The 56,498-nt window shown below is 62.4% G+C and carries 52 protein-coding genes (2 of these 52 only partly in view); 38 read left to right on the plus strand and 14 right to left on the minus strand.

Features of this window, described 5'->3' with window-relative positions:
• Both ACU5AY_RS01090 and hemC read right to left on the minus strand, forming a co-directional pair.
• On the minus strand, positions 1 to 125 hold the 5' end (the start) of the coding sequence (locus ACU5AY_RS01090) for a uroporphyrinogen-III synthase (RefSeq protein ID WP_446827659.1). The gene continues 610 nt to the left of window position 1, outside the view; 125 of the gene's 735 nt are visible here — the first part of the coding sequence; it begins with the start codon at positions 123 to 125; its stop codon lies beyond the left edge, outside the window.
• Positions 126 to 129: 4 nt separating this feature from the next.
• Positions 130 to 1,059, minus strand: coding sequence for a hydroxymethylbilane synthase (gene hemC / locus ACU5AY_RS01095; RefSeq protein WP_446827660.1), 930 nt, complete (start codon positions 1,057 to 1,059; stop codon positions 130 to 132).
• Between the two features lie 73 nt (positions 1,060 to 1,132).
• On the opposite strand from hemC, the gene tsaD reads away from it, so the two are divergent.
• From tsaD to ACU5AY_RS01120, 5 genes are read left to right on the plus strand one after another with little or no spacing between them, the layout of a single operon-like run.
• Positions 1,133 to 2,230: a tRNA (adenosine(37)-N6)-threonylcarbamoyltransferase complex transferase subunit TsaD gene (gene tsaD / locus ACU5AY_RS01100; RefSeq protein WP_446827661.1), complete on the plus strand. Its 1,098-nt coding sequence runs from the start codon at positions 1,133 to 1,135 to the stop codon at positions 2,228 to 2,230.
• Positions 2,227 to 3,210 (plus strand): NAD(P)H-dependent glycerol-3-phosphate dehydrogenase, encoded by a 984-nt coding sequence (locus tag ACU5AY_RS01105; RefSeq protein ID WP_446827662.1) that lies wholly within the window; start codon positions 2,227 to 2,229, stop codon positions 3,208 to 3,210. Before tsaD ends, ACU5AY_RS01105 begins: the two co-directional genes overlap by 4 nt.
• 16 nt (positions 3,211 to 3,226) lie before the next feature.
• Positions 3,227 to 3,520 (plus strand): YciI-like protein, encoded by a 294-nt coding sequence (locus tag ACU5AY_RS01110; RefSeq protein ID WP_446823000.1) that lies wholly within the window; start codon positions 3,227 to 3,229, stop codon positions 3,518 to 3,520.
• Positions 3,521 to 3,526: 6 nt separating this feature from the next.
• Entirely contained in the window at positions 3,527 to 3,955 is a 429-nt protein-coding gene (locus ACU5AY_RS01115) for an EVE domain-containing protein (RefSeq protein WP_446823001.1), read from the plus strand.
• Entirely contained in the window at positions 3,956 to 4,603 is a 648-nt protein-coding gene (locus tag ACU5AY_RS01120; RefSeq protein WP_446827663.1) for a class I SAM-dependent methyltransferase, read from the plus strand.
• On the opposite strand, the gene ACU5AY_RS01125 is transcribed toward ACU5AY_RS01120, so the two are convergent.
• The gene (locus ACU5AY_RS01125) at positions 4,600 to 5,019 is read right to left on the minus strand and encodes a hypothetical protein (RefSeq protein WP_446827664.1); all 420 of its coding nucleotides are present in this window, start codon (positions 5,017 to 5,019) and stop codon (positions 4,600 to 4,602) included. The genes ACU5AY_RS01120 and ACU5AY_RS01125 overlap by 4 nt on opposite strands.
• Before the next feature lie 291 nt (positions 5,020 to 5,310).
• Between ACU5AY_RS01125 and sdhC the strand changes: the two genes are divergently transcribed.
• The 17 genes from sdhC to ACU5AY_RS01210 all read left to right on the plus strand — a co-directional run bounded on the left by sdhC (position 5,311) and on the right by ACU5AY_RS01210 (position 23,094).
• Positions 5,311 to 5,703 carry a succinate dehydrogenase, cytochrome b556 subunit gene (gene sdhC / locus ACU5AY_RS01130; protein ID WP_446827665.1) on the plus strand — a complete coding sequence of 131 codons (393 nt, stop codon included), beginning with the start codon at positions 5,311 to 5,313 and terminating at the stop codon, positions 5,701 to 5,703.
• A gap of 12 nt (positions 5,704 to 5,715) precedes the next feature.
• Complete coding sequence (gene sdhD, locus ACU5AY_RS01135; RefSeq protein WP_446823005.1) at positions 5,716 to 6,096, plus strand: succinate dehydrogenase, hydrophobic membrane anchor protein; 381 nt, start codon at positions 5,716 to 5,718, stop codon at positions 6,094 to 6,096.
• A 7-nt stretch (positions 6,097 to 6,103) separates the two neighbouring features.
• Complete coding sequence (gene sdhA / locus ACU5AY_RS01140) at positions 6,104 to 7,948, plus strand: succinate dehydrogenase flavoprotein subunit (RefSeq protein ID WP_446827666.1); 1,845 nt, start codon at positions 6,104 to 6,106, stop codon at positions 7,946 to 7,948.
• 17 nt (positions 7,949 to 7,965) lie between these two features.
• Entirely contained in the window at positions 7,966 to 8,745 is a 780-nt protein-coding gene (locus ACU5AY_RS01145; RefSeq protein ID WP_261928974.1) for a succinate dehydrogenase iron-sulfur subunit, read from the plus strand.
• A 289-nt stretch (positions 8,746 to 9,034) separates the two neighbouring features.
• Positions 9,035 to 9,553, plus strand: a complete 519-nt coding sequence (locus ACU5AY_RS01150; protein ID WP_446823007.1) for a protease inhibitor Inh/omp19 family protein — start codon at positions 9,035 to 9,037, stop codon at positions 9,551 to 9,553.
• A 39-nt stretch (positions 9,554 to 9,592) separates the two neighbouring features.
• A complete protein-coding gene (zapE, locus tag ACU5AY_RS01155; RefSeq protein ID WP_446827667.1) occupies positions 9,593 to 10,756 on the plus strand; it encodes a cell division protein ZapE in 1,164 nt (387 codons plus the stop codon).
• Positions 10,757 to 10,934: 178 nt separating this feature from the next.
• On the plus strand, positions 10,935 to 11,897 hold the full coding sequence (mdh, locus tag ACU5AY_RS01160) for a malate dehydrogenase (protein WP_261928977.1): 963 nt from the start codon (positions 10,935 to 10,937) through the stop codon (positions 11,895 to 11,897).
• Positions 11,898 to 11,930: 33 nt separating this feature from the next.
• A complete protein-coding gene (gene sucC, locus ACU5AY_RS01165) occupies positions 11,931 to 13,127 on the plus strand; it encodes an ADP-forming succinate--CoA ligase subunit beta (RefSeq protein ID WP_446827668.1) in 1,197 nt (398 codons plus the stop codon).
• Between the two features lie 5 nt (positions 13,128 to 13,132).
• A complete protein-coding gene (gene sucD, locus ACU5AY_RS01170; RefSeq protein ID WP_446827669.1) occupies positions 13,133 to 14,035 on the plus strand; it encodes a succinate--CoA ligase subunit alpha in 903 nt (300 codons plus the stop codon).
• Positions 14,036 to 14,190: 155 nt separating this feature from the next.
• On the plus strand, positions 14,191 to 17,175 hold the full coding sequence (locus ACU5AY_RS01175; RefSeq protein ID WP_446823011.1) for a 2-oxoglutarate dehydrogenase E1 component: 2,985 nt from the start codon (positions 14,191 to 14,193) through the stop codon (positions 17,173 to 17,175).
• 46 nt (positions 17,176 to 17,221) lie between these two features.
• Entirely contained in the window at positions 17,222 to 18,439 is a 1,218-nt protein-coding gene (gene odhB / locus ACU5AY_RS01180) for a 2-oxoglutarate dehydrogenase complex dihydrolipoyllysine-residue succinyltransferase (RefSeq protein ID WP_446827670.1), read from the plus strand.
• A 64-nt stretch (positions 18,440 to 18,503) separates the two neighbouring features.
• Positions 18,504 to 19,115, plus strand: a complete 612-nt coding sequence (locus ACU5AY_RS01185) for a LysE family translocator (RefSeq protein ID WP_446827671.1) — start codon at positions 18,504 to 18,506, stop codon at positions 19,113 to 19,115.
• A gap of 20 nt (positions 19,116 to 19,135) precedes the next feature.
• A complete protein-coding gene (locus tag ACU5AY_RS01190; RefSeq protein WP_446827672.1) occupies positions 19,136 to 19,777 on the plus strand; it encodes a LysE family transporter in 642 nt (213 codons plus the stop codon).
• 22 nt (positions 19,778 to 19,799) lie between these two features.
• Positions 19,800 to 20,291, plus strand: a complete 492-nt coding sequence (locus ACU5AY_RS01195) for a hypothetical protein (protein WP_446827673.1) — start codon at positions 19,800 to 19,802, stop codon at positions 20,289 to 20,291.
• On the plus strand, positions 20,284 to 21,036 hold the full coding sequence (locus ACU5AY_RS01200; protein WP_446827674.1) for an SDR family oxidoreductase: 753 nt from the start codon (positions 20,284 to 20,286) through the stop codon (positions 21,034 to 21,036). Before ACU5AY_RS01195 ends, ACU5AY_RS01200 begins: the two co-directional genes overlap by 8 nt.
• Before the next feature lie 25 nt (positions 21,037 to 21,061).
• A complete protein-coding gene (gene lpdA, locus ACU5AY_RS01205) occupies positions 21,062 to 22,468 on the plus strand; it encodes a dihydrolipoyl dehydrogenase (protein WP_446827675.1) in 1,407 nt (468 codons plus the stop codon).
• Between the two features lie 116 nt (positions 22,469 to 22,584).
• Positions 22,585 to 23,094 (plus strand): cytochrome b, encoded by a 510-nt coding sequence (locus ACU5AY_RS01210; RefSeq protein WP_446827676.1) that lies wholly within the window; start codon positions 22,585 to 22,587, stop codon positions 23,092 to 23,094.
• A gap of 27 nt (positions 23,095 to 23,121) precedes the next feature.
• On the opposite strand, the gene ACU5AY_RS01215 is transcribed toward ACU5AY_RS01210, so the two are convergent.
• Positions 23,122 to 24,204, minus strand: coding sequence for a TraB/GumN family protein (locus tag ACU5AY_RS01215; RefSeq protein ID WP_446827677.1), 1,083 nt, complete (start codon positions 24,202 to 24,204; stop codon positions 23,122 to 23,124).
• A 92-nt stretch (positions 24,205 to 24,296) separates the two neighbouring features.
• Positions 24,297 to 25,235 carry a tyrosine recombinase XerC gene (locus tag ACU5AY_RS01220; protein WP_446827678.1) on the minus strand — a complete coding sequence of 313 codons (939 nt, stop codon included), beginning with the start codon at positions 25,233 to 25,235 and terminating at the stop codon, positions 24,297 to 24,299.
• Between the two features lie 121 nt (positions 25,236 to 25,356).
• On the opposite strand from ACU5AY_RS01220, the gene ACU5AY_RS01225 reads away from it, so the two are divergent.
• From ACU5AY_RS01225 to ACU5AY_RS01260, 8 genes are all read left to right on the plus strand, one after another.
• Positions 25,357 to 27,591 carry a primosomal protein N' gene (locus tag ACU5AY_RS01225; protein WP_446827679.1) on the plus strand — a complete coding sequence of 745 codons (2,235 nt, stop codon included), beginning with the start codon at positions 25,357 to 25,359 and terminating at the stop codon, positions 27,589 to 27,591.
• 79 nt (positions 27,592 to 27,670) lie between these two features.
• Positions 27,671 to 28,054: an AGROH133_08824 family phage infection protein gene (locus ACU5AY_RS01230; RefSeq protein ID WP_446827680.1), complete on the plus strand. Its 384-nt coding sequence runs from the start codon at positions 27,671 to 27,673 to the stop codon at positions 28,052 to 28,054.
• 271 nt (positions 28,055 to 28,325) lie between these two features.
• A complete protein-coding gene (locus ACU5AY_RS01235) occupies positions 28,326 to 28,892 on the plus strand; it encodes a F0F1 ATP synthase subunit delta (protein WP_446823023.1) in 567 nt (188 codons plus the stop codon).
• Positions 28,892 to 30,421 (plus strand): F0F1 ATP synthase subunit alpha, encoded by a 1,530-nt coding sequence (gene atpA / locus ACU5AY_RS01240; RefSeq protein ID WP_446823024.1) that lies wholly within the window; start codon positions 28,892 to 28,894, stop codon positions 30,419 to 30,421. Before ACU5AY_RS01235 ends, atpA begins: the two co-directional genes overlap by 1 nt.
• Before the next feature lie 34 nt (positions 30,422 to 30,455).
• The gene (locus tag ACU5AY_RS01245; RefSeq protein WP_446823025.1) at positions 30,456 to 31,340 is read left to right on the plus strand and encodes a F0F1 ATP synthase subunit gamma; all 885 of its coding nucleotides are present in this window, start codon (positions 30,456 to 30,458) and stop codon (positions 31,338 to 31,340) included.
• A gap of 23 nt (positions 31,341 to 31,363) precedes the next feature.
• Positions 31,364 to 32,806, plus strand: a complete 1,443-nt coding sequence (atpD, locus tag ACU5AY_RS01250; RefSeq protein WP_446823026.1) for a F0F1 ATP synthase subunit beta — start codon at positions 31,364 to 31,366, stop codon at positions 32,804 to 32,806.
• A 68-nt stretch (positions 32,807 to 32,874) separates the two neighbouring features.
• Positions 32,875 to 33,282: a F0F1 ATP synthase subunit epsilon gene (locus ACU5AY_RS01255; protein ID WP_446823027.1), complete on the plus strand. Its 408-nt coding sequence runs from the start codon at positions 32,875 to 32,877 to the stop codon at positions 33,280 to 33,282.
• Between the two features lie 147 nt (positions 33,283 to 33,429).
• Positions 33,430 to 33,780, plus strand: coding sequence for an ArsR/SmtB family transcription factor (locus tag ACU5AY_RS01260; protein WP_446823028.1), 351 nt, complete (start codon positions 33,430 to 33,432; stop codon positions 33,778 to 33,780).
• A 12-nt stretch (positions 33,781 to 33,792) separates the two neighbouring features.
• Here ACU5AY_RS01260 and ACU5AY_RS01265 read toward each other — a convergent pair whose 3' ends face one another.
• Positions 33,793 to 34,791 (minus strand): MDR family oxidoreductase, encoded by a 999-nt coding sequence (locus ACU5AY_RS01265; protein WP_446827681.1) that lies wholly within the window; start codon positions 34,789 to 34,791, stop codon positions 33,793 to 33,795.
• A 138-nt stretch (positions 34,792 to 34,929) separates the two neighbouring features.
• On the opposite strand from ACU5AY_RS01265, the gene ACU5AY_RS01270 reads away from it, so the two are divergent.
• The 6 genes from ACU5AY_RS01270 (at position 34,930) to ACU5AY_RS01295 (ending at position 41,946) form a co-directional block, all read left to right on the plus strand.
• Complete coding sequence (locus ACU5AY_RS01270; RefSeq protein WP_446827682.1) at positions 34,930 to 35,814, plus strand: LysR family transcriptional regulator; 885 nt, start codon at positions 34,930 to 34,932, stop codon at positions 35,812 to 35,814.
• A 174-nt stretch (positions 35,815 to 35,988) separates the two neighbouring features.
• A complete protein-coding gene (locus ACU5AY_RS01275; protein WP_446827683.1) occupies positions 35,989 to 36,468 on the plus strand; it encodes a formate dehydrogenase subunit gamma in 480 nt (159 codons plus the stop codon).
• Entirely contained in the window at positions 36,465 to 38,021 is a 1,557-nt protein-coding gene (locus ACU5AY_RS01280; protein WP_446827684.1) for a formate dehydrogenase beta subunit, read from the plus strand. The genes ACU5AY_RS01275 and ACU5AY_RS01280 overlap by 4 nt, the downstream gene beginning before the upstream one ends.
• A gap of 4 nt (positions 38,022 to 38,025) precedes the next feature.
• On the plus strand, positions 38,026 to 40,908 hold the full coding sequence (gene fdhF, locus ACU5AY_RS01285) for a formate dehydrogenase subunit alpha (protein ID WP_446827685.1): 2,883 nt from the start codon (positions 38,026 to 38,028) through the stop codon (positions 40,906 to 40,908).
• A 2-nt stretch (positions 40,909 to 40,910) separates the two neighbouring features.
• A complete protein-coding gene (fdhD, locus tag ACU5AY_RS01290) occupies positions 40,911 to 41,735 on the plus strand; it encodes a formate dehydrogenase accessory sulfurtransferase FdhD (protein WP_446827686.1) in 825 nt (274 codons plus the stop codon).
• Positions 41,725 to 41,946, plus strand: coding sequence for a formate dehydrogenase subunit delta (locus ACU5AY_RS01295; protein WP_446823034.1), 222 nt, complete (start codon positions 41,725 to 41,727; stop codon positions 41,944 to 41,946). The genes fdhD and ACU5AY_RS01295 overlap by 11 nt, the downstream gene beginning before the upstream one ends.
• 74 nt (positions 41,947 to 42,020) lie before the next feature.
• On the opposite strand, the gene ACU5AY_RS01300 is transcribed toward ACU5AY_RS01295, so the two are convergent.
• From ACU5AY_RS01300 to ACU5AY_RS01330, 7 genes are all read right to left on the minus strand, one after another.
• A complete protein-coding gene (locus ACU5AY_RS01300; RefSeq protein ID WP_446823035.1) occupies positions 42,021 to 42,500 on the minus strand; it encodes a chemotaxis protein CheW in 480 nt (159 codons plus the stop codon).
• Entirely contained in the window at positions 42,500 to 44,269 is a 1,770-nt protein-coding gene (locus tag ACU5AY_RS01305; protein WP_446827687.1) for a methyl-accepting chemotaxis protein, read from the minus strand. The genes ACU5AY_RS01300 and ACU5AY_RS01305 overlap by 1 nt, the downstream gene beginning before the upstream one ends.
• A gap of 387 nt (positions 44,270 to 44,656) precedes the next feature.
• The gene (gene rocF / locus ACU5AY_RS01310) at positions 44,657 to 45,592 is read right to left on the minus strand and encodes an arginase (RefSeq protein WP_446827688.1); all 936 of its coding nucleotides are present in this window, start codon (positions 45,590 to 45,592) and stop codon (positions 44,657 to 44,659) included.
• A 135-nt stretch (positions 45,593 to 45,727) separates the two neighbouring features.
• Positions 45,728 to 49,909 (minus strand): translocation/assembly module TamB domain-containing protein, encoded by a 4,182-nt coding sequence (locus tag ACU5AY_RS01315; RefSeq protein WP_446827689.1) that lies wholly within the window; start codon positions 49,907 to 49,909, stop codon positions 45,728 to 45,730.
• A 52-nt stretch (positions 49,910 to 49,961) separates the two neighbouring features.
• Complete coding sequence (locus ACU5AY_RS01320) at positions 49,962 to 51,857, minus strand: autotransporter assembly complex protein TamA (RefSeq protein WP_446827690.1); 1,896 nt, start codon at positions 51,855 to 51,857, stop codon at positions 49,962 to 49,964.
• A gap of 245 nt (positions 51,858 to 52,102) precedes the next feature.
• Complete coding sequence (locus ACU5AY_RS01325; protein ID WP_261929009.1) at positions 52,103 to 52,366, minus strand: YMGG-like glycine zipper-containing protein; 264 nt, start codon at positions 52,364 to 52,366, stop codon at positions 52,103 to 52,105.
• A gap of 317 nt (positions 52,367 to 52,683) precedes the next feature.
• Positions 52,684 to 53,052, minus strand: a complete 369-nt coding sequence (locus ACU5AY_RS01330; protein WP_446823040.1) for a hypothetical protein — start codon at positions 53,050 to 53,052, stop codon at positions 52,684 to 52,686.
• A gap of 288 nt (positions 53,053 to 53,340) precedes the next feature.
• Here ACU5AY_RS01330 and hemA point away from each other — a divergent pair, with 288 nt between their 5' ends.
• Together hemA and ACU5AY_RS01340 are read left to right on the plus strand one after the other, a co-directional pair.
• A complete protein-coding gene (gene hemA, locus ACU5AY_RS01335; RefSeq protein WP_446823041.1) occupies positions 53,341 to 54,555 on the plus strand; it encodes a 5-aminolevulinate synthase in 1,215 nt (404 codons plus the stop codon).
• A gap of 85 nt (positions 54,556 to 54,640) precedes the next feature.
• On the plus strand, positions 54,641 to 55,759 hold the full coding sequence (locus ACU5AY_RS01340; protein ID WP_446827691.1) for a serine hydrolase domain-containing protein: 1,119 nt from the start codon (positions 54,641 to 54,643) through the stop codon (positions 55,757 to 55,759).
• A 7-nt stretch (positions 55,760 to 55,766) separates the two neighbouring features.
• Here the strand turns inward: ACU5AY_RS01340 and dxr are convergent, their stop codons facing one another.
• Positions 55,767 to 56,498, minus strand: partial view of a 1-deoxy-D-xylulose-5-phosphate reductoisomerase gene (dxr, locus tag ACU5AY_RS01345; protein ID WP_446827692.1) — the 3' portion only. 435 nt of this gene lie beyond the right edge of the window; only the last 732 of its 1,167 coding nucleotides appear in the window; the start codon falls outside the window, past its right edge; its stop codon occupies positions 55,767 to 55,769.

Raw genomic sequence — 56,498 nt, forward strand, 5'->3', positions numbered from 1 at the left:
TTCCAGTCGATGGCTTCGTGGACGGCCAGGGTCAGCGGCAGAAACACGGGCTCGTGGCCAAGGGCGCGAAGCCGTGCCGCCGAGCCTTCGGCGGAGGTGGCCGGACGGGTGACGACCACCCGCATCGGCTCAGCTCCAGCCTTCGAAGAAACCGGGTCCGGCCTTGGCGCGGATGATTTCGCCCGCCCTGGCGCCCAGCGCCAGCGCATCGCCACGTTGGCCGTCGATCGTGACCTCGTGAACCTTTGTGCCGTCCGGGGACAGGATCGTGCCGGAGAACTTCAGCCGGTCGCCGTCGAATTCGGTGTAGCCGGCGATTGGCGTGCGGCAGGAGCCATCGAGCGTCGCTAGAAAGGCGCGCTCGAGCGTCACGGCGTCGAATGTCGGGCCGTCATTGATGGCGGACAGCAGCTCGTCGGTGCGCTCGTCGCCGATACGGCTTTCGATGCAGATCGCACCCTGCGCCGGCGCCGGCGGGAAATCCTTCGGGTCGAGCAGGGCCGTCGGCACGTCCGTCTTGCCGAGCCGCTTCAGGCCGGCATAGGCGAGCAGGGTCGCGTCGACCTGGCCTTCGGCGAGCTTGCGCAGGCGGGTCTCGACCGCGCCGCGGAAGATGACGACGGAGATATCCGGACGCAGCCGGCGGATCAGCGCCTGGCGGCGCAGTGACGATGAGCCGACGGTTGCCCCATGCGGCAGTTCCATGAGCGTCGGCGCGGTGCGGCCGATGAAGGCGTCGCGGATGTCCTCGCGGGGCAGGTAGGCGGAGATGTAGAGGCCGCTCGGCAGAACCGTCGGCATGTCCTTCGACGAGTGAACGGCAAAATCGAGCCGGCCGTCGGCAAGCTGCTCTTCGAGTTCGTAGGTGAAAAGGCCCTTGCCTCCGATCTCGGCGAGTGCCCGGTCCTGCACCCGGTCGCCCTGGGTCGACAGCACGACGATCTCGAACATGTCTTCGGTCAGGCCATGGGCAGCCATCAGCCGGTCGCGGGTCTCGTGAGCCTGTGCGAGCGCCAGCGGGCTGCCGCGCGTGCCGATCCGGAAAGGTTTTGTTTGCATCCGCACTGATCCGTTGTTACCGGAAGGCTTCGTAACCATGTTTGCATGAAACCGCAATCAACGAACGGATCAAATGACGGACCCCTTGTGCATTCTCGGGATCGAATCGAGCTGTGACGAGACCGCTGCCGCGGTGGTTCTGCGCCATCCCGACGGCAGGGGCGAGATCCTGTCGGACGTCGTGCTGAGCCAGCTGGAAGAGCACTCGGCCTATGGCGGCGTCGTTCCGGAAATCGCTGCCCGCGCCCATGTCGAGGCGATGGACACGCTGGTCGAGGAGGCGCTGCGGCAGGCGGGCGTCACGCTCAAGGGCATAGACGCCGTTGCCGCGACTTCAGGGCCCGGACTGATCGGCGGGCTCATCGTCGGGCTCATGACCGGCAAGGCGATCGCCATGGCGGCACGCAAGCCACTTTACGCGGTCAATCACCTGGAAGGACACGCGCTGACGGCGCGGCTGACCGACGGCCTGTCGTTTCCCTATCTGATGCTGCTCGTTTCCGGTGGCCACACGCAGCTTGTGCTGGTGCGCGGCGTCGGCGCCTACGAGCGCTGGGGCACGACCATCGACGATGCGTTGGGCGAAGCGTTCGACAAGACGGCGAAGCTTCTGGGATTGCCCTATCCGGGCGGGCCGGCCGTCGAGAAGGCGGCCGAAACCGGCGATCCGAAGCGCGTCTCCCTGCCGCGGCCGCTGGTGGGTGAAGCGCGGCTCGATTTCTCGTTCTCCGGATTGAAGACAGCCGTGCGCCAGGCCGCCACCGAAATCGCGCCGCTCTCCGACCAGGATATCGCCGATATCTGCGCCTCGTTCCAGCAGGCGGTTTCCCGCACGCTGAAGGATCGCATCGGCCGTGGTCTCATACGCTTCAAGGAAGCCATGCACGGGCTTTCGGAGACGCCGGCGCTCGTGGTTGCCGGTGGCGTTGCGGCAAACAAAGCTCTGCGGGAGACGCTGCTTGCGCTTTGCGGCGAACACGGTTTCCGTTTCATCGCGCCGCCGCACCGGCTGTGCACCGACAACGCGGCAATGATCGCCTGGGCGGGACTGGAGCGGATGGCGGCAGGCTTCGGGCCGGATCAGCTCGATGTCCAGCCGCGGTCGCGCTGGCCGCTGGACGCGGATGCCGAGACGCTGATCGGCCATGGCAAACGGGGAGCGAAAGCATGAGCGAAACGATTGCCGTCATCGGCGCCGGCGCATTCGGCACCGCGCTTGCCGCCGTTGCTGCCCAGAAGGGCAGGGCGAAGGTCACCCTCGTCGGTCGCGACGCATCGCTGATGCGTTCGCTGGCATCTTGCCGCATCCATGAAAAGTCCCTGCCGGGCATTCGCCTGCCGGATAATCTGGAGCTTTCCTCCGATCCAGACGTCATTCACGACGCAAAGATCGTGCTGTTCGCGATGCCGTCGCAGGCGCAGCGCGAGGCCGCGCGCTTCTACAGGTTCAACATTTCCCACGCCGCAACGGTCGTCACCTGCGCCAAGGGCATCGACCGGCATACGGGCGATCTGCTGACCGATGTACTGGAAGAGGAACTGCCGGATCAGGAGATCGCCGTTCTGTCCGGTCCGGGTTTTGCCGCGGATATCGCCAAGGGGTTGCCGACGGCGATGGCGCTGGCCGCCGCTCGCATGGAGACTGCGGAGCGGATCGCGGTCGCCCTTTCGAGCCGGACCTTCCGCCTCTATCCGGCGTCCGACCGGGTCGGCGTCCAGCTTGGCGGCGCATTGAAGAACGTGCTGGCGATCGCCTGCGGCATCGTGGAAGGCGCCGGGCTTGGTGATTCTGCTCGCGCGGCGCTGATCTCGCGCGGACTTGCGGAAATGTCGCGACTGGTCGCCGCCAAGGGCGGCGAGGCCGGCACGGTGCGCGGTCTCTCCGGCCTCGGCGATCTGGTGCTGACGGCGACGTCGCACCAGTCGCGCAACCTGCGTTACGGTATTGCGCTCGGGCGTGGCGACATGGCGGATGCTGGCCATGGAACGCTCGTCGAAGGGGCGTTCGCTGCATCGGTGGCTTCCCGGCTGTCGCGCGAGCTTTCCGTAGACATGCCGATCACCGAAGCCGTCGCGGCCATCATCGACGGCCGTCTCGATATTCCCGCCGCCATCGAGCAATTGATGACGCGGCCCATCACCACCGAATAAACTTCGAGGACAAGACATGCTGTTTGCCTTTCTCTGCACCGACAAGCCCGGACACCTGAATGTCCGCATGGACACCCGGCCGGAACACCTGGCCTGGCTCAACGGGTTGAATGAAAAGGGTGTGCTGAAGATCGCCGGCCCGTTCCTCGGCGAGGACGGCAAGCCGTGCGGCAGCCTGGTGATCGTTGAGGCTGCCGACAAGGCCGCCGCCGCCGAGATCTCTGCCGCCGACCCCTATGCGAAGGCGGGCCTGTTCGAAAGCGTCGAGATCAAGCCCTATAACTGGGTCTTCAACAATCCGGAGGCGTGAGGCGTCATGGCATACTGGCTGTTCAAATCCGAACCCTTCAAGTTCTCCTGGGAGATGCTGAAGGCCAAGGGCGACAAGGGCGAGCAGTGGGACGGCGTGCGCAACTACCAGGCGCGCAACAACATGCGGGCCATGAAGATCGGGGACAAGGGCTTCTTCTACCACTCCAATGAGGGGCTCGAAGTTGTCGGCATCGCCGAGGTCTGCGCGCTGGCCCATCCCGATTCGACGACAGACGATCCACGCTGGGAATGCGTCGATATCCGTGCCGTGCAGGACGTCCCGAAGCCGGTCAGCCTGAAGGACGTGAAGGCCAATCCGAAGCTTGGCGAAATGTCGCTCGTGACCTCCATGCGCCTGTCGGTGCAGCCGGTGACGGAAGACGAATATCTGGAAGTCTGCCGCATGGGCGGGCTGGACAATCCGCCGCGCTGAATGCGTACCGATCCGCGCGCCTTCATTCTGGACAATACCGCGGTCATGGCGCCGCCGCATGTGCCGGAAATCCGGCTGCATCTGGCGGATGAAGCGCATGACCTGTGGCTGAAGACGGAGGAGGAGCTGCAGGAGATCGGCCTGCCGCCGCCGTTCTGGGCCTTCGCCTGGGCCGGCGGGCAGGGGCTCGCCCGCTATGTTCTCGACCACCCCGAGACCGTCAGAGGCAAGCGCGTGGTCGACTTTGCCACCGGCTCAGGTCTGGTGGCGATCGCGGCATGCATGGCGGGAGCCGCAAGCGTGCTGGCGGTCGATATCGATCCGTGGGTGGAGACGGCGGTGGCGCTGAATGCCGAGGCAAACGGCGTGACGCTCGAGTTCACGAAAGCCGATATCATCGGGCAGGATATCGAAGCGGACCTTCTGCTGGCGGGAGACGTCTTCTACGATCAGGCCTTCGCCGCGGCCATCATTCCCTGGTTCGAACGACTGTCCGCATCGGGCATCACCGTCATTGCCGGTGACCCGGGACGGGCTTACTGCCCCCGGGATAGGTTGACGCCGCTTGAGGTCTATGAAGTGCCGGTCACCCGTGCGCTGGAAGACAGCGAGGTCAAGCGCGCGGTCGTCTGGCGGTTCGGCGACTAGGGGCGGATGACGCAGACGCCTGCTTCCATGGAGCAATTGGCGGCAGCCACGTCCGGTGAGACATGGATGATCTTGGCCGTCGGTGGCGGCGCGATCGTCTGGACGCCCGGTCCGCTGCGCGAAAGATAGGCGTAGGTGCCATTGCCGCGATAGCTGACGACCGAAATGCTGCCGGCATAGGTGCCGTTGCCCTTGATGTGGATTGGAACATTCGGGCCGATGAAGGGCGGGTTGTCGAAGCCTATGTCGCCGCGGTCATACCTGTCACGGTCGTGGCGGCCATGATCGCGATCCCAGCCGCGGTCGCCGTAATGACGGTGACGGGAGAAATCTCCGGCGGTTGCCGTCATGGCAAGCCCGCAGGCGGCAAGGATCAATGTTGCGAGGGAGAGTGACTTGGCGATGCGCGCTATCATGGCGGCCTCTTTCTGACTCAGTACAAAAGTTAATGAAAGATTAATCGCGAAGCCGTTGAAAGGCAATGGCCGGCCCTATGGCGGCGCTTTCGCCGGTCCCTTGCCGCAGCGGCCCTGCCGCCCAGATTTAAATAATCGATTAAATGCCGAATTGGTCGTCCTCAGCACTTGCCGCGACGTAAATCGGCTATTAAACGAGGGAATTGGTGCAACGCACATTCGATGCACAATTGTTGTGCGTTTGATGGAAAGACGTGCTTAAAGCCACGTCCAACGCCTTATGAGGACACGATGGCGAATGTGACAAACAACCGGCCGCTGTCGCCGCATCTGCAGATTTACAAGCCAATCCCGACCATGATCATGTCGATCGTTCACCGCATCACCGGTGGCGCGCTCTATTTCGGCACGATACTCGTCGCATGGTGGCTGATCGCTGCGGCGTCCGGCCAAGCCTATTTCGATTGGGTCAATGCAATCTACGGCTCCTTCATCGGCCGCCTGATCCTCTTCGGCTACACCTGGGCGCTGGTGCATCACATGCTCGGCGGCCTCCGCCATTTCATGTGGGACCTCGGCTACGGCTTCGAAAAGCATTTTTCCACGAAACTCGCCAAGGCGACGATCGTTGCCTCCATCTGTCTGACCATCCTCATCTGGATCGTCGGCTACATCGCGCGGTAAGGGAGTAAGCTCATGGACATGCGTACGCCACTCGGCAAGGTGCGCGGGCTCGGATCCGCGAAAGACGGTACGGAACATTTCTGGCGCCAGCGGCTGACGGCCGTCGCCAACGTGCCCCTGCTCCTGTTCTTCATCTTCTTCCTGATCGCCTATAACGGCGCGGACTACGCCACGGTGGTGAGCGCTCTCGCCAACCCGGTCGTCGCGGTGGTCATGGCGCTGGTCATCATTTCCGGCATCATCCACATGAAGCTCGGGATGCAGGTGATCATCGAAGACTACGTGCATGGCGAAAAGATGAAGCTCGCCCTTCTGATGCTCAACACATTCTTTGCGGTTCTGATTGGCGCGCTCTGTCTCTTCGCCATTCTGAAGATCGCATTCGTAGGATAACCGCGTTATGGCTGAAAACAGTTCACCCGCCCGGAATAGCAAGGCTTACACTTATGTCGATCACGCCTATGACGTGATCGTCGTCGGCGCCGGCGGCGCCGGCCTGCGCGCCACGCTCGGCATGGCCGAGCAGGGCTTCAAGACGGCCTGCATCACCAAGGTCTTCCCGACCCGCTCGCACACTGTTGCCGCCCAGGGCGGCATTGCCGCCTCGCTGCAGAACATGACGCCGGACTGCTGGCAGTGGCACCTCTACGACACCGTCAAGGGGTCCGACTGGCTCGGCGACGTCGACGCCATGCAGTATCTCGCCATGGAAGCGCCGAAGGCCGTCTACGAGCTCGAGCATTACGGCGTGCCGTTCTCGCGCAACGAGGAAGGCAAGATCTACCAGCGTCCGTTCGGCGGACACATGCAGAACTACGGCGAAGGCCCGCCGGTGCAGCGCACCTGCGCCGCTGCCGACCGTACCGGCCACGCCATCCTGCATACGCTTTACGGCCAGTCGCTCAGGAACAATGCGGAGTTCTTCATCGAGTACTTTGCGCTCGACCTGATCATGTCCGACGACGGCCGCTGCACGGGCGTCGTTGCCTGGAACCTCGACGACGGCACGATCCACCGCTTCTCCGCCAAGATGGTCGTTCTGGCGACCGGCGGCTACGGCCGCGCCTACTTCTCGGCAACCTCGGCCCACACCTGCACGGGTGACGGGGGCGGCATGATCGCCCGCGCCGGCCTGCCGCTTCAGGACATGGAATTCGTCCAGTTCCACCCGACCGGCATCTACGGCGCCGGCTGTCTCATCACCGAAGGCGCACGCGGCGAGGGCGGTTACCTCGTCAACTCCGAAGGCGAGCGCTTCATGGAGCGCTATGCGCCGTCGGCCAAGGATCTTGCATCCCGCGACGTCGTTTCGCGCTGCATGACGATGGAAATCCGGGAAGGCCGCGGCGTCGGCAAGAACAAGGATCACATCTTCCTGCATCTCGACCACCTGGATCCCGCCGTTCTGCACGAACGCCTGCCGGGCATTTCGGAAAGCGCGAAGATCTTCGCCGGCGTCGACGTGACCCGCGAGCCGATCCCGGTCCTGCCGACCGTGCATTACAACATGGGCGGCATCCCGACCAATTACTGGGGCGAAGTGTTGAACGCCGACGGCTCCAATCCGGAACGCATCGCTCCCGGCCTGATGGCCGTTGGCGAAGCAGGTTGCGCCTCCGTTCACGGCGCAAACCGCCTCGGTTCCAACTCGCTGATCGACCTCGTGGTCTTCGGCCGTGCGGCAGCGATCCGCGCCGGTCAGATCATCGACCGGGCAGCGCCGATCCCCGCCCTCAACACGGCGGCCTGCGACAAGATCATGGACCGGTTCGACAGCCTGCGTCACGCCTCCGGCGTGGCGCCGACGGCCGTCGTTCGCGACAAGATGCAGCGCGCCATGCAGGAAGACGCCGCCGTGTTCCGTACGCAGGAAGCACTGGAATCGGGTTGCCGCCGCATTTCGGAAATCTGGAAGGGCGACCTTCAGGATATCAAGGTCACCGACCGTTCGCTGATCTGGAACTCCGATCTGGTCGAAACGCTGGAGCTGCATAACCTGATGGCGAATGCGATCACAACGGTTTACGGCGCGGAAGCCCGCAAGGAAAGCCGCGGCTCGCATGCCCGCGAGGACTATGTCGACGGACCGTTCGGCGGCCGCGACGACGTCAATTGGCGCAAGCACACGCTGGCCTGGGTCAACGAAGCCGGCGACGTCAAGCTCGACTATCGCCCGGTTCACACCGAACTTCTGGCCGACGGCATCGATCCGCACAAGATCGAGCCCAAGGCTCGCGTTTATTGATTGAGGAGATCTGAACCATGGTTGAACTCGCTCTCCCCAAGAATTCGCAGGTCGGCGAAGGCAAGACCTGGCCGAAGCCGGAAGGCGCGACGAACGTTCGCGAATATCGCGTCTACCGCTGGAATCCGGACGACGGCAAGAACCCGTCGATCGACACCTATTACATCGATCTCGACAATTGCGGACCGATGGTGCTCGACGGTCTGCTCTACATCAAGAACAACATCGACCCGACGCTGACGCTGCGCCGTTCCTGTCGCGAAGGCATCTGCGGATCGTGCGCGATGAACATCGACGGCACGAACACGCTCGCCTGCACCAAGGGCATGGACGATATCAAGGGTGCAGTGAAGATCTACCCGCTGCCGCACATGCCGGTGGTCAAGGATCTGGTGCCGGACCTCAACAACTTCTACGCCCAGCACCGCTCGATCGAACCGTGGCTGAAGACGGTTTCGCCGCCGCCGGCCAAGGAGTGGAAGCAGAGCCACGAGGATCGCCTGAAGCTCGACGGGCTTTACGAGTGCATTCTCTGCGCCTGCTGCTCGACGTCCTGTCCGAGTTACTGGTGGAACGGCGACCGCTACCTCGGTCCGGCCGTCCTCCTGCAGGCCTATCGTTGGCTGATCGACAGCCGTGACGAAGCGACCGGCGAACGCCTCGACGATCTGGAAGATCCGTTCCGCCTCTATCGCTGCCACACGATCATGAACTGCGCGCAAGCCTGCCCCAAGGGTCTGAACCCGGCCAAGGCGATCGCCGAGATCAAGAAGATGATGGTCGAGCGCCGCGTCTGACGTCGCGCTTTGCAGATCGTTTGAAGACGGGCCGCGTGCAAATCGCGGCCCTCTTTTTTGCATCGAGGTTCACGGGCGATTCGGCAATTGCCCGTGCCCGTCCAGCCTGAGACGATCATATCCGGGGACGCTTACGGCTGCTTTGCGGCCAAACGGCAAAAAAGGCGGGCCCTTTGTCCCTTTGCCGTGAATTCGCCGGTGCTTGCCTTGATTCATCCCCATCTTTCACGATAATTCGGGCAACCTCTAGGGAAGACAAGCCCGTCAAGGGCAAGCAAGGAGTTTGGCGATGCAGTTCAGATTTGCGGCGGCCGGCGTAATGATCGCTCTGGCACTCTCGGGATGCCAGCGTACGTCCTATTACGACCAGCAGCCGTCGTCGACCTTGCCGCCGCTTCAGGCCCAGCCGGTGCCGTCCGTCCAGTCCGGCCAGTTGCCGCCGCCGAACGGAACGCAGGTGCCGGGCGACCAGACGATGCAGAACGGCATGCCGCCGGCCGGCAACCCCGCCATGGCTGCCAATGCGCTGGATGTCACGAAGGAATCCATGGTCGGCAGCTGGAAGGTTTCCAATTCCGGCGTGACCTGCGACATGTTCCTGACGCTCACCAATCTCGGCTCCGGCCTGCGCGGCGGTACGCGCGGCTGCCTCGGCCCGCTCACCACGATGGCGTCCTGGGAAGTCAGCGGCAAGCAGATTTCGGTCAAGGATCGCGACGGCAACGTAATCGGCACGCTCTACAAGACGGCCGACACCCGCTTCGACGGCACCACGGCTGCCGGTCAGCCCTTCAGCCTCAGCCGCTAACAGGATCCGCCGCGTCCTGCGGCGGCATACGGGCGATCCATGCAGCCTGCGCCAGACTACAACATCAGCGTCAGCGAAAAGCTGAAGGCCTTGGCCGGATCCGGCGAATTGAAGCCGGATCCGGCACAGATGGCGGTGGCCGCTCGCCTCGACCGCATCCTGACCGACCTCAAGGAACACCGGCACGCCGCGAAGACCAGCGCGCTCGGCTGGCTGTTTGCCGCCCGCAAGGGCAAGAAGAAAGAGGCGGTCAAGGGCCTCTACGTTCATGGCAGCGTCGGGCGCGGCAAGACCATGCTGATGGACATGTTCTTCGAGATGGCGCCGGTGAAACGCAAACGGCGCGCGCATTTCCACGAATTCATGGGTGACGTTCACACCCGCATCCATGCGCATCGACAGAAGCTGAAGAACGGCGAGACGAGTCAGGCCGATCCGGTGCCGCCGGTCGCCGCTGACCTTTTCGCCGAGGCGGAGCTTCTCTGCTTCGACGAGTTCACGGTCACCGATATCGCCGATGCGATGATACTTGGCCGTTTGTTCACGGAACTCTTCTCGCGCGGCTGCGTGCTGGTGGCGACGTCCAACGTCGAGCCGGACAATCTTTACAAGGATGGCCTTAATCGCGGCCTGTTCCTGCCCTTTGTCACACTGCTGAAAGAGTATGTGGGCATCGTGTCGCTGGATTCTCCCAACGACTACCGCATGGAGAAGCTGAACAGCCTGCCCGTCTACATGACGCCGCTTGACGACCGCACGGATGCGGCGATGAACGCGACCTGGAATGCCTATGCCGAGGGACGCAAGCCTTCGGCGGAAACGATCGAGCTTAAGGGGCGTTCGATCGCGGTGCCGCAGGCCGGGGGGCGGATGGCGCGGTTCAGCTTTGCCGATCTCTGCAGCAAGCCGCTGGGGGCATCCGACTATCTGGCGATTACCGAGAAATACAGCACCGTCTTTGTCGATCACATTCCGCAAATGGGGGCAGATCGTCGCAACGAGATCAAGAGATTGATTATCCTTGTCGACGCTCTTTATGATCGCAAGGTGCGCCTGATCGCGTCGGCGGCCACGTGGCCGGAGGAACTTCTGACCGAAAGGCGCGGTACGGAAGGCTTTGAGTTCGATCGCACGATCTCGCGCCTGTTTGAGATGCGGAGCCAGGAATATCTGGAAGCCAGCCGGGAAGCCCATGCCGGCTGATGCTGAAATGGTGCAAAATTATCTTACGTTTACGTAAGAATTTTAGTATCTAAACGATTGAAATTCCTCAGCCAAAATTAATCGGTTGCCATATTTACGCTTTAGGGCTATGCGAAAGCCCGATAATGGAGGCACATCCAGGTGTCGGTCCGTTCTTAAAGCGCAAAGGGAGCACTTCATGGCCCGCAAGAAAATCGCACTTATTGGTTCCGGTATGATTGGTGGTACGCTGGCGCATCTGGCCAGCATGAAAGAACTGGGCGACGTCGTCCTGTTCGACATTGCCGACGGCATTCCGCAGGGCAAGGGTCTCGACATCGCCCAGTCCTCGCCGGTCGACGGCTTCGACGCCAAGCTGACGGGCGCCAGCGATTACTCGGCCATCGAAGGTGCGGATGTCTGCATCGTCACCGCCGGCGTGCCGCGCAAGCCGGGCATGAGCCGCGACGATCTTCTCGGCATCAACCTCAAGGTCATGGAGCAGGTTGGCGCCGGCATCAAGAAGTATGCCCCGAACGCCTTCGTCATCTGCATCACCAACCCTCTCGACGCCATGGTCTGGGCGCTGCAGAAGTTCTCCGGCCTGCCGAAGAACATGGTCGTCGGCATGGCCGGCGTTCTGGATAGCTCGCGCTTCCGCCTGTTCCTCGCACAGGAATTCGACGTTTCCGTTGAAGATGTCACCGCCTTCGTTCTCGGCGGCCATGGCGACTCGATGGTGCCGCTCGCCCGTTACTCCACGGTTGCCGGCATTCCGCTGACCGACCTCGTGAAGATGGGCTGGTGCACGAAGGAACGCCTCGAAGAAATCATCCAGCGCACCCGTGACGGCGGCGCCGAGATCGTCGGTCTCCTGAAGACCGGCTCGGCCTATTACGCCCCGGCGGCTTCCGCGATCGTGATGGCTGAATCCTACCTCAAGGACAAGAAGCGTGTCCTGCCCTGCGCCGCCTATCTCGCCGGCCAGTACGGCGTGAAGGATATGTATGTCGGCGTTCCGACCGTGATTGGCGCCGGCGGCGTCGAGCGCGTCATCGAAATCGATCTGAACTCTTCCGAAAAGGAAGCTTTCGACAAGTCCGTCGGCGCGGTTGCCGGTCTCTGCGAGGCCTGCATCAACATCGCTCCGGCACTCAAGTAATCACCTGAACCTTATCAAAGCAGGGATATACGAATGAATATTCACGAATATCAGGCCAAGGCTCTTCTGAAGAGCTACGGCGCGCCGGTCGCGGAAGGTGTGGCCATTTTCTCGGCTGACGAAGCCGAAGCCGCAGCCAAGAAGCTGCCGGGACCGCTTTACGTGGTCAAGAGCCAGATCCACGCCGGCGGCCGCGGCAAGGGCAAGTTCAAGGAACTCGCCCCCGACGCCAAGGGCGGCGTTCGTCTCGCCAAGTCGATCGAAGACGTTGTCACCAACGTCAAGGAAATGCTCGGCAACACGCTCGTGACCAAGCAGACCGGCGCAGCCGGCAAGCAGGTCAACCGTCTCTACATCGAAGACGGCGCCGACATCGACCGTGAGCTTTACCTCTCGATCCTCGTCGACCGTTCCGTCGGTCAGGTTGCCTTTGTCGTTTCGACCGAAGGCGGCATGGACATCGAAACCGTTGCGGAAGAAACCCCCGAGAAGATCGTCACCGTGGCGATCGATCCGGAAGCCGGCGTGACCGCGGACAACGCAAATGCGCTCGCCGACGCGCTGAAGCTCGAAGGCGCTGCCCGCGAAGATGCGCTGAAGCTCTTCCCGATCCTCTACAAGGCCTTCGTCGAAAAGGACATGAGCCTGCTCGAGGTCAACCCGCTGATCGTCATGACCAACGGCCGCATGCGCGTCCTCGACGCCAAGGTGTCGTTCGACGGCAATGCGCTGTTCCGTCATCCGGAAGTCGTCGAACTGCGTGACATCACGGAAGAAGACGAGAAGGAAATCGAGGCCTCGAAGTATGACCTCGCCTATGTCGCCCTCGACGGCAACATCGGCTGCATGGTCAACGGCGCCGGTCTCGCCATGGCGACCATGGACATCATCAAGCTCTACGGCGCCGAGCCGGCGAACTTCCTCGATGTCGGCGGCGGCGCTTCCAAGGAGAAGGTCACCGCAGCATTCAAGATCATCACGGCCGATCCGGCGGTGAAGGGCATCCTCGTCAACATCTTCGGCGGCATCATGAAGTGCGATGTCATTGCCGAAGGCGTTCTCGCCGCGGTCAAGGAAGTTGGCCTCAAGGTGCCGCTCGTCGTCCGCCTCGAAGGCACCAATGTCGAACTCGGCAAGAAAATCATCAACGAAAGCGGCCTCAATGTGATCTCCGCTGACGATCTGGACGATGCCGCCCAGAAGATCGTCGCCGCTGTGAAGGGGGCCTGAGTTAGATGTCCATTCTCGTAAACAAAGACACCAAGGTCCTCGTGCAGGGCCTCACCGGCAAGACCGGTACCTTCCACACCGAGCAGGCGCTTGCCTATTACGGTACTAAGATGGTCGGCGGTATCCACCCCTCCAAGGGCGGCAGCAACTGGACCGGCGCAAAGGGTGAAACCCTGCCGATCTTCGCCTCCGTCGCCGAAGGCAAGGAAGCCACTGGCGCGAACGCCTCCGTGATCTACGTTCCGCCGGCAGGCGCCGGTGCGGCGATCATCGAAGCGATCGAAGCCGAAATCCCGCTGATCGTCTGCATCACTGAGGGCATCCCGGTCGAAGACATGGTCAACGTCAAGGCGAAGCTCGACAAGTCCAAGTCGCGCCTGATCGGGCCGAACTGCCCGGGCGTCCTGACGCCGGAAGAATGCAAGATCGGCATCATGCCGGGTTCCATCTTCAAGAAGGGCTCGGTTGGCGTCCTGTCGCGCTCCGGCACGCTGACCTATGAAGCCGTGTTCCAGACCTCGAACGAAGGCCTCGGCCAGACGACGGCTGTCGGCATCGGCGGCGACCCGGTCAAGGGCACCGAATTCATCGACATGCTGGAAATGTTCCTGGCCGACGACGAGACGAAGTCGATCATCATGATCGGCGAAATCGGCGGCTCCGCGGAAGAAGATGCGGCACAGTTCCTCAAGGACGAAGCCAAGCGCGGCCGCAAGAAGCCGATGGTTGGCTTCATCGCCGGCCGCACGGCTCCTCCCGGCCGTACGATGGGCCATGCCGGCGCCGTCATTTCCGGCGGCAAGGGCGGTGCGGAAGACAAGATCGCGGCCATGGAATCGGCCGGCATCCGCGTCTCGCCGTCGCCGGCTCGCCTCGGTAAGACGCTGGTCGAAGTCCTCAAGGGCTGACATTTGAAATTCCATGAGGGGAGGGCCACATTTTCCCCTCATGGTTCCGGTTTATCCCGGCGGCGGCAAGTCGGGCCGTTTGAAATGCCGACGAGAAACCTGGGTGACGAGAAAAGCCCTGACAAGGAGGCAGGCCCGCGGGTCTGCAAATACCCATGGCAAGACAAGAAGCCAACGAACAGTTTCAAATCACATCCTTCCTGGATGGCCAGAACGCTGCCTATATCGAGCAGCTCTACGCGCGCTACGAGGATGACCCGGCATCGGTGTCTCCGGAATGGCAGGCGTTTTTCAAGGCTCTGGAAGACAATCCGGACGATGTGAAGAAGGCCGCCCAGGGCGCGTCCTGGAAGCGCAAGAACTGGCCGATCGCCGCCAACGGCGACCTGGTCAATGCGCTCGACGGCGACTGGGCCACGGTCGAGAAGGCCGTTGAAGGAAAGCTCAAGGCCAAGGCGGAAGCCGCAGGCAAGCCGGCTGGCGGCACCGACGTGCTGCAGGCAACGCGCGATTCCGTTCGCGCCATCATGATGATCCGCGCCTACCGCATGCGCGGCCACCTGCATGCCAAGCTCGATCCGCTCGGCATTGCCGCTGCTGTCGAGGATTTCAAGGAACTGGCGCCGGAATCCTACGGTTTCACCGAAGCGGACTACGACCGTCCGATCTTCATCGACAAGGTGCTCGGCCTGGAATACGCCACCATCCGCGAGATGCTGGCGATCCTGAAGCGCACCTATTGTTCGACGCTCGGCGTCGAGTTCATGCACATCTCCGATCCGGAAATGAAGTCCTGGATCCAGGAACGCATCGAGGGCCCGGACAAGGGCGTCGAATTCACGCCGAACGGCAAGAAGGCTATCCTTCAGAAGCTGATCGAGGCCGAAGGCTTCGAACAGTTCATCGACGTCAAGTACAAGGGCACCAAGCGCTTCGGCCTCGATGGTGGTGAAGCGCTGATCCCGGCGCTCGAGCAGATCATCAAGCGCGGCGGCCAGATGGGTCTCGAGGAAATCGTTCTCGGCATGGCCCACCGCGGCCGCCTCAACGTGCTGTCGCAGGTGATGGCCAAGCCGCACCGGGCGATCTTCCACGAGTTCAAGGGCGGCTCCTATGCTCCGGACGATGTCGAAGGTTCCGGCGACGTGAAGTATCACCTCGGCGCGTCATCCGACCGCGAGTTCGACGGCAACAACGTGCACCTTTCACTGACGGCAAACCCGTCGCACCTGGAAATCGTCAATCCGGTCGTCATGGGCAAGGCCCGCGCCAAGCAGGACCTGAAGGCGAAGAACTGGGACAACGATGTCATCCCGCTGAAGGAGCGCGCCAAGGTCATGCCGCTCCTGCTGCATGGTGACGCCGCATTCGCCGGCCAGGGCGTGGTTGCCGAAATCCTCGGCCTTTCCGGTCTGCGCGGCCATCGCGTCGCCGGCACGGTCCACTTCATCATCAACAACCAGATCGGCTTTACGACGAACCCGCATTTCTCGCGGTCCTCGCCCTATCCGTCCGACGTGGCCAAGATGATCGAAGCGCCGATATTCCACGTCAACGGCGACGACCCGGAAGCCGTCGTCTACGCTGCCAAGATCGCGACCGAGTTCCGGATGAAGTTCCACAAGCCGGTCGTCATCGACATGTTCTGCTACCGCCGCTTCGGCCACAATGAAGGCGACGAGCCGTCCTTCACCCAGCCGAAGATGTACAAGGTCATCCGCTCGCACAAGACGGTCGTCCAGCTCTATGGCGAGCGCCTGGTGCGCGAAGGCCTGCTGAGCGAAGGTGAACTGGAAAAGATGAAGGCCGACTGGCGCGCCCGTCTGGAACAGGAGTTCGAGGCCGGCCAATCCTACAAGCCGAACAAGGCCGACTGGCTGGACGGCGCATGGTCGGGCCTTCGGGCTGCCGACAATGCGGACGAGCAGCGCCGCGGCAAGACCGCCGTGCCGATGAAGACGCTGAAGGAAATCGGCAAGAAGCTGTCCGAAGTGCCGGAAGGCTTCAACGTCCACCGCACCATCAAGCGCTTCATGGACAATCGCGCCGAGATGATCCAGACCGGTGAAGGCATCGACTGGGCCATGGGCGAGGCACTCGCATTCGGTTCGCTCTGCCAGGAAGGCACCGCCGTCCGTCTGTCCGGTCAGGACGTCGAGCGCGGCACGTTCTCGCAGCGCCATACCGTGCTCTACGATCAGCAGACCGAGGAACGCTACATTCCGCTCGCCCATGTCGGCGGCGGGCAGGGCCGCTACGAGGTCATCAACTCGATGCTCTCGGAAGAAGCCGTTCTCGGTTTCGAATACGGCTATTCGCTGGCCCGTCCGAATGCGCTCACCCTTTGGGAAGCGCAGTTCGGCGACTTCGCCAACGGTGCGCAGGTCATCTTCGACCAGTTCATCTCGTCGGGCGAACGCAAGTGGTTGCGCATGTCCGGCCTCGTCTGCCTTCTGCCGCACGGCTATGAAGGTCAGGGTCCGGAACACTCCTCGGCCCGCCTCGAGCGCTGGCTGCAGATGTGCGCCGAAGACAACATGCAGGTCGCCAACTGCACCACGCCGGCCAACTACTTCCATATCCTGCGCCGGCAGGTGAAGCGCGATTTCCGCAAGCCGCTGATCCTGATGACGCCGAAGTCGCTGCTGCGCCACAAGCGTGCGGTCTCGTCGCTGTCGGAGCTGGCCGGCGAATCCTCGTTCCACCGCCTGCTGTGGGACGATGCGGAAGTCATCAAGAACGGCCCGATCAAGCTGCAGAAGGACAACAAGATCCGTCGCGTCGTGCTCTGCACAGGCAAGGTCTACTACGACCTGCTCGAAGAGCGCGAGAAGCGCGGTATCGACGACATCTACCTGCTGCGCGTCGAACAGCTCTATCCGTTCCCGGCCAAGGCGCTCATCAACGAGCTGTCGCGCTTCCGCAACGCGGAAATGGTCTGGTGCCAGGAAGAGCCGAAGAATATGGGCGCCTGGGCGTTCATCGACCCGTATCTGGAATGGGTGCTCGCCCACATCGACGCCAAGTATCAGCGCGTGCGCTATACGGGCCGCCCGGCCTCGGCCTCGACGGCAACGGGCCTGATGTCGAAGCACCTGGCGCAGCTGGAAGCTTTCCTGGAGGACGCGCTCGGGGGCTGATGCTCCCCTGCGCCAAACGAAATTCTGACCAACGGAAATTTAAATCATGGCCACTGAAATCCGCGTTCCCACCCTCGGCGAGTCCGTCTCGGAAGCAACCGTCGGCACCTGGCTCAAGAAGGTCGGTGACACCGTCACCGCCGACGAGCCGCTGCTCGAACTGGAAACCGACAAGGTTTCGATCGAAGTTCCGGCCCCGGCTTCGGGCGTCCTGTCCGAGATCGTCGCTGCCGAGGGCGAAACGGTCGAGCTCAACGCGCTGCTCGGCAACATCTCGGAAGGTGCCGGCGCCGCCGCTGCTGCTCCGGCTGAAAAGCCGGCTGCCGCCGCACCTGCGCCCGCCGCTGCTCCGGCTCCGGCCGCCGCTCCCGCAGGCGACATGCCGCCGGCACCGGCTGCCGCCAAGATGATGGCCGAGAAGGGCGTTTCCGCCGATCAGGTCGAAGGTTCCGGCAAGCGTGGCCAGGTGCTGAAGGGCGACGTGATCGCCGCAATCGCCAAGGGCCCGTCGGTTTCCGCCGAAGCGCCGAAGGCCGCCCGCGCGCCGTCGTCCGTCGACGATGCCCCGCGTGAAGAACGGGTCAAGATGACCCGCCTGCGCCAGACGATCGCCAAGCGCCTCAAGGATGCGCAGAACACGGCTGCGATGCTGACCACCTACAACGAGGTGGACATGAGCGCCGTGATGTCCATGCGCAACAAGTACAAGGACATCTTTGAGAAGAAGCACGGCGTGAAGCTCGGCTTCATGGGCTTCTTCACCAAGGCCGTGACGCATGCGCTGAAGGAACTGCCGGCGGTCAACGCCGAAATCGACGGCACCGACATCATCTACAAGAACTTCTGCCACATCGGCGTTGCCGTCGGCACCGACAAGGGCCTCGTCGTTCCGGTCGTGCGCGATGCCGACCAGATGTCGATTGCCGAAGTCGAGAAGGAAATCGGTCGTCTCGGCAAGGCTGCCCGTGACGGTCAGCTGTCGATGGCCGACATGCAGGGCGGCACGTTCACTATCTCCAACGGTGGCGTCTACGGTTCGCTGATGTCCTCGCCGATCCTCAATGCCCCGCAGTCCGGCATTCTCGGCATGCACAAGATCCAGGAACGTCCGATGGCCATCGGCGGTCAGGTCGTCATCCGTCCGATGATGTATCTGGCGCTCTCCTACGATCACCGCATCGTCGACGGTAAGGAAGCCGTGACCTTCCTGGTGCGCGTCAAGGAAAGCCTGGAAGATCCGGAACGCCTGGTTCTCGACCTCTAAGACATTTGCCCGGACCGGCCAGAGATGGCCGGTCCGGACTTCGTTTCCAACGCAGGGTGGCGCCATGACTCCGGAATTTCTGCTGACAGCGCTGATCGTCGTTCTGGCTCCGGGTACGGGCGTTCTCTACACTGTGTCGACCGGTCTCGGTCAGGGCCGCACCCAGTCGCTGGCAGCCGCTTTCGGATGTACGCTCGGGATCGTGCCGCACATTCTTGCCTCGTCTCTCGGCCTTGCCGCGATCCTTCACACCAGCGCGCTGGTGTTTCAGGGTTTCAAGTTTGCCGGTGCCGCCTACCTGATCTACCTGGCCTGGATGACTTTGCGCGACAAAGGGCCGGTCCGTTTCGAAGCCTCTGCCACGCCCTATGGCCTTGCGCGCATCGCCCGCACCGGATTCCTGATCAACATCCTCAATCCGAAGCTTTCGATCTTCTTCCTGGCCTTCCTGCCGCAGTTCATTCCGGCGGATAGTCCCAATACGCTTCTGACGATGCTCGAGCTCGGCGGCGTCTTCATGCTGATGACATTCATCGTGTTTGTCGGTTACGGTGTCTTTGCGGCACGGGTCCGCACCTACATTCTCGCCAGCGAGCGGGCAATGAGCTGGATCCGCCGCACGTCGGCCATGGCCTTCGGTGCACTCGGCGTCAAACTGGCGCTGGCAACGCGCTGATCGCAAGAGAGGATTTCGGAATGCATCAGTACCTGATCGAACTTGCGTCGCTGATGGCGATCTTCTCCTTCGCCATCGTTTCCCCCGGCGCGGATACGGCGATGGTTATGCGGCAGGCCGTTGTCCATGGTCGCCGCGCTGCCGTGTTGACGAGCTTCGGCGTCGGTACGTCGCTGATGTTCCATGTGACCTACACGATCCTCGGTCTCGGCCTGATCATCTCGCAGTCGATCCTGATCTTCAACGTCATCAAGTGGCTTGGTGTCGCCTATCTCGTCTATATCGGTATCCAGTCCTTGAGGGCTGGCACAACACGCCTTGACGCCGATCCGGCATCATCGAAGGCTCCAGCCGCGCCACAAACGGCTGCCAAGGCCTATTCTCTCGGCTTTCTTGCCAATGCACTGAACCCGAAGCCGGTTTTCTTCTTCCTGTCGATCTTCTCCACCGTCGTCAGTCACGAGACGCCGGCGATGGTCAAGTTCGGCTACGGCCTCGTCATGGCGAGCTGCCTGATCGCCTGGTTTGTCGGCGTGTCGTTCTTCCTGACCATGCCGAAGATGCGGGCGTCTTTTGAGCGCGCCAGCAAGTGGATCAACCGGGCAAGCGGCGCGGTCTTTATCGCCTTCGGGCTGAAGCTCGCGACGGAGAAGGCGGGCTGACGCGATGGAACCGCAGCGGCACATGGCGGTCGTCTTTGGTGCCCTGCTTGGCCTTCCGGGCCTGGCGGGCGCGGAAGAGTGCCGACAGGAATTTGCCGTCTACGCGGAGCCGGAAGCCGGCTTCGAGCTGACCTTCAAGCCCGTCAAGTCCGATGCCGCGGCAACCAGTCACCTGTTCGACATTTCCGTTCCGAAGACCGAGGTGGTGCTCGACGGCAATGTGATGATCACCGACGAGGTCTCGCGGACCGAGGGCGTGGTGTTCTACAACTGCCCGGATGGCGACGTGACAGGCGCCGACATTCGGGCCTGCACCGTCTGGGAAGGCGTCATCTACGCGGTTGACGACAGCGGCAATGTTGACCTTCTGCCGCCGGAAGGCGCGGATGCGGCCGGCCAGTTGCTGCTGCCGGGCTTCGGCCTCGCGCTGCGCTTCTCCTCCGCCTGGGGAGCGGACAAGGCATCCGTCGCCCCTTGGGATGTGTTCAAGCTGAAAGGTTGCGCGAATGGCTGACGAACCCGTTCTTCTCGTGACCGGCGGCAGCCGGGGCATCGGCGCTGCCGTTTGCATCCTCGCGGCCAAGCAGGGCTGGCGGGTTGCCGTCAATTTCGTGCGCAACGCCGAGGCTGCGCAATCGGTCGTCGACCGGATCAAGGCGATGGGCGGTGAAGCGCTCGCCGTGCAGGGCGATGCCTCCGAGGAGGAGGACATCGCTGCAATCTACGACGTCGTTGACAACGCCTTCGGCCGTCTCGACGGGCTGGTCAACAATGCCGGCATCATCGGCATGCCGGTCCGCGTCGACGAGATGAGCCGCGAGCGCATCGAGCGCATGTTCAAGGTCAATGTTCTCGGGCCGATGCGCGTGGCGGCGGAAGCGGTCAAGCGCATGTCGACCCGTCACGGCGGGGAGGGCGGCGTGATCGTCAACCTGTCTTCGGCGGCAGCCATGCTCGGCTCGCCCGGCGAATTCGTCGACTATGCCGCCTCCAAGGGGGCGATCGACGTGTTTACGCTCGGTCTCGCCAAGGAAGTCGCCGACGAGGGCATCCGCGTCAATGCGGTGCGTCCCGGCCTTATCCATACCGACATCCAGGCGGATGCCGGCAATCCCAATCGTGCGCACGATCTGGCGCATGCCGTTCCCATGAAGCGGGCCGGCGAGCCGGAGGAAGTGGCGAGCACGATCGTGTTTCTTTTGTCCAACGAGGCATCCTACGTCACGGGTGCCGTGCTTAATGTGACCGGCGGCAGATAGTCCGCCAGCCAAGGAAGGAAGTTCAATGTCTTATGATGTCGTCGTGATCGGAACCGGCCCCGGCGGTTATGTCTGCGCAATCAAGGCCGCACAGCTTGGCCTGAAGGTCGCGGTGATCGAGAAGCGCGCCACGTTCGGCGGTACCTGCCTCAACATCGGCTGCATCCCGTCGAAGGCGCTGCTGCATGCCTCCGAGGTCTATGCCCACACCGCTCACGGCATCGAAGAACTCGGCGTGGAAGTCTCCAAGCCGAAGCTCAACCTCGCCAAGATGCTGACCCACAAGGACAACACCGTTAAGGCCAACGTCGACGGCGTGCAGTTCCTGTTCAAGAAGAACAAGATCGACACCTTCCTCGGCACTGGCAAGGTTCTCGGCGAGGGCAAGGTTTCGGTGACCAGCGACAGCGGCGACGTGAAGGAACTGGAAGCCAAGAACATCGTCATCGCCACCGGTTCGGATGTTGCAGGCATTCCGGGTCTCTCCGTCGACATCGACGAGAAGGTGATCGTGTCCTCGACCGGCGCGATCGCGCTCGAGAAGGTGCCGCAGAAGATGATTGTCGTCGGCGGCGGTGTCATCGGTCTGGAACTCGGCTCCGTCTGGTCGCGCCTTGGCGCACAGGTCACGGTCGTCGAATACCTGGACAAGATCCTCGGCCCGATGGATGGCGAGGTCTCCAAGCAGTTCCAGCGCATGCTGGCGAAGCAGGGCTTCGAATTCCAGCTGTCGGCCAAGGTGACGGGTGTCGAAAAGTCCGGCAAGGGCGCGAAGGTCACCTATGAGCCCGTCAAGGGCGGCGATGCCGTGACGCTTGAAGCCGATGTCGTGCTGATCGCCACCGGCCGCAAGCCGTTCACCGAAGGTCTCGGTCTCGACAAGGCCGGCGTGGTGCTCGACAAGGCCGGCCGCGTCGAAATCAACAACCATTATCAGACCTCGGTCACGGGCATTTACGCGATCGGCGACGTGGTCAAGGGGCCGATGTTGGCGCACAAGGCCGAAGACGAAGGTGTGGCGCTGGCCGAGATCCTGGCCGGCCAGGCGGGCCATGTGAATTACGACGTCATCCCGAGCGTCGTCTACACCCAGCCGGAAGTGGCTTCCGTCGGCAAGACCGAGGAAGAGCTGAAGGCCGCGGGAGTGGCCTACAAGGTCGGCAAGTTCCCGTTCACCGCCAACGGCCGCGCGCGCGCCATGCTGGCGACGGACGGCTTCGTCAAGATCCTGGCCGACAAGGAAACCGACCGCGTGCTCGGCGCCCATATCGTCGGCTACGGTGCCGGCGAGATGATCCATGAGGCGGCCGTGCTGATGGAGTTCGGCGGTTCGTCGGAAGATCTCGGCCGGACCTGCCATGCGCATCCGACCATGTCGGAAGCCGTCAAGGAAGCCGCGCTGGCGACGTTCTTCAAGCCGATCCACATGTGATCGGCTGACAAAAGCCAAGAATTAAATCTTCGTCATATTCCAAGCCGCAGCTTGTATTTCAGGCTGCGGCTTTTATTGTGCTGACTTCAACTAAGTTATTGTCGGAGCAAGAAAAAATGGCGTCCAATACTCAAGTTTCGTATAGTGTCGCGCAGCGGTCCATCCATTGGCTGATGGCACTGTTGATTTTCTTCAACCTGATTTTCTCCGACGGGATGGAAAAGTGGAGCCGCGCTGTGCGCGACGGTGGCACCGCCGACGCTGACGTGGTGGGATCGGCCAACATCCATGCCTATGTGGGCATTGCGGTGCTTGCCCTGGCGTTGATCCGGCTTGCCTTCCGCCTGGTGCAGGGCGCTCCGGCGGCGCCCGCCGACGAGCCGCCCGTGGCGAAGCTGCTTTCCACACTGGCGCACGGCACCTTCGACATCCTGTTCTTCATCATGCCGCTTGCCGGCATCGGCGCCTACTATTTCGGCAACGAGACGGCCGGCTTCCTGCATGGCGGGCCGCTGAAGCTGATCCTCTGGGTGCTGATCGTGGCGCATGTGGGTGCCGCGCTGATCCATCACTTCTACTGGAAGACGGATGTGCTGAAGCGCATGACCAGCGGCGTCAAAGCCTGACAGCCGCTGAGGTTGGGGGCCGACGGTTCAGTCGAGCGCGGTCAGCGTGTAGCCCTGCCGGCGGAAGAGTTCGACTAGGCCGTCCTTGCCCGGCAGGTGCAGAGCGCCGACGGCCATGAATGCGCCGCCCTTTTCCAGATAAGGCGCCGCACGCTCGGCCATTACAGCGTTGCGGTCGGTCACGATCCGCTTTTCGAAGGAGGCGTAGCTGTCCGCCTCCGATGCGTCAGGTTCGGGCGAGACGGCTTCGAGCATCGGCATGATCATGCCGATATCGCCTGCGAGGTAGAGGTCGGTCATCGTCTCCATTACGTCCTGCAGCTTGTCGCCCATGTTCAGCGTGGCGATCAGCGACTTGATGTGGAATTCCGCCGGCAGGTCGGCCATGGCCTGCAACTGTTCGACCATGGTTTCCAGCCCGGCGACCGTCTGGCCGCGGGAGACGGCGTCCTCGGCGATCTTCTTGTCGAGGAAGGAGGCGCCGCCAGCCTTGCGCGCCATTTCGCAGGCGGGGAGGGCGACGAAGCTTGCGATCAGCCAGGGCTTCATCAGCTTGACGCTGGCAAGCGGGATGCCCCGCTCCTTCAAGCCGGCATCCAGTTCCGCTATTTCCTTGTCGTTCAGCAGAGACGTGATGGTCGAGCCATCGGTAAACATCGTCAGGTCAGGCCGGCTGAGAAGCGTCGCAGTGGATTTCTTCTCGTCGAGGACTTCGTCGGTCTCGATGATAATCGTGTTTGCCTGCTTGACGGGCGTCTGCGCCGCCTTTGGCATGGCAAGCACGCGCGGATCGGTCACATGCATGGTGCCAAGCAGATAGGATGGCGCGACGCCGTCCTTTTCGATCCGGTAGAAGATACCCTTGCGGTTCGGTGTGGCGTTGGCAGCCGCTTCCATCTTGGCGTAGGCCGCCGGATCGTTCTGGCGCAGAAGCGGGACGAGGTCGCGCCCGGTGCAGTTGTCGCCAGCGGCATGGGCCGGCGAAATGCTGGCGAGCACGAAGACCAGGCTGATTGCCATCAGAACGTGGAAAGCGGCAATCAGGAAGAGTGTCGATCCGGCCATGAGGTCGACAGGTCCGCGGCGGGCGGAGATGGTCTTGTCCTGCATTTCGCTTTTCCGTGCTTCGTCGATATCGTCGGCGAAGCTTATCCGCCGGCGGCTCACAAAGGCTTAACGCGGTTGGTTAACGGCGGGGCGGCTCAGGCGCGGGGATGGGCGCGGTCGTAAACGTCAAGCAGCCGTGCCGTGTCGATGCCGGTATAGACCTGCGTGGTCGACAGGCTGGCGTGGCCGAGCAGTTCCTGGATGGTGCGCAGGTCGCCGCCGCCGGCCAGAAGATGTGTGGCGAAGGAGTGGCGCAGCGCATGCGGCGTCGCGGTGTCCGGCAGGCCGAGCGCGCTGCGGAGTTTCTGCATCTCGCGCTGGATAATCGCCGGCTGCAGCGGCCCGCCGCGCGCACCGCGAAACAGCGGCTTTTGCGGATCGAGATGATAGGGGCAGAGCTTCATATAGCTTTCGACGGCCTCGTGGACGGCGGCAAGCAGCGGCACCAGCCGGGTCTTGCCGCCCTTGCCGGTGATGCGCAGGCTGCGCGCGCCGGATGGAATGGCCGACGGCGTCAGGCCGAGCGCCTCGGATATACGCAGGCCGCAGCCGTACAGCAGTGCTAGGACGGCGGCGTCGCGGGTGGCGATCCACGGTTCGGCGTTCATCTGCGCGTCCTGGCTGACGACGTTGAGCGCCTGGCTGCCGGAAAGCGGCTTCGGCAGCGATTTCGGCTGCTTCGGCGAGCGGATCGCACCGGCCCCGGCCGCATTCACCAGCCCCTTCTTTTCCAGATAGCGCAGGAAGGAGCGCAGGCCGGCGAGGTTTCGCCCGAGCGAGCGGGCGCCGACATCGTGTTCGCGCCGGCGATGGGCGAGGAAGGCGCGCAGGTCCGCCGGGCGCAATGCCGTGATGTCCTTGATGCGGACGGGGCCGCCGAGATGCTTCGTCAGGAATTGCAGGAACTGGCGGGTGTCGCGCTCATAGGCCTCGATCGTCTTCGGGGAGAGACGTCGCTCCTGCTCGAGGCTTTCCAGCCACGCCTTGCGGATCGCCGCCATGAAGGGATCTGCAATGATCAGAAGACCGTCCAACTCAACCCCCGAAAAACAAGGAAAACATATCAACCCATCCTGCCTCTTTACGGTTAGAGATTTGCTAATAGGCGGGCAGGGCGGTTTTCTTTCGGTCGCGGTCGGGGCAATGTCTGCGGCGATGTCAAAGGATTCGCCTTCACAGTCCGAAAACCTGTTTGGCGCGCTGTTTAACGACGGCGCGGCGGAGCGCATCGTGCCCGTGCTGGTGCCGATGCCCGCACCCGTGCCCTATTCCTACAAGGTGCCGGCCGGCATGCATGTCGAGCCGGGTTCCATCGTGCAGGTGCCGCTGGGGCCGCGGCAGGTGATCGGCGTGGTCTGGGACGATAGCGGATCGGAGAAGGGCGTCGACCCGAAGAAGATCCGGCCGATCACGCATGCCTTCGACTGCCCACCGCTGACGGATGGCATGCGCCGGTTCCTCGACTGGCTCGCCGCCTACACCCTGTCGCCGCCGGGACTGGTGGCGCGGATGGCGCTTCGTGCGCCAGCGGCCTTCGAACCCGAGCCGATGGTGGAGGGGCTGCGCTATCTGGGCGGAGAGCCGGAGCGCAAGACGGCGGCGCGGGAGCGGGTGCTGGAGCTTGCTGGCGACGGGCTTTCCTGGACCCGGACCGGTCTTGCGCGGGCGGCGGGGGTATCGGCCAGCGTCGTTGATGGTCTGATCTCTCAAGGGCTGTTCGAAACCGTCTTCCTGCCGCCGCCGCCGGTGGTAGCTGCACCCGATCCGGACTATACCGCGCCGCGGCTCGAAGGGCCGCAGAAGGACGCGGCCGAAGAGATTTGCAGCCAAGTCCGCAAGGGCGGCTTTTCCGTGTCGCTGATCGACGGGGTGACGGGGTCGGGCAAGACAGAAGTCTATTTCGAGGCGATCGCCGAAACGCTGAGGCAGGGCCGGCAGGTGTTGATCCTGCTGCCGGAAATTGCGCTCACCTCCAGCTTCCTCGAGCGTTTCCAGGACCGGTTTGGCTCCAAGCCCGCCGAATGGCATTCCGACCTCGCGCCGCGCACCCGTGAGAAGGTCTGGCGGCAGGTGACGACCGGCGAGGTGAAGGTGGCGGCCGGCGCCCGTTCGGCGCTGTTCCTGCCGTTCGAGAACCTCGGCCTGATCATCGTCGACGAAGAGCATGACCCTGCCTACAAGCAGGAGGACCGGGTCTTCTACAATGCCCGCGACATGGCCGTGGTGCGCGGGCGCATTGACGATTTTCCGATCGTGCTCGTTTCGGCCACGCCCTCGGTCGAAAGCCAGGTGAACGCTCTCTCCGGGCGCTACGAGCCGGTGCATCTGCCGACCCGCTTCGGGGATGCGGCGATGCCGGACCTGCACCTGATCGACATGCGCCGGCATGCGCCGGAGCGGGGCGGCTTTCTGTCGCCGGTGATGCTGCGGGGCATCAAGAAGACGCTGGAGAAAGAGGAACAGGCGCTGTTGTTCCTCAATCGTCGCGGCTATGCGCCGCTGACACTCTGCCGGGTCTGCGGCCATCGGTTCCAGTGCCCGAACTGCTCCAGCTGGCTGGTCGAGCACCGGTTCAAGGGACAGATCCAGTGCCACCAGTGCGGCTATTTCGAGAAGACGCCAGACGCCTGTCCGGAATGCGGCACGCTTGACCATCTGGTCGCCTGCGGACCGGGCGTCGAGCGGATCGCCGAGGAGGTGGAGAAGCACTTCCCGGAGGCGCGCATCATCGTCCTATCGTCCGACATGACCGGCGGGGTGAAGCGGCTGCGGCTGGAGCTTGAGGCGATCGAGAAGGGCGAGGTCGACATCGTCATCGGAACGCAGCTGGTCGCCAAGGGTCACAATTTCCCTCTGATGACGCTGGTCGGTATCGTTGACGCCGATCTCGGCCTATCGAACGGCGATCCTCGGGCGGCGGAAAGAACCTTCCAGCTGCTCTCGCAGGTGACGGGCCGCGCCGGGCGATCGGGCCTGAAAAGCCACGGGCTCATCCAGACCTATCAGCCGCAGCACCCGGTGATGCAGGCGATCGTCTCCGGCAATGCCGAAGCCTTCTACGACCGCGAAATTAACGAGCGAGAGAAGGCGCTGCTGCCGCCCTTCGGCCGGCTGGCATCGATCATCGTTTCGGCAGAAAACCGGGCGGATGCCGAAAACCATGCCCGCGCCCTTCGCGCCGCAGCCCCGCATGTCTCGGGCGTCGCCGTGCTCGGCCCGGCGGAGGCGGCATTGGCGCTGGTGCGCGGCCGTCACCGCTTCCGGCTGCTGGTCCACGGGCGGCGCAATTCGGACATGCAGGCTTTCCTGAAGGAGATGCTGGCCAAGGGTCCGAAGGAACGCGGTTCCATCCAGGTCCAGGTCGATATCGATCCGCAAAGCTTTCTCTGAAAAGCCCCGTCTTTTCGTCGCCGCGGATGGCATGCGATAAGAAGAGCAACGGCGATTCGGCGCATGCGGGGAGTTTTCGATGGAGTTTTATTTTCCGGAACAGTTCGGTGAGCAGCTTGCCTTTGCGGCAGCGACGGTGACCGCTCTTCTTGGTCTCCTTGTGCTGCTTGCGCCGGGTCTTGGTCTTCGCCTTCTCTCGCTGCAGCCGACCGCTGCGGCCGGCCTCGCGGAAGCCCGCTCGACGATCGGTGGCTTCTATCTCGGCTTCGGCGTCGCGGCCATCATGCTCGCACAGGACTGGATCTATCTGGCGCTCGGCGCGGCATTCGCGGCGGCCCTGTTCGGCCGAATCCTGTCGCTCCTGGTCGACCGCGCCTTCGGTTTGAAAACACTGCTTCCGCTGCTCTTGCAACTGGTGCTGGGCGGACTGCCGCTCAGCTATGTTTTCGGCCTTTTTCAGTAGTCTAGCGAGGGGGGCTCCACGGGGATAAACTCCCTTGACGCTTGTCATTTCCTGAACCGCAAAGTCGTTTTGTCGCAGGAAAGCGCCTGTAAACGCATTTTCCCCTTGTCGGGCGTGTTGCGAGTCCCAACATCCTATGCTAGACGGACCCCGAAAAGCGGGAGTGCGAGGGGACAATTTTCGCCATTCCCGATAAAAAGAGAAACAATTTCAATGGCTTAGACTTCGTCAGTATTGATGAGGCCCGCCTTGGAATAAAATCAGGGAATTTGTGCCCGTGGCAGATACATCCCAGCTCGTTTCCGGTGTTGCGGAAAGATACGCCGCATCGCTGTTTGATCTGGCTTCAGAGAGCGGTTCGGTCGATGCCGTTCAGGCCGACCTCGACGGCTTCCAGGCGATGATTGACGAAAGCGCCGATTTCAAGCGCCTCGTCGAAAGCCCTGTTTTTTCTGCCGACGACCAGTTCGCTGCCATGTCCGCAATCTGCGAGAAGGCGGGCGTCACGGGACTCGTCGCCAATTTCCTGAAGGTGGTCGCCAAGAACCGCCGTCTGTTCGCACTGCCGGGCATGATCCGGGCGTTTCGCCTGATCGCTGCCCGCAATCGCGGTGAAGTTTCCGCCGACGTGACCTCGGCGCATGCGCTTTCCGACGCGCAGGTCATCGAATTGAAGGAGGCGCTGAAGGGCGTTACCGGCAAGGACGTCGCCGTCAACCTGACGGTCGATCCCTCCCTGCTTGGCGGCCTGATCGTCAAGGTGGGGTCCCGCCAGATCGATACCTCCCTTCGCACCAAACTTTCCACTCTTAAGCTTTCACTGAAAGAGGTTGGCTGATGGATATCCGCGCCGCGGAAATTTCCGCAATTCTCAAAGATCAAATCAAAAATTTCGGCAAGGAAGCTGAAGTTTCCGAAGTTGGCCAGGTGCTCTCCGTCGGTGACGGTATTGCCCGCGTCTACGGCCTCGACAACGTCCAGGCCGGCGAAATGGTCGAGTTCCCGGGCGGAATTCGCGGCATGGCGCTGAACCTCGAAGCTGACAACGTCGGCGTCGTCGTGTTCGGTTCGGACCGTGACATCAAGGAAGGCGACACCGTCAAGCGGACCGGCGCCATCGTGGACGTTCCGGTTGGTCCGGAACTGCTCGGCCGCGTCGTCGACGCGCTCGGCAATCCGATCGACGGCAAGGGCCCGATCAACGCCACCCGTCGCGCACGCGTCGACGTCAAGGCTCCGGGCATCATTCCGCGCAAGTCGGTTCATGAGCCGATGTCGACGGGCCTGAAGGCCATCGACGCCCTGATCCCGGTCGGCCGCGGCCAGCGCGAGCTCGTCATCGGCGACCGCCAGACCGGCAAGACCGCGATCATCCTCGACACGATCCTCAACCAGAAGCCGATCCACGACAACGGTCCGGAAGCCGACAAGCTTTACTGCGTCTACGTCGCCGTCGGCCAGAAGCGTTCGACCGTTGCCCAGTTCGTTAAGGTCCTCGAAGAACGCGGCGCCCTGAAGTACTCGATCGTCATCGCGGCGACCGCGTCTGATCCGGCTCCGATGCAGTTCCTCGCTCCGTTCGCAGGCTGCGCCATGGGCGAATACTTCCGTGACAACGGTCAGCACGCCCTGATCGGTTACGACGACCTTTCCAAGCAGGCCGTTGCCTACCGTCAGATGTCCCTGCTGCTGCGCCGCCCGCCGGGCCGCGAAGCCTATCCGGGCGACGTCTTCTACCTCCACTCCCGTCTGCTGGAGCGCGCTGCAAAGCTCAGCGACGCCAACGGCGCCGGCTCGCTGACCGCTCTCCCGGTCATCGAAACGCAGGCAAACGACGTTTCGGCCTATATCCCGACCAACGTGATCTCGATCACCGACGGCCAGATCTTCCTCGAAACCAACCTGTTCTTCCAGGGCATCCGTCCGGCCGTTAACGTCGGTCTGTCGGTTTCCCGCGTCGGTTCCGCCGCGCAGATCAAGGCGATGAAGCAGGTTGCCGGTTCGATCAAGGGCGAGCTCGCCCAGTACCGTGAAATGGCCGCGTTCGCGCAGTTCGGCTCGGACCTCGACGCCGCCACGCAGCGCCTCTTGAACCGCGGTGCACGTCTGACCGAGCTCCTGAAGCAGCCGCAGTTCTCGCCGCTGAAGACGGAAGAGCAGGTCGCGGTGATCTTCGCCGGCGTCAACGGCTATCTCGACAAGCTGCCTGTCACCGATGTCGGTCGCTTCGAGCAGGGTCTTCTGTCCTACATGCGTTCGGAAGGTTCCGCGGTCCTCGACACGATCCGCACCGAAAAGGCGATCAGCGACGATACCAAGAGCAAGCTGAAAGCCGCTCTGGACACCTTCGCCAAGTCCTTCTCGTAAGGGCCCAAGGGATCTAACCAAGGACGGATAACGGATGCCTTCACTAAAGGATCTGAAAAACCGGATCGCCTCCGTCAAGGCGACGCAGAAGATCACCAAGGCGATGCAGATGGTCGCCGCGGCGAAGCTTCGGCGTGCGCAGGAGGCGGCCGAGGCTGCCCGGCCTTACTCGCAGCGCATGGGCAAGGTTCTTGCGAACATTGCCCAGGCTGTCGGGGCTGACGACAGCGTGCCGCGTCTGATGACGGGTACCGGCAAGGACGACGTGCACCTGCTCGTCGTCTGCACGGCCGAGCGTGGTCTTTGCGGCGGTTTCAACGCGCAGATCTCCAAGGCTGCTCGCGAGCATGCCCGCAAGTTGATCGCCGCCGGCAAGACGGTGAAGATCTACACGGTCGGCAAGAAGGGCTATGAGTCGCTTCGTCGCGAGTTCTCGGACAAGATCGTCGAGCGCACGGAACTGCGCGACGTCAAGAAGGTCGGCTTCGAGAACGCGGATGCGATTGCGAAGAAGATCATCGCCATGTTCGACAAGGGCGAGTTCGACGTCTGCACGCTGTTCTACTCCGAGTTCAAGTCGGTTATCCTGCAGGTGCCGACGGCGCTGCAGCTGATCCCGGCCAGTGCCGGGCCCGTGACGGCGGACGCATCGGAAGCTTCTTCGGCGGTTTATGAATACGAACCCGATGCGGCATCGATCCTGTCCGACCTGATCCCGCGCAACATCTCGGTTCAGGTCTTCCGCGCGCTTCTCGAGAATGTCGCTGGTGAAATGGGCGCCAAGATGAGCGCCATGGACAATGCGACACGCAATGCCGGTGATATGATCAACAAGTTGACGATGTCCTACAACCGTCAGCGCCAGGCTCAGATCACCAAGGAATTGATTGAAATTATTTCGGGCGCCGAGGCGCTCTGAAGCTAGAAAAAGAGGAAACAACTATGGCCGCATCCGGTTCTGTCGGCAAGGTGACCCAGGTCATCGGCGCTGTTGTGGACGTAACATTCGATGGTGAACTGCCGTCCATCCTGAACGCGCTCGAAACCAAGATCGGCGACAACCGCCTGGTTCTCGAAGTCGCCCAGCATCTCGGTGAAAATGCCGTGCGCACCATTGCCATGGACTCCACCGAAGGTCTCGTCCGTGGCCAGGAAGTGTTCGACGCAGGCGCGCCGATCTCCGTTCCGGTCGGTGACGAAACGCTCGGTCGCATCATGAACGTCATCGGCGAGCCGGTTGATGAGCTTGGCCCGATCGGTGCGGCAACGACCCGCGCGATCCACCAGCCTGCTCCGTCCTACACGGAACAGTCCACCGAATCCGAAATTCTAGTTACCGGCATCAAGGTCGTCGACCTGCTCGCACCTTACGCCAAGGGCGGCAAGATCGGCCTGTTCGGCGGCGCCGGCGTGGGCAAGACGGTTCTCATCATGGAACTGATCAACAACGTGGCAAAGGCGCACGGCGGTTACTCGGTATTCGCCGGCGTGGGCGAGCGTACCCGCGAAGGCAACGACCTTTACCACGAAATGATCGAATCCAAAGTGAACGTCGACCCGAAGGAACATAATGGTTCCGCAGCCGGTTCGAAGTGCGCACTCGTCTATGGCCAGATGAACGAACCGCCGGGCGCCCGCGCTCGCGTCGCTCTTTCCGGTCTGACGGTTGCCGAGCACTTCCGCGACCAGGGCCAGGACGTTCTGTTCTTCGTCGACAATATCTTCCGCTTCACGCAGGCAGGCTCGGAAGTGTCGGCTCTGCTCGGCCGTATTCCTTCGGCCGTGGGTTACCAGCCGACGCTGGCGACCGACATGGGCGCTCTGCAGGAACGCATCACCTCGACCACCAAGGGCTCAATCACCTCGGTCCAGGCCATCTACGTTCCGGCCGACGACTTGACCGACCCGGCACCGGCGACCTCGTTCGCCCACCTGGACGCGACGACCACGCTGAACCGTTCGATCGCCGAAAAGGGCATCTACCCGGCCGTGGACCCGCTCGACTCGACCTCGCGCATGCTGGACCCGATGATCGTCGGCGAAGAGCACTACGAGGTGGCTCGTAAGGTTCAGTCGACCCTGCAGCGCTACAAGTCGCTCCAGGACATCATCGCCATCCTCGGCATGGACGAACTGTCTGAAGAAGACAAGCTGACGGTTGCCCGCGCCCGTAAGATCGAGCGCTTCCTGTCGCAGCCGTTCCACGTCGCCGAAGTCTTTACCGGTTCTCCGGGCAAGCTCGTCTCGCTCGAAGACACCATCAAGGGCTTCAAGGGCCTCGTCGCCGGCGAATACGACCACCTGCCGGAAGCTGCCTTCTACATGGTCGGCTCGATCGAAGAAGCCGTCGAGAAGGCCAAGAAGCTCGCAGCCGAAGCTGCCTGATAATGTTGGAAACGGCGCGGTTCGCCGCGCCGTCCGCCATTGCCAAGAAACAGAAGAAGTGATCCGTCATGGCCGCCAATTTCAAGTTTGAACTGGTTTCGCCCGAAAAGCTGCTCGTCTCGGAAGAGGTGAGCGCCGTCGTCATCCCGGCGACCGAAGGCGAGATGACGGTTATGGCCAATCACGCACCGGTCATGACCACGATCAAGCCGGGCGTCGTCAAGGTCACCGCGGCATCGGGCACTGTGACCGATTACGTGGTGTTCGGTGGCTTTGCCGACATCGTTCAGGAAGGCTGCACGCTGCTGGCGGAATCCGCCGTCGCGATGACCGACCTCAACCGGGAAGACATCGAGAAGCGTATCGAAGCGGCCCGCAAGGAGCTGGAACGCGCTGAAAGCCACGAGCACCGCTCGGCCATCGAGCAGTTCCTCGATGAGCTGACGCATCTCAACGGCACCATCATTCCGGCCTGAAATCGTCCCATTTGATCTTTATCGAGAAAGCGGTCCTTCGGGGCCGCTTTGTCATTTGCGGCCAGGTCTGCTAAGACTTGTCTGCGTTAATCAAGTATGATTGAAATAGCGCCTTGACCGGCAATTCAGGCAAAATCGAAGAAGCACATGACCGACGTCGCTGAGATCCAGGCGGGCCCCTCCAAGCATGAGCTGGACGAACTCGCATCGCACGCACGCAACGCAAGTGATTTTCTGAAGGCGATTTCGCATGAGACCCGGCTTCTCATCCTCTGCATGCTGGTCGATGGCGAACGCACCGTGAGCGAACTCGAGGCCGGCCTCGGCCTGCAGCAGGCGGTGGTGTCGCAGCAGCTGGCGCGATTGCGCCTTGAGCAGCTTGTCCAGACGCGTCGCGAAGGCCGGCAGATCTTCTACAGCATCGCCAAGCCGGAAATCACCAACGTCATCGGCGCGCTCTACAACATGTTCTGCAAGCCGCAGGCCGTGGAAGCCTGATTTTCCCTCCGCCTACGACTTGTTGACATCGATGACGGCTCGTCCGCGCACCCGCCCCTTCAGGATATCCGCAGCGAGCGCCGGCAATTCCTTCAAAGTGTGATCCGAAATAATGGCTTCCGTCATCTCTGACGGCAGGTCCTCGGCGATGCGCGCCCAGGCTTTGACGCGGCTCTCATAGGGCTGCATGACGGAGTCGATCCCGAGAAGGTTGACGCCGCGGAGCAGGAAAGGCGTGACGGTGAAGGACGGAACCGCCGCGCCGGCGGCAAGGCCGATGGCGGCAACCGAGCCGTTGCGCTTCACCTGCTTCAGAACACGTCCGAGGATGTCGCCGCCGACATTGTCGATCGCACCGGCCCAGCGCTCCGACTCCAGCGGTTTCGGTGTGGTCTCCGCAAGTTCCTGCCGGTCGACGATCGTGGATGCGCCGAGCGAAGTGAGGTAGTCGGCAGTCTCCGGTCTTCCGGTGACGGCGGCGACCTGGTAACCGCGCCTGGCGAGTAGGGCGACCGCCATGGAGCCAACCCCGCCGGCCGCACCGGTCACCAGCACCTCGCCGCTTTCCGGCGTCAGGCCGTGGGCCTCCAGAGCCATGATGGCGAGTGTCGCGGTCAGACCTGCGGTCCCGATGGCTGCTGCATGACGGGTCGTCAGGGCCGGGGGCAGCGGCACCAGCCAATCTGCCTTCAGCCGTGCCTTGGTGGCATAGCCACCCCACCAGACCTCGCCGACGCGCCAGCCGGTCAGAACCACCTTGTCGCCCGGCTTGTAGCGCGGATCACTGGAAGTCTCGACCGTCCCGGCAAAGTCCACGCCCGGAATATGCGGAAACTGCCGGACCAGTCCGCCCTTGCCCGTCAGGCAGAGGCCGTCCTTGTAGTTGACCGCCGAATATTCGACCGCGACGGTCACGTCGCCATCGGGGAGGCGGCTTTCGTCAAGCGTCTGGATGGACTGGCTGATCGTGCCGTCTTCGGCCTTGTCGACGACCATGGCGGTGAATGACATCGGTGACTTCCTCCAGCTTGTTCTATCGTTGGAGGGCACTGTGACAAATGCGGCTGCGTCTGCCAATGCTGCGGGCGGGTTTTTGGCCTTGTCGAGTGCGGGGGGAGAGGTTACGCCTTCGATCAAGAGGAAATTTCTATGATCGACAAGCTCGAGTTTTTCATCGCGCTCGCCAAGGCGAGGCATTTCGGCCGGGCGGCGGAGGAATGCGGCATCACCCAGCCGACGCTGTCGGCCGCCATCCGGCAACTGGAGGAGCAACTCGGCGTCAGTCTGGTCGTGCGCGGTTCGCGCTACCAGGGGCTCACGCCGGAAGGGCAGCGGGTGCTGGAATGGGCGCGGCGCATCGTCGGCGATACACGGACGATGCGCGAGGAAATGCGAGCGGCCCGCACCGGCCTGTCGGGCCATCTGCGGCTTGCGGTCATTCCGACGGCCCTGTCCATGGTGCACAAGATTACCGGCCCGTTTCAGGAGCGGCACCCGGATGTGACCTTCTCCGTGATGTCCGCCAACTCCCTGCAGGTGCTCTCCCAGCTTGAAAACCTGGAGATCGACGCCGGTATCACTTACCTCCAGGACGAGCCGCTGGGCCGCGTCACGGCGGTTCCGCTTTATGACGAGCGCTTCCATCTCGTCGTCGCAGAGGAGGGGCCCTTCGCCGACCGGACAAGTGTTACCTGGCGCGAGGTCAGCGGGTTGAAGCTCTGTCTCCTGTCGCCGGATATGCAGAACCGGCGCATCATCAACAGCCACTTCGAGGACGCCGGCGTCACGCCGGAGGCGATGCTGGAATCCAATTCCATGATCGTGCTGTTCTCTCATGTGACGACGGGGCGCTGGGCGAGCATCATGCCCGGCCATACGGCACGGTCCTTCGGCGCCAATCTCAAGATCATCCCGATCACCGAACCGGAGGCCGTCCACGTCGTTGGTGTCGTGGCGACGCATCGCGAGCCGTTCACGCCGCTTGTTTCGGCCCTCCTGCACGAGGCCCGGCTGTTCTCCGAGAAGGCTGATTGATAGATTTTTTCTATCGTCCAACGAAACCGCATTATTGATCGGCCTGATCATCGGTGTCACAGTTCCGCTAATGCTGCGTGCAGGTTTTGAGGAGAAGCTGCACGACACGCGGGCTCTCCAAGAAATCCCGCGGATGCTTGGAATGGGAGGGGAAACCCTTCCGGGAGGTCGATCATGAATGTGCATGTGGCTGCCGATGGCGCGGCCGAACGGGCGGCTTCGATTGCCCGTGAGTTGAAATCGCTCGAGGGTCCGCTGCTGCCGATCCTGCATGCTGTGCAGGAAGAGTTCGGCTACGTGCCGCCCGAGGCGCTGCCGGCAATCGCCGAGGTCCTGAACCTGTCGCGCGCCGAAGTGCACGGGGTGGCGTCCTTCTACCACGACTTCAAGACGCATCCCCGGGGCCGCCACGTTCTGAAGCTCTGTCGGGCCGAAGCCTGCCAGTCGATGGGATCGGACGATCTCGCGGCTGAGGCCAGGCGCCTTCTCGGTATCGACTTTCATGAAACCACGGCTGACGGCTCCATCACGCTGGAGCCGGTCTACTGTCTCGGGCTCTGTTCGTGCTCGCCGGCGGCCATGCTCGACAGCGAGGTTCACGGACGGCTGGATGCGGATTGCCTCGGAGAACTCGTTCGGGAGGCCCGCCGATGAGCATTACCGTTTTCGTTCCGCGCGATGCGGCGGCGCTGGCGCTTGGTGCCGACAAGGTGGCTGCCGCGATTGCTAGCGAGATCGAAGCCCGCGGACTGGACGTGAAGATCGTGCGCAACGGTTCGCGCGGGATGCACTGGCTGGAACCGCTGGTCGAGGTGCGCACCGATCACTGTCGCGTTGCCTATGGTCCGGTGAAGGTGAAGGACGTCGCCGGCTTGTTCGATGCGGGGTTCCTGTCCGGTGCCGACCATCCGCTGTCGCAGGGGGTAACCGCCGAAATTCCGTTCCTGAAGAACCAGACGCGCCTGACATTCTCGCGCTGCGGCGTGACCGATCCGCTGTCGATCGAGGACTATCGCCACTACAAGGGCCTGAAGGGGCTCGAACGGGCGATCTCCATGACACCGGAAGCGATCGTCCAGGAAGTCACCGACAGCGGCCTGCGCGGCCGCGGCGGTGCAGGCTTCCCGACCGGCATCAAGTGGAAGACGGTGCTCGGCGCCAAGGCCGACCAGAAATACATCGTCTGCAACGCCGACGAAGGCGACAGCGGCACATTCGCCGACCGCATGATCATGGAAGGCGATCCCTTTGTCCTGATCGAAGGCATGACGATCGCCGGTATCGCGACGGGCGCCACGCGGGGCTATATCTACACGCGCTCGGAATATCCGCATGCGATCGAGACCATGCGCGCGGCGATCGAGATCGCCCGCAAGGTCGGCATTCTCGGTCCGTCGGTGCTGGGCTCCTCCTACGCCTTCGACATGGATGTGCGCGTCGGCGCCGGTGCCTATGTCTGCGGCGAGGAAACGTCGCTGCTGAACTCGCTGGAAGGCAAGCGCGGCATCGTGCGCGCCAAGCCGCCGCTGCCGGCGCTCGAGGGCTTCCTCGGCAAGCCAACGGTCGTCAACAACGTCATCTCGCTTGCCTCCGTGCCGGTCATCATGGACCGCGGTGCTGCCTTCTACCGGGATTACGGCATGGGCCGGTCGCGCGGCACGATCCCGATCCAGATTGCCGGCAACGTCAAGCATGGCGGTCTCTACGAGACGGCCTTCGGCCTGACGCTCGGCCAGATCGTCGACGAGATCGGCGGCGGCACGGCCACGGGCAGGTCGGTCAAGGCAGTGCAGGTCGGCGGCCCTCTGGGTGCGTATTTCCCGCGCACCCTGTTCGACACGCCCTTCGATTACGAAGCCTTCGCGGCCAGGGACGGTTTGATCGGCCATGCCGGTGTCACCGTCTTCGACGAGACTGCCGACATGCTGAAGCAGGCACGGTTCGCCATGGAGTTCTGCGCAGTCGAAAGCTGTGGCAAGTGCACGCCCTGTCGCATCGGTTCGACGCGCGGCGTCGAAACGGCTGACAAGATCGCGCAAGGGCTGGAGCCGGAAAAGAACAAGGCTCTGCTTGCCGATCTCTGCAACACGATGAAGTTCGGGTCGCTATGCGCCCTCGGCGGCTTCACGCCCTATCCGGTGATGAGCGCGATGACGCATTTCCCGGAAGATTTCGCGCCGAAGCCAGCCCTCGAAGCTGCGGAGTAAAACCATGTCCCTTATTGAAGAAATCGACTATGGCACCCCGGCATCGAAGTCGGAAAAGACGGTCACGGTGACGATCGACGGAAACGCCATCACCGTTCCGGAAGGCACGTCGGTGATGCGGGCGGCCATGGAAGCCGGCACGCAGATCCCCAAGCTCTGTGCGACCGACATGGTCGATGCGTTCGGGTCCTGCCGGCTCTGTCTCGTCGAGATCGACGGGCGCAACGGTACGCCCTCATCCTGCACCACCCCGGTCGCCGAAGGCATGGTCGTCCACACCCAGACGGACCGGCTGAAGCAGCTGCGCAAGGGTGTGATGGAGCTCTACATCTCCGACCACCCGCTCGACTGTCTGACCTGTGCGGCCAATGGCGATTGCGAACTGCAGGACATGGCCGGCGCGGTCGGCCTGCGCGACGTGCGCTATGGCTATGAGGGCGACAACCACGTTAAGGCGCGCGGCGGCGTGGGCGAGGTCAATGCCCGCTGGATGGCCAAGGACGAAAGCAATCCGTATTTCACGTATGATCCTTCGAAATGTATCGTCTGTTCGCGCTGCGTGCGCGCCTGCGAGGAAGTGCAGGGCACGTTCGCGCTGACGATCGAGGGCCGGGGCTTCGAGAGCCGCGTCTCGCCCGGCATGCACGAGGATTTCCTGTCGTCGGAATGCGTGTCCTGCGGCGCCTGCGTACAGGCCTGTCCGACCGCGACGCTCACCGAAAAATCCGTGATCGAGATCGGCCAGCCGGAGCATTCGGCCGTCACCACCTGCGCCTATTGCGGCGTCGGCTGTTCCTTCAAGGCGGAGATGCGCGGCGAGGAACTGGTGCGCATGGTGCCGTGGAAGGACGGCAAGGCGAACCGCGGCCATTCCTGCGTCAAGGGCCGCTTTGCCTATGGCTACGCGACGCATCGCGACCGCATCCTCAATCCGATGGTGCGCGAGAAGGTGACCGACCCCTGGCGCGAAGTCAGCTGGGAGGAGGCGTTCTCCCACATCGCGTCCGAGTTCAAGCGGCTGCAGTATCAGTACGGGCGGGAGTCCGTCGGCGGCATCACCTCGTCGCGCTGCACCAATGAAGAGACCTACCTCGTGCAGAAGCTGGTGCGCGCCGGCTTCGGCAACAACAATGTCGACACCTGTGCCCGCGTCTGCCATTCCCCGACCGGCTACGGTCTCGGCCAGACCTTCGGCACCTCCGCCGGCACGCAGGATTTCGACAGCGTCGAGCATTCCGACGTTGTGCTCGTTATCGGCGCCAATCCGACCGACGGTCATCCGGTGTTCGGCTCGCGGCTGAAGAAGCGGCTGCGTCAGGGCGCCAAGCTGATCGTCATCGATCCGCGCCGCATCGACCTCGTGCGCACGCCGCATGTCGAGGCGAGCTATCACCTGCCTCTGAAGCCCGGCACCAACGTGGCCGTCGTCACGGCGCTGGCGCATGTCATCGTCACCGAAGGCCTGTTCGACGAGGCCTTCATCCGCGAGCGTTGCGACTGGGACGAGTTCCAGGATTGGGCCGCCTTCGTCGCCGAACCGCGACACAGCCCGGAAGAGGTTGAAAAGCTGTCGGGCGTTCCGGCCGATCTCATTCGCGGTGCGGCGCGGCTTTATGCCACCGGTGGCAATGGTGCGATCTATTACGGCCTCGGCGTGACGGAACACAGCCAGGGTTCGACCACGGTCATTTCGATTGCCAACCTTGCCATGGCGACCGGCAATATCGGCCGTCCGGGCGTCGGCGTGAACCCGCTGCGTGGTCAGAACAACGTTCAGGGCTCGTGCGACATGGGCTCCTTCCCGCACGAACTGCCGGGCTATCGCCACATCTCCGGTGATGCCACGCGCGAGATCTTCGAAAAGCTCTGGGGCGTGACGCTCAACAATGAGCCGGGCCTGCGCATCCCGAACATGCTGGACGCTGCCGTCGAAGGCACGTTCAAGGGCATCTATATCCAGGGCGAGGACATCCTGCAGTCCGACCCGGACACCAAGCATGTCGCCGCCGGTCTCGCTGCGATGGAATGCGTCGTCGTGCACGACCTGTTCCTGAACGAGACCGCCAACTACGCGCATGTCTTCCTGCCGGGCTCGACCTTCCTCGAGAAGGACGGGACGTTCACCAATGCGGAGCGGCGCATCAACCGCGTGCGCAAGGTGATGAGCCCGAAGAACGGCTATGCCGACTGGGAAGTCACGCAGAAGATGGCGCAGGCCATGGGGCTTGGCTGGAACTATGCGCATCCCTCCGAGATCATGGCGGAGATCGCCGCGACCACGCCGAGCTTCACCAACGTCACCTACGAACTCCTGGATAAGAAGGGCTCGGTCCAGTGGCCGTGCAACGAAAAGTTCCCGGAAGGCTCGCCGGTCATGCATGTCGACGGCTTCGTGCGCGGCCGGGGCAAGTTCATCCGCACGGAATACGTTGCGACGGACGAGAAGACCGGTCCGCGCTTCCCGCTGCTGCTCACCACCGGCCGCATTCTCAGCCAGTACAATGTCGGCGCCCAGACACGGCGTACCGGCAATGTCGCCTGGCACGCGGAGGACCGTCTGGAAATCCATCCGCACGATGCCGAGAACCGCGGTATCCGCGACGGTGACTGGATCCGGCTTGCCAGCCGCTCCGGCGAGACGTCGCTCAGGGCACTGATCACCGATCGCGTGGCGCCGGGCGTGGTCTACACGACCTTCCATCATCCGGACACGCAGGCAAACGTCATCACCACCGACTTTTCCGACTGGGCGACCAATTGTCCGGAATACAAGGTGACGGCGGTCCAGGTGTCGCCCTCCAACGGTCCGACCGAATGGCAGCGTGACTATGAGGAACAGGCGCGCCAGTCCCGCCGGATCGTTGAGAAGATGGAACCGGCGGAGTAGCGATGGGCGCCAAGACCACCCAGTCCGTGCCGGAAACCTTGCGCCGTGGCGGCGTGATGCTCTCTGGTACGCGCACGGTGCCGGAGGAGATGCCGATCGCATTTTCCATCGGCGGGTCTTCGCATGCGGTGATGATGGCGACGCCTGACGACCTGGAAGACTTTGCCGTCGGCTTTCTCCTGAACGAAGGCATCATCGCTTCGCCGGCGGATATCGCCTCGCTCGAGGCGGTGCCGGCAGGCGAGGGGATCGATCTGCAGATGACGCTTGCCGGCGATCTGACAGAGGAATTCCGCGGTCGCCGCAGGGCGAAGGCCGGGCCGGTCGGCTGCGGCCTTTGCGGCGTGGAATCGATCGACGAGGCCCTGCCGGAGCCGCGAACGGTCGCCGGCTCGTCGCTGTCGCTTTCCAGCCAGGAGATCGTCGAGGCCGTCCGCCTGCTCGACGGACGGCAGCCTTTACATGCGCTGACGCGGGCGATGCACGGAGCGGCCTTCTACGTGCCCGACGAGGGGCTCCTCGCCATGCGGGAGGATGTCGGCCGCCACAATGCCCTAGACAAGCTCGTCGGCGCGCTGGCACGCGCCGGCGTCGATCCCCGCCGGGGTGCGGTCGTCATGACCAGCCGTGTCTCGGTGGAACTGATCCAGAAAGCCGCCGCTGCCGGCAGCCCGTTCATCATTGCCATTTCCGCTCCGACGGCGCTTGCCATCCGGACGGCGGAAAAGGCCGGCATGACCATTATCGCGCTTGTCCGGGGCGAAGAATTCGAAGTCTTCAGCCATCCGGAACGCATCAGGGAAGGAGCGACCGCCCATGTCGCATGATAACAAGCTCGTCCGCATGGCGAACCAGATCGCGACGTTCTTCAAGTCGCAGCCGGCAAGCGAGGCCGCCGACGGCGTCGCCAATCACATCAACAAGTTCTGGGAGCCGCGCATGCGGCGTCAGTTCTTCGAGCTGATCGAGAAGGGCGATGCCGGTTTCGATCCGCTGGTGATCGACGCTTCAGGCAAGATCAACCGCCCGGCTGCCTGATCCGCAGGACTGAATACAAAAAAGGCCGCCCGCGGGTTTCGCGGACGGCCTTTTGTCATTCGATGACGGATCGATCAGGCGACCATCTCTTCGGCTTCGCTTTCCTTGAACATCTTGGCGAGGTTCAGGAAGCAGATCATGCCTTCTTCGCTGGCGATGATGCCTTCGGAGAAGGACTTATCGAAGGAGGCCGAGATTTCCGGAACCGGCTGGATCTGGATCGACGGGATCGTCAGGATGTCCGACACGCGGTCGACCAGCATGCCGATGACCATGTTGTGGACTTCGGCGACGACGATGGCGCTGCGCTCGTTGGCGACCGTCGAGGGCATGCCGAGCTTCTTGGCGAGGTCGATGATCGGGATCACCGAGCCGCGCAGGTTCATCACGCCGATGACTTCCGGCGGAGAATGCGGGATCGGTGTGGACGGTGCCCAGCCGCGGATTTCGCGGATGGTCGTGGTCTTCACGCAGAATTCCTGGTCATGCAGCCGGAAGGCGATGATTTCCAGATTTTCCGTGCCGAAATTGCTTGGGTTGATTGCCGTCGCCATTAGAACTCTTCCCAGTTGTTGGATGCCAGTGCCGCATTCCCGTTGGTGCGGGCAATCTGTGCCATCAGTTTACGTGCAGGCGATGCTACCGGTTGGGCATCGGACCGCGCCAATTGCACCCTACCGGAAGAATCTTGCCCAAATCTAAATCCTGCCAGCAGATCGCGCAGAATTTGGGCTTCTCGCGACAGGCCATGGCTTGCCGCGGTGCTTTCTTCCACCATCGCGGCATTCTGTTGGGTGTTCTGGTCCATCTGGTTGACGGCCTTGTTGATCTCCCTGAGGCCGGTCGATTGCTCGCGTGCACCTTCAACGATCGCCGCGACATTGGTGTTGATTGCGTTGACCTGACCGACGATTTCCGTCAGCGCCTTGCCTGTCTCGTCGACCAGCTTTACGCCGTTGGTGACCTGCGACGACGAGTTCGAGATCAGCGTCTTGATCTCCCTGGCGGCATTGGCCGAGCGTTGTGCAAGCTCGCGCACTTCCTGGGCGACGACGGCGAAACCCTTGCCGGCGTCCCCGGCGCGTGCCGCTTCGACGCCCGCGTTCAGCGCCAGAAGGTTGGTCTGGAAGGCGATGTCGTCGATGACCCCGATGATATTGCCGATCTCCTTGGAGGACGCTTCGATCTCGCCCATGGCCGTGACGGCCTTGCGCACGACTTCCCCGGATTTCTCGGCATGCGACTTGGTGTTGGCCACCAGTTCACCTGCCTCGCGGGCGCGAGTGGCGCTGTCGGTGACCGTCTGGGTGATTTCCTCGAGGGCGGCTGCCGTTTCCTCGATCGCGGCCGCCTGCTGCTCCGTGCGTCGGGCCAGATCGTCGGAAGCCGAACGGATTTCCTCGGCGCTGGCGGCGATCGTGTCGGCGTTTCCGGCGACTGTGCGCATGGCGTCGCGCAGATGCGAGAGGGAGGTGTTGAAGTCTTCGCGTATCCGTTCGAGGGCCGTCGGGAAGGGGGTCGTCAAGGTATTCGACAGGTCGCCCTTGGCGAGAGCGCCGAGTGCGGATGCCAGGCTTTCGACTGCGTTCACGCGGTCCGTGACATCGGTTGCGAACTTCACGACCTTGAAGACGTTGCCGTTCATATCGAAAATCGGATTGTAGGATGCCTGGATCCAGACCTCCTTACCGCCCTTGCCGATGCGCTTGAACTCGTCGGCGACATATTGTCCAGCCGCCAGCCTTTGCCAGAAGGTGTCATAGTCGGGCGAACGGACGTAGTCGCGGTCGCAAAACATGCTGTGGTGCTTTCCGACGATTTCCTGGCGCGAATAGCCGACAGTATTCAGGAAGTTGTCGTTCGCGTCGATAATTTCGCCCTTTGGCGTAAACTCGATCACTGCCTGGGCGCGGGAAATCGCGTCGATCTTGCCGGAATTTTCGGCCGCCTTCAGCTTCGCAGCAGTGACGTCACTGGCGATCTTGGTGATCTTGTAGACCTTGCCGCCGGAGAAGACAGGATTGTAGGACGCCTGAATCCAGACGTCCTTGCCGCCCTTGGCAAGCCGCTTGTATTCGCCATCGTCAAATCGACCGGCGCGCAGGTTCGTCCAGAAGGTCTCGTAATCCGCGGATGCCGTATAGGCGGGATCGCAGAACATGCGGTGATGCTTGCCCTTGATCTCCTCCAGCGTATAGCCGAGAGCCTTCAGAAAATTATCATTGGCCCAAAGGACGGTTCCGTCCGTGGAGAATTCGATGATGGCTTGAGATTTGCCGATCGCTTTCAGGACGGCTTTCTCGTCCGAACCCATAAAACTCATGTCTGTTCCTTCTCCTCCGTCGCGGTTCATCCATGAGGAAGCCCGTGAAGCGTGTCTGACCGTTGACGATGCAAGGTCGAGACAGCCGCAGTGCGAGGGGGTGTCTCGATGAGGAACAGTTCTAAATGGTAAAAATTAATAGATCACCAACACAGGCGCCCAGCCACAGTTTCTGGGGCCGGGTGGGGAACTTCCTAATTTTCTCTTACAGACGGTTCTACACGGCGAATATTAATGCTGCGGTAAGGTTTGACTACAAGATTTGAGGGTGCCCGCCGTTAAGTATCCATTCATTTCTGTAAGGGGCTGATAACCATCGCGCCAAAGAAATGCTAACGCCGTCGGATCGAGATCTTAATCTGCAGGGTTTGTAGAGCCTTTGGCAAGTCACGCGGCACGGGTTGGCCGATCGAAGATCCTCCGTCCGAACAGGCTCGCGGTCAGTTCCACGAGGATGCGGGCACTCTTGCCGCGATCGTCGAGAAACGGGTTGAGCTCGACGAGATCGAGGGAGGCAGTGAGCCCGCTGTCGCACAGCAATTCCATGATCAGATGCGCCTCGCGGAAGGTCGCGCCGCCGGGCACCGTGGTGCCGACGCCGGGTGCGACGTCCGGATCAAGGAAATCGACGTCGAGGCTGACATGCAGGAGACCGTTCTCCGCCTCCACCGCCGCGATGATCTGTTTCATGATGCTGCCAACCCCGTGCTCGTCGATCGAGCGCATGTCGAAGACGTTGACGCCGTGGTCGGCGATTTCCTCACGCTCGCGTTCGTCGACCGAACGAATGCCGACCTGATAGACCCGTGTCGGATCGACCAGCGGACGGCCGGGAGGCAGGATATCGCCAAGGTCGGCCTCGCCGCAGTAGTATGCTACCGGCATGCCGTGAATGTTGCCGGAGGGCGATGTCGCGGGCGAATTGAAATCGGCATGAGCGTCGAGCCATAGCACGAAGAGCGGGCGGCCTGTCTCGGCGGCGTGGCGCGCCATGCCGGATACGCTGCCCATGGCAAGGCTATGGTCGCCACCGAGCAAAATGGGCAGGGTGCCGCTTCTGGCCGCGTCATAGGTCGCAGCCTCGATCGCGCGAGTGAAGCCGGCGACTTGGGCATAGTTCTTCGTACCGGCCACCTCTTGAAGATCGTTCACGGGCGACGGCTCGAGATCGCCGGCGTCGATGACCTCATAGCCAAGCTCCGCCAGGGTCTCTTCTATTCCGGCGATCCTGAGTGCGGCGGGACCCATGGCGCAACCTCGTCTGCCGGAGCCTTCCTCCAGCGGAATTCCAATCAGGGTGACGGGCTGCTTCATCTTCGACATGCTGACCTCTTTGATTTGCGTGCCGCCCATTATCGACGGGATTGGTTTCACCAAAAAGACAGAAAACTGTCATTTCGGAACGTCAATCGAGCAGTTTGTCGAACGGGAACTGCCAATTTGGCAGGCGCGCCGCGATCAGTACTCTTTTTCGTAGAAGATGCCGCCGCCGGCCGATCCGTCGCTGCCGGCCTCGCCGCGCAGCTTGACGCCCTTGCCGACATCCAGATTGATGATCGCCTTGCCGCCGGAGCTGCCGCTTTGCTCCAGCTGAAGATAGGTGCGGTTGTTGAGGTATTTGCCGGCAGATACCTCGGCCTGTCCGTCATTGCTCGTCGAAATGTCGAGATCATCGACCCCGAGCCCGGACCGCAGGCTGTCGAACAGCGAGGTTGAACGGCCGCCGGCCAGCTGGTTGACCGCGCTTGCCAGCTGGGCGATCTGCAGCGCCGAAAGCTTCGACATCGACGACCCGAAGATGAGCTGGGCCAGGACTTCGTCCTGAGGCAGGGCTGGGCTGGACGAGAACGTGAAATCCGGATCGTTGGCGAATCCGCTGACATCCACGGTGATCGTGTTGGAGTTGACCGAAGACGTCGCCACCATGTTGAGCAACGGGATCAGCCCGCCACCGAAGGTGATGGTGCCCGACGAGAAATCGAGCCGCTTGTTGAGGATCGTCAGGCGCCCGCGCTGCATGGTGAAGCCGCCGGAGACGACCGGTGAGGAGGTCGAGCCCTTGACGGTCAGGTTGCCGCCAAGCTCCGCGTCGATACCGCGTCCACGCACGAAGATTTCCCTCGGGGCGGAAATCGCCAGGTCGAGGTTTATGCCCGAGGAAGAGGAGCTGGTGCCGACCTGTCCCTGCTGGCCAATTTCAGAGGCCTGGGCCCGGACGTCTGCCGGAGCGTTGCGATGGTTGACGTTTATCTCCGACAGCGAAGCCGGCAATTTCTGCGGCACGGTGATGGCCGTCTTCTGAAGGCGGACTTCGCCCGACAGCGTCGGAGACCCCACGAGCGGTCCGGTGAGGCTCAGCTTGCCGTCAACGGTGGATGTCACCAGCGTTCCGTTGACGTAGACGGCATTGTCGATCGTCATGCGGATGTCGGCCGGGAAGCCGCTGCCGGATGAAATGCCCACCTCGCCGGTTGCCGACAGCGATCCACCCGTCGCCAGCTTGCCGGACAGCGCGGAAATCGTCGCCTTTTCGCCGGACAGCGAGACATTGGCCGTCAGGTCGTTGAGGACCAGATTGCGGCGGACATCGATGAGCTGTGCGCCCTTTGCACTCAGCGTGCCGGAGACCTGCGGCGAGGATGCGCCTCCCGAAACGGTCAGGTCGACCGAAGCATTGCCGTTCAGCACGAAGCCCTGTTCGGCCAGTTTGGCGGCGAGCAGGGAGAACGGTACCGCGCCGGTCAGCTTGTAGGACAGCGGCCTGTCGCCGCTGATGTTCACGTTGCCGTTGCCGCCGATGTTCAGTCCACCAGGCCCGGAGAGGTCCGTCTGCAGGTCCAGCTTGTTGTTGGCGAAGGTGCCGTTCGCCTTTAGGCCGAAGGCGGGTATGCCCTGCGAGCGGCTGGCGGCGACGGCCGCATTGCCCCAGTTCAACTGGAAATCCACCACCGGCGCGGACAGGGCGCCCTTGGCAGTCAGCTTGCCCGAGATGGTCCCCTCCGCTCCGAGCGTCGGGACGAAGCTGTTGGCGAGGTCCGCCGGCAGGTTGGTGATGTTGGCCTGTACATCGAGACTGGAGCCGACCGATCCGCTGGCGGAAACCGATCCGGAGCCCGTCTTGACGGTCAGATCCTTGAAGCGCGCGGCGCCGTTTTCGACGGTGATGTCCACCGGCTTGGCAAGCGAGAGCGGGATGCCGCGTGGCTTCGCCTGGAAATCGTTGAGCGATACCGTCGTGCCGTCCGACGTCGTCAGCCGTCCGTCGGCCTTGAGCGGCGCGTTGTCGTAGGTACCGAGCAACTTGAAATCTGTGGCAGCGCCCTGCTGGTCGAAGTCGAGGGAGAGGTTCTTGACCTGATTGCTCCCTGACGCCACCGAGCTCGCCTTCACGGTGCCGTTGGCTGCAAGCTGCTCCCCGATCGTCGCGGTCAAATCGACCTTCGGTTCGGCGACGCTTGCCGTGCCGGCCTGCAGTTTCTGACCGTTCGCTGCAACGGAGAGCTTTGTCGTTCCCGATTGGCTGGCGATGTCGACCGTTCCCGATAGGTCACCTGCCGCCTGCTGGCCGGCGAAGGCCGCGAGCAGCGAGACGTCGGGGAAATCGAACGTGATCTTGCCGTCCGGCGTAAAGTCCGCCGACAGTTCAATGGCGCCTTCCAGGTGATTGGGGCCGACATCGGCCGTCAGTTCCGGAAGGTTGATCTTGCCGTCCTTGGAAACGACATTGGCCTTGGCGTCGATCCTCTGTCCGTCCAGGTTTCCGCTGGCCGTCAGCGCCGCCTGCGGTGCGTCCGGATCGGCCGTGCCCTTGGCGGAAACGCTGAGGCTTTCAAGCGTCTTGCCGGCCATGGAGACGTTCTCGGCTTCGGCGGAAGCATCGAACTCCAGGGCTGTTAGCGGTCCCGCGAGCGAGCTCTTGAAGCTGACGGAACCGGCAGTGTTGGCGACGAACTTCGACAGTTCGGGAATGCTGCCGGCAACATCCGCCGTCAGCTTGTTGTCGGCGAGCGTGGCGTTGCCGCTGAGATCCAGCACGTCGGACTTGACGATCAGATCGGAGAGCGCCACCGAGCCGGGCAGGGTCGCGTCGAAATCGGTGCGGATCTGGATCGTGTCGGAAACCTTGGCAGCCAGCGCGTCCGGCAAGGTGGCAGGGAGAGCGAAGAGTTGAAGGTTGCCGGTCACGCGTCGTTCGGAAATTTGATAGCCGCCATTGACGGTGCCGCCGATCGATGCGCTTTCCAGTTCCGTCCCGTCGAAGCCGATCCGGTCGTCGGAGATCTTCAGGGGTGCCGTCAGTTTCAGCGGCGCACGAACGAGGCGCTGCAGGTTTTGATTGGCAAAGGCGGTGCTGCCCACCGACAGCGTCGTCGCCAGCTGACCGGTCCTTCCGGCGACGTCGAAGGACGAGCTTGCCGCAGTGACGGCGATGTCTCCGGCCGAGATGCCGGGCATTGCCACGGATTGCAGGGCCGCCGACACCTTGATGCCGGATGCCGTCGCCGGGCCGGTGACCGAAAGCCGGGCGCCGGTGATCAGCGCGCGCAATTCGCCCTCGGCCAGCGGCCATCTGAAGTCGATCGGGCCCGAGACGCCGGAAATGCTGGCCTGGAGATCGTTCTGCCCTGCCGGATCGAGCGCCCCGGATGCGGACAGGCGGAAACTGGCATTCGCGATATCGGACTTGTCGACGGTTATCTTTCCGTTCTCATTGAAGGAACCGGCGACATCGATGTCCGTCTCCCCCGCAAAGAACGTGCGGAAGGTCTCCGGAAGCAGGGCGGAAATCTCGCCTCCGCCGGTGAGGCTGACGTCGTGCATGCCGGCGACGGTCTGGTGATGCGTTCCCTTGATTGTCACCAGTTGCTGTCCGTTGGCCGAGCCGCTCAGCGTTCCCGACCAGTCGGACAGCGGTCCGCTGCCGTCGAGCGACAGATCGATTGCCGGCTCGCCTGCGATGTTCAGTGCCTTGACGAGAAGGCCGCCCTTCGGCTCGGAGACCGACGCCTTCAGCGTCAGCCGGTTCTCATCCGGTGCGAACAGGATATCGGCGAGCGCCTTCGCGTCCGGCACATCCCGGCGGTTGATGGCCAAGTTCAGGGCAATGCTGTTGCTGTCGGCGGCCGCCGATCCGTCGAGTGTCAGGTCGAAAGGGCGTCCGGTGATATTCTCCGAGAGCGCGATTTCGGGAACCGTCAAACGGTCGACGTCGATCGCGATCGGAAGGGAGAAGCCGCCTGAGTCTGTCTCGGTGGTGTTGCTCTCCGTCGACGCCTTCGGTTGCCTGGTGACTTCAATCCGGTCGGCGGCGACGGTGCGTGCATGGAATTTTCCGCCGAGGAGCTCGAGCGGGGACCAGTTGACGGCGATATTGTCTATGGTCGCAAATGTGCCGTCTTCATCGGAAATGGTGACGTTCTTGACGCGCAGATGGCCGCTCAAGAGCCCGGATGGATCGGAAATGGCGATCTGACGTTCCGGTGTCGACACCATCGCGGCAACCTTGTCCGCCGCATACTGGGTCAGGGAAGGGACGAAACCGGCCGCCAGAATGACGGCAACGGCCAGCGCCAAAAGCACAACCAGGCCGATACCGGCATATTTCGTGATCTGGCCAAGGGCGCGAATCAAACTGCTCATCCTCAAGTAAATACAGGCCTAAAACGTCTATAGAAGGGCGTTCGTCCGCTTATCAGAAGGTTTGACCGATGCCGGCATAGATGCCGTACTTCGTGCCGTCAGGATAGGGGTTGAGCGGCACGGCGAAATCGAGGCGTATCGGGCCGAATGGCGTGGCATATCTCAGCCCGATGCCGGCTCCGGTGCGAATGTCCGAGAAGTCCGGATAGAGTTCGCTCGAGACGGTTCCGGCATCGAGGAACGGAACAACGCCAATAGTGTCCGTGACACGGATGCGGGCTTCGAAGGAGCCGAGCGCATAGGAGCGGCCGCCAAGCGCATCGCCGTTCGAATTGTACGGCGATATTTCCTGATAGGCATAGCCGCGAACCGAGCCGCCGCCGCCTGCGTAGAACCGTTTGGTAGCTGGTACATTCTCAAGGTTCGAGGTCAGAAGCGAGCCGGCGGAAAGCTTGGCGGCGAAGACGACATTGTCATCGGCGCCGAACGCCTTGTAGCTGGAGATCGACCCTTCGAGCGACAGGTATGGCGACGCGCTCAGGAACTCGTAACCCGGCTCCGCGGAAGCGGAGAATCGATATCCCTCGGTCGGATTCAGCTCGTTGTCGCGGGCATCGCGAACATATTCGAATGGCGTCGCAAAGGTCACGTATTGATTGTTGCCGTAGGCGTCGTCGGTGTCTTCGTAGGACAGCTCCAGACCGCCGGTGAGCGTGTCCTTGTCGGTTAGCTCGTAGGCGATCGAGGTCGTTCCCGTTACCTTGGCCGTGTCGTAGGACTCGGTGTGCTCCGTCTTGGCCACCAGGCCGGCGGAGAAGGTTGCCTGGGGCACGAATGCGCCCGGCTTCGTGAAGGTGATCCCGGTAGAATAGTCGAGCTGCTTGAAGTCGGTCGTTTCGCCGAGGCGCGAGACCGACCCTTCGATCTTGAGGGCTTCGGCCTCGCCGAACAGATTGCGGTGCCCCCAGTAGCCGGTAAGGCCGAACCCGTCCGTGGTCGAGTATTCGGCGCCGAAGCCGAAATAGCGATGCTTGCCCTCCGAGACCTCGATCTTGACCGGAATCTGGCCGGCGCCATTGAGGGTGTCGTCTTCCTTGACGGTGACGCTCGAAAAGACGGAAAGCTTTCGAAGCCGTTCGCTGGCGGCCTTGAGTTGCTCCGGAGAATAGGGCTTGCCTTCGTTCAGGCGGGAATAGCGGCGGATGAAATCGGGATCCACTGTCTTCTGCCCGTTGACGCTGACAGGTCCAAGCGGTGCGATGGGACCGCTCTCTGCTCCGATGGTGATATCGACGAGATCCGTGTCATGGTCGGCGACCACGGCCCGCTGCGTCAGTCGCGCCAGGGGGCGGCCTTCGGCCTTCAGGTCCTGGACAACCTTCTCCGCAGCCTTGAGGATGACCAGCGAGCTCGCATCACCGCCCGGCACCAGATCGTAGTTGGCAGGATCGAGCCTCTGCGCATCGCCTTCAAAGGCAACCTTGCCGATCTTGAATACGGGGCCGGGGTCCACGGAGATGACGACTTTCGGAGTTGACGTTCGATCGAAGGATTCCGTCGGTCCGATCTGGTCGATGTCGCGGCCGTTGATGGTGACGGTGACGACGCCGCCATAGCGGGCGTTTTCATAAAGAGCCGCGACCAGGCGGTCGCGATCGTCGCGCGCCTTGACAATGAGGCCGAGATCGCCGGAAACCGGAGTATCCTTGTCCTGAACGAGAAGCGAGCTTTCCTCGAGCGTCTCTTTCAGGTCCTTGTTGGAGGATGTCAGCGTGAGTTCGACGTCATACTTGACCGGATCGACGACATCGACCGATTTATCCTTGGAACCCCAAAGATGGATGCCGAAGAGTTCAAAGGCTGAGGCAGCAGGGGGCAGGGCCGAAAATATCAAAAGCGCCGTCGTCGCGACGACCATCGGCCGGTGGCGTGACAACGCAAAACTCATTCTATGTCCGCTCGGTCTCTTCAACATTGGTACAGACATTGTCTCAGACCGATACGATCCAGGCAACAGTCAACTGCCTTCAGAGCTGCGGTTTCGACCACAAATTTCCGGAAGCGTCAGACGGCAGACACACTTGCCGCGTCGATCGGAGCACGTTCCGAATGCGAGAATCATTGGGAAGCCGCGGTCAACGCTGCCCCAAAAATGCGAAGGCGCACCGGTTGGGTGCGCCTTGCCTGGATTGATTAACGGTAGCCAGCCGGGCAATCGTCGACATAACGGCGGCCGTAACGGTCGCGGTAGTAGCACTTGCCGGGTTCGTTCGCCGAACCGATGACAGCGCCAGCGACGCCACCGATTGCAGCGCCGACGGCTGCGCCGCGGACGTTACCGGTCGCCAGACCACCGATGACAGCGCCGGAAGCAGCGCCGATGCCGGCTCCCTTTTCGGTCTGGGTGCAGCTTGCGACGGACAAGCCGACAAGAATCAGAACAATTGCCTTTTTCATCTACTCTCTCCAAATTTTGTCAGCCGCTTGATCCGCTGGACCGGAAGGCGGCTTCTGCTCCCGGGTCCCTGTTTCCCGCCAACGCCCCACGGCGAAATCGGGTATTACGCAACTTTGTATGCCGGTCTTGACCTAAACTTCGAGCTGATCGCCTGTCCCGTTGTCCAAGATTGTCGCGATCATTGATGTGGCGGGCTCAGAGTATTTCAATACGCATGCAAGTTGAAGGCTCACCACATAAATAAAAAGAACGAACGTTTGTTCCCCGGCTCATTAAATAAAATTAATCCCGCCAGCATTGGCCCGGCGCGCTTTTGTCATCGGTCCAGCACCGGGCAGCCATAATGGTTGGCAAACGCGATCTGGCGCCAGCGATTGTTCAGACGTCCGCCGATCACGATTGCCCGCTTCGAGACGGATGCCACTTCCGGAAAACGATAGCCGTACCGTTTAGCCTTTTCCTTCGCGAGACTGATTTCGCAACGCATCCGTCCACGTGATTCGTCGGTCGTTTTGCCGCCGAGCTGGCTGGAGCTCGTGTCGCCGTCGTATTCGGTCCTGTTTCTTGTAACCTGGCCGCCCGAGGTGATGACTGTGCCCTCGGCAAACGATGCCGCAGGCATGGCAAGGAAGCCGCCAATGGCGATGCTTGCCGCGATTATGGTCGTGAATGCCTTGCCGTACATGAAACACTCCGGGTCAGATTGACGATCCTCGCTTACACTTGCGCATCTTATAGGGACGTTTCGATGAACGCCAACAAAACCGCCCGTTCATCTCGCATTCATTTTTCCAAGCGACTCTGTTTTTGATTTGCATCAAGGCCGCAGGTGAATCGCCCGGATATTGAAAGGTCCGGCAGCCCCGTTTCAGCCGGTGGGCCCAATCGACGCAGTGCGCCGTGGGTGGCACGAAAAAAGGTTGACGATTGGAATGATTCAAAAGAAAACGGTTCCACCTGTCTGGAGATAATGATGGATTTCGAGAACTACTTTCAGAGCGAACTCGCCGGCCTTCACGAAGAAGGACGCTATCGCGTGTTCGCCGACCTGAAGCGCAACAGCGGGCAGTTTCCGCGCGCCACCCGCTTCACGGACAAGGGTGAGCAGCAGGTTACCGTCTGGTGTTCCAACGATTATCTCGGCATGGGGCAGAATCCCAAGGTGATCGAAGCCATGAAAACGGCCATCGATCACTGTGGCGCGGGTGCTGGCGGCACCCGGAATATCTCTGGAACCAATCACTATCACGTGCTGCTGGAGCGCGAGCTTGCCGATCTGCACGGCAAGGAATCAGCGCTGATCTTCACGTCCGGCTATGTGTCCAACTGGGCGGCTCTCGGAACCCTCTGTTCCAAGATCCCGGGAATGATCGTGTTCTCGGATGCACTGAACCACGCCTCGATGATCGAAGGCATTCGCCATTCGCGTTGCGAGCGGGTGATCTGGAAGCACAACGACGTCAAGGATCTGGAAGCGAAGCTCGCGGCCGCCGATCCGAAGGCGCCGAAGATGATCGCTTTCGAATCAGTCTATTCGATGGACGGCGATATCGCGCCGATCAAGGAAATCTGCGACATCGCCGACAAGTATGGCGCGATGACCTATCTTGATGAAGTGCATGCCGTCGGCATGTATGGTCCGCGTGGCGGCGGCGTCGCCGAACGCGAAGGCCTTATGGATCGCCTGACGGTCATCGAAGGCACGCTCGGCAAGGCGTTCGGCGTCATGGGCGGCTATATCACCGGCTCGACCGCGCTTTGCGATTTCGTCCGCTCGTTCTCGTCCGGCTTCATCTTCACCACGGCGCTGCCGCCGGCACTGGCCGCCGGTGCCATTGCCTCGATCCAGCATCTGAAGGTTTCGCAGGACGAGCGCCGTGCCCATCAGGAGCGCGTCCGCCGGATGCGGTCGCTGCTCGACGCCCGCGGTATCCCGCACATGCCCAATCCGAGCCATATCGTGCCGGTCATGGTCGGCGATGCCGCCAAGTGCAAGTGGATCTCCGATATCCTGCTCGACAACTACGGCATCTATGTCCAGCCGATCAATTATCCGACTGTGCCGCGCAAGACCGAGCGCCTGCGCTTCACGCCGACACCGCTGCATTCCGACGAGGACCTGAACCATCTGGTCGGCGCATTGCACGATCTCTGGTCGCAGTGTGCGCTGGCACGCGCCGTCGCCTGATCTGACATAACTATGCTTGAATTTCGGTGCGGGTCATTTCTAAATGGCCCGCACTTTTTTGTTTTGTATGACGAAGGACCTTTTCATGTCGCTTGAAAGCCGCCTCAACCGCGTCATCGATGCCGCTATTTCCGGCGAGACGATCGTCGGAGCCGTGGTGCTGGTGCACCAGAATGGAAGCCCGGTCTATGAGCGAACCGCCGGCTATGCCGACCGGGAGAGCGGCAAGGCCACGACGACGGACACGATCTTCCGGATGGCCTCGGTGACGAAGCCGCTGGTGGCGGCCACCGCGCTCGCATTGGTCGAAAAGGGTAAGCTGGCGCTTGATGCGCGCGTCTCGGCTTACCTTCCCTGGTTCCATCCGAAGCTTACCGATGGCACCGAACCGGAGATCACCATCCATCACCTGCTGACCCATACATCGGGCCTTGCCTATGATTCGTCGCTTGAGGAGCTGCCCTTGGATGACCGGATCAACCAGGGTCTGCTCGATACCGATCTCGACTTCGAGACGAATTTCTCGCGCGTCAACCGCCGCCCGCTCGGCTTCGCGCCGGGGACCGGCTGGATGTATTCCTACGCGACCGATATTCTCGGCGCGGCGATCGCGACTGTGTCGGGGAGCACGCTTGAAGAGGCCGTCGTCGAGCATGTCTGCGGACCGCTTGGCATGCCTGACACGCGGTTCCGAGTCGTCGACATGGAGCGTCTTGCGACGGCCTATGCCGACCAGCGTCCGCGCCCGATGCCGATGACCGATCCGCAATGGCTTTCGAATGCGGAGGGGGCGTCGTTCAACTTCTCCCCGTCACGGATCTTCAATCCGACCGCGTTTCAGTCCGGTGGCGCCGGCATGGCCGGCACCGCCGGGGATTTCATGCGGTTCCTGGATGCCCTTCAGAAAGGTGGGGATCCGATCCTTTCCTCCGAGATGACGGCGAGGGGGCTTTCGAACCAGATCGGCAAGCATCTTCACAGTCCCGGCGTGAAGTTCGGCTATTTCGGTTCTGTCACGGTGAACCCTGAAGCGGCGGAAAGCTGCGTGCCGGCCGGAACGGTGAAATGGGGCGGCGTGTACGGCAACAGCTGGCTTCTCGACCCGTCAAACGGCATCAGTCTTGTCGCCTATACCAACACGGCGCTGGAAGGCTGCACCGGGGCGTTTCCGAACGATCTGGTGAAGGCGCTTTACGCCGCCTGACCTTTCGTCACAGGCCGGCGATGATCTCGGCAGCCGTCCGCCGCGCCTCGGCGTCGGCGGCAAAGACGTCCTCGATCGATGCGGCCGGCGAAATCGATGACAGGCGCTCCATTGCGGCCTCGGCGATGTCCGCCATCTGCAGGAAGCGGATACGGCCGTCGACGAAGGCCTCGAATGCCGTTTCTTCGGCCGCGTTCATGACACAGCCCTGCAGTCCGCCGCGCTGCATAGCGAGACGTGCCAGACGCAGGGCGGGGAAGCGCTCCTCGTCCGGAGCCTCGAAATCCAGGCGGCCGATCTTGGCGAAGTTCAGCCGGTCCACGTTGAGCGGCGAGCGGGCCGGATAGGTCAGCGCATAGCCGATGGCGGTGCGCATATCCGGAACGCCGAGCTGGGCGAGCACGGAGCCGTCGGTATATCCGACCATCGAGTGGACGATCGACTGCGGGTGGACGACGACCTCGATCTGCTCCGGCGTGGCGGCGAAGAGATGCTGCGCCTCGATCATTTCCAGCGCCTTGTTGAACATCGAGGCGCTGCCGATGGAAATCTTCAGGCCCATCGACCAGTTGGGGTGGGCGCGGGCGGTTTCCACCGTGACATTGGCCATCTCGTCGCGTGACCATGTGCGGAAGGGTCCGCCGGACGCCGTCAGGATAATCCGCTCCAGGGCATGGCGCTGATGTTCCTCCAGCGTCTGGAAGATCGCGCTGTGCTCGCTGTCCACCGGGATCAGCTT

Source organism: Rhizobium sp. PAMB 3174, from assembly GCF_052908375.1.

Excerpts from the sequence above, each read along its gene's own strand:
- ACU5AY_RS01230 (WP_446827680.1), top strand. The coding sequence starts at position 27,671 with ATGGAGTTTTATTTTCCGGAACAGTTCGGTGAGCAGCTTGCCTTTGCG.
- ACU5AY_RS01260 (WP_446823028.1), top strand. The coding sequence starts at position 33,430 with ATGACCGACGTCGCTGAGATCCAGGCGGGCCCCTCCAAGCATGAGCTG.
- atpA (WP_446823024.1), top strand. The coding sequence starts at position 28,892 with ATGGATATCCGCGCCGCGGAAATTTCCGCAATTCTCAAAGATCAAATC.
- sucD (WP_446827669.1), top strand. The coding sequence starts at position 13,133 with ATGTCCATTCTCGTAAACAAAGACACCAAGGTCCTCGTGCAGGGCCTC.
- ACU5AY_RS01200 (WP_446827674.1), top strand. The coding sequence starts at position 20,284 with ATGGCTGACGAACCCGTTCTTCTCGTGACCGGCGGCAGCCGGGGCATC.
- ACU5AY_RS01105 (WP_446827662.1), top strand. The coding sequence starts at position 2,227 with ATGAGCGAAACGATTGCCGTCATCGGCGCCGGCGCATTCGGCACCGCG.
- ACU5AY_RS01255 (WP_446823027.1), top strand. The coding sequence starts at position 32,875 with ATGGCCGCCAATTTCAAGTTTGAACTGGTTTCGCCCGAAAAGCTGCTC.
- ACU5AY_RS01270 (WP_446827682.1), top strand. The coding sequence starts at position 34,930 with ATGATCGACAAGCTCGAGTTTTTCATCGCGCTCGCCAAGGCGAGGCAT.
- rocF (WP_446827688.1), bottom strand. The coding sequence starts at position 45,592 with ATGTCGAAGATGAAGCAGCCCGTCACCCTGATTGGAATTCCGCTGGAG.
- sdhC (WP_446827665.1), top strand. The coding sequence starts at position 5,311 with ATGGCGAATGTGACAAACAACCGGCCGCTGTCGCCGCATCTGCAGATT.
- ACU5AY_RS01315 (WP_446827689.1), bottom strand. The coding sequence starts at position 49,909 with ATGAGCAGTTTGATTCGCGCCCTTGGCCAGATCACGAAATATGCCGGT.
- fdhD (WP_446827686.1), top strand. The coding sequence starts at position 40,911 with ATGGGCGCCAAGACCACCCAGTCCGTGCCGGAAACCTTGCGCCGTGGC.
- fdhF (WP_446827685.1), top strand. The coding sequence starts at position 38,026 with ATGTCCCTTATTGAAGAAATCGACTATGGCACCCCGGCATCGAAGTCG.
- ACU5AY_RS01325 (WP_261929009.1), bottom strand. The coding sequence starts at position 52,366 with ATGAAAAAGGCAATTGTTCTGATTCTTGTCGGCTTGTCCGTCGCAAGC.
- ACU5AY_RS01295 (WP_446823034.1), top strand. The coding sequence starts at position 41,725 with ATGTCGCATGATAACAAGCTCGTCCGCATGGCGAACCAGATCGCGACG.
- ACU5AY_RS01190 (WP_446827672.1), top strand. The coding sequence starts at position 19,136 with ATGCATCAGTACCTGATCGAACTTGCGTCGCTGATGGCGATCTTCTCC.
- ACU5AY_RS01175 (WP_446823011.1), top strand. The coding sequence starts at position 14,191 with ATGGCAAGACAAGAAGCCAACGAACAGTTTCAAATCACATCCTTCCTG.
- lpdA (WP_446827675.1), top strand. The coding sequence starts at position 21,062 with ATGTCTTATGATGTCGTCGTGATCGGAACCGGCCCCGGCGGTTATGTC.
- ACU5AY_RS01340 (WP_446827691.1), top strand. The coding sequence starts at position 54,641 with ATGTCGCTTGAAAGCCGCCTCAACCGCGTCATCGATGCCGCTATTTCC.
- zapE (WP_446827667.1), top strand. The coding sequence starts at position 9,593 with ATGCAGCCTGCGCCAGACTACAACATCAGCGTCAGCGAAAAGCTGAAG.
- sdhA (WP_446827666.1), top strand. The coding sequence starts at position 6,104 with ATGGCTGAAAACAGTTCACCCGCCCGGAATAGCAAGGCTTACACTTAT.
- ACU5AY_RS01110 (WP_446823000.1), top strand. The coding sequence starts at position 3,227 with ATGCTGTTTGCCTTTCTCTGCACCGACAAGCCCGGACACCTGAATGTC.
- ACU5AY_RS01245 (WP_446823025.1), top strand. The coding sequence starts at position 30,456 with ATGCCTTCACTAAAGGATCTGAAAAACCGGATCGCCTCCGTCAAGGCG.
- atpD (WP_446823026.1), top strand. The coding sequence starts at position 31,364 with ATGGCCGCATCCGGTTCTGTCGGCAAGGTGACCCAGGTCATCGGCGCT.
- ACU5AY_RS01330 (WP_446823040.1), bottom strand. The coding sequence starts at position 53,052 with ATGTACGGCAAGGCATTCACGACCATAATCGCGGCAAGCATCGCCATT.
- ACU5AY_RS01120 (WP_446827663.1), top strand. The coding sequence starts at position 3,956 with ATGCGTACCGATCCGCGCGCCTTCATTCTGGACAATACCGCGGTCATG.
- tsaD (WP_446827661.1), top strand. The coding sequence starts at position 1,133 with ATGACGGACCCCTTGTGCATTCTCGGGATCGAATCGAGCTGTGACGAG.
- ACU5AY_RS01185 (WP_446827671.1), top strand. The coding sequence starts at position 18,504 with ATGACTCCGGAATTTCTGCTGACAGCGCTGATCGTCGTTCTGGCTCCG.
- sucC (WP_446827668.1), top strand. The coding sequence starts at position 11,931 with ATGAATATTCACGAATATCAGGCCAAGGCTCTTCTGAAGAGCTACGGC.
- mdh (WP_261928977.1), top strand. The coding sequence starts at position 10,935 with ATGGCCCGCAAGAAAATCGCACTTATTGGTTCCGGTATGATTGGTGGT.
- ACU5AY_RS01225 (WP_446827679.1), top strand. The coding sequence starts at position 25,357 with ATGTCAAAGGATTCGCCTTCACAGTCCGAAAACCTGTTTGGCGCGCTG.
- ACU5AY_RS01300 (WP_446823035.1), bottom strand. The coding sequence starts at position 42,500 with ATGGCGACGGCAATCAACCCAAGCAATTTCGGCACGGAAAATCTGGAA.
- ACU5AY_RS01215 (WP_446827677.1), bottom strand. The coding sequence starts at position 24,204 with ATGCAGGACAAGACCATCTCCGCCCGCCGCGGACCTGTCGACCTCATG.
- hemA (WP_446823041.1), top strand. The coding sequence starts at position 53,341 with ATGGATTTCGAGAACTACTTTCAGAGCGAACTCGCCGGCCTTCACGAA.
- odhB (WP_446827670.1), top strand. The coding sequence starts at position 17,222 with ATGGCCACTGAAATCCGCGTTCCCACCCTCGGCGAGTCCGTCTCGGAA.
- ACU5AY_RS01275 (WP_446827683.1), top strand. The coding sequence starts at position 35,989 with ATGAATGTGCATGTGGCTGCCGATGGCGCGGCCGAACGGGCGGCTTCG.
- ACU5AY_RS01145 (WP_261928974.1), top strand. The coding sequence starts at position 7,966 with ATGGTTGAACTCGCTCTCCCCAAGAATTCGCAGGTCGGCGAAGGCAAG.
- ACU5AY_RS01125 (WP_446827664.1), bottom strand. The coding sequence starts at position 5,019 with ATGATAGCGCGCATCGCCAAGTCACTCTCCCTCGCAACATTGATCCTT.
- sdhD (WP_446823005.1), top strand. The coding sequence starts at position 5,716 with ATGGACATGCGTACGCCACTCGGCAAGGTGCGCGGGCTCGGATCCGCG.
- ACU5AY_RS01320 (WP_446827690.1), bottom strand. The coding sequence starts at position 51,857 with ATGAGTTTTGCGTTGTCACGCCACCGGCCGATGGTCGTCGCGACGACG.
- ACU5AY_RS01305 (WP_446827687.1), bottom strand. The coding sequence starts at position 44,269 with ATGAGTTTTATGGGTTCGGACGAGAAAGCCGTCCTGAAAGCGATCGGC.
- ACU5AY_RS01280 (WP_446827684.1), top strand. The coding sequence starts at position 36,465 with ATGAGCATTACCGTTTTCGTTCCGCGCGATGCGGCGGCGCTGGCGCTT.
- ACU5AY_RS01210 (WP_446827676.1), top strand. The coding sequence starts at position 22,585 with ATGGCGTCCAATACTCAAGTTTCGTATAGTGTCGCGCAGCGGTCCATC.
- ACU5AY_RS01150 (WP_446823007.1), top strand. The coding sequence starts at position 9,035 with ATGCAGTTCAGATTTGCGGCGGCCGGCGTAATGATCGCTCTGGCACTC.
- ACU5AY_RS01195 (WP_446827673.1), top strand. The coding sequence starts at position 19,800 with ATGGCGGTCGTCTTTGGTGCCCTGCTTGGCCTTCCGGGCCTGGCGGGC.
- ACU5AY_RS01115 (WP_446823001.1), top strand. The coding sequence starts at position 3,527 with ATGGCATACTGGCTGTTCAAATCCGAACCCTTCAAGTTCTCCTGGGAG.
- hemC (WP_446827660.1), bottom strand. The coding sequence starts at position 1,059 with ATGCAAACAAAACCTTTCCGGATCGGCACGCGCGGCAGCCCGCTGGCG.
- ACU5AY_RS01265 (WP_446827681.1), bottom strand. The coding sequence starts at position 34,791 with ATGTCATTCACCGCCATGGTCGTCGACAAGGCCGAAGACGGCACGATC.